The organism is Nonomuraea marmarensis (assembly GCF_043197025.1).
GTDB classification, from domain to species: Bacteria; Actinomycetota; Actinomycetes; order Streptosporangiales; family Streptosporangiaceae; genus Nonomuraea; species Nonomuraea marmarensis.
In genome coordinates, this window is sequence record NZ_JBICRM010000038.1 from 56,683 (window position 1) to 100,095 (window position 43,413).

Below are 43,413 nucleotides of genomic sequence, written 5' to 3' on the forward strand. Positions count from 1 at the left end.
CGTGCTTCTCGCGGGCGGCCCATTCCATGCCGGCCAGCACCCAGGAGTCCTGGCCGTTTCCCGTGTCGTCGAGCACCTTGCCGACGAGCAGCTTCGCGCCCGGGGCGACGCCCTTCTCCTTGCCGTCGGAGGCGGCGCCGGTCCCGGCGATGGTGGAGGCGACATGGGTGCCGTGGCCCTGGCGGTCGGTGACGTCCTGCTCGGGGACGAAACTGGCCGTGTCGGCGATCTTCCCGGCCAGGTCGGGATGGCCGGTGTCCACACCGGTGTCCAGTACGGCGACCTCGACGCCCGTACCGGTGTTGCCTGCCGCCCACACCTGAGGCGCGCCGATCTGCGCGGTGCTGTCGGCCAGATCGACCTTGACCTTGCCGTCCAGCCACACCTTGGCGACGCCCCCGGTGAAGCCGGGCTGGGCGCGGCGGCTGGCGGCGCCTCCGGTCAGCGCGGTCCAGAGGTCGGCGGCGTGGTCCCGGTCCTGGGTGAGCGCGGCGCCCTGGATGCTGCTGAGCGTGCGCACCTTGGCCGCCCCCGAGGGAACCGCCTGGGTACGTGAGCGCGCGGCGGCGTCGGTGTAGGTGACGATCAGCGGCAGGTGGTCGGTGTGCGCGTTGTCGTAGCCGTCGGCCAGGAGCCGGGTGAGGTTGAACAGCTCCTTGTCGAGCAGCCCGGCGGCGACGTACGGCAGGGCGGAGCCGGGATAGACGTAGGTGTCCGTACCGACCTTGTTCACGTGGAATCCGGTGACCCTGCCGTCGGAGCCCTGGACCGTTGTGATCTCGCCGCCGTCGGCGGCGGTGCCGACCGTGACGGTGTCCCCGGTGATCAGGGTGACGGCTCGGGAGGGGTTCGACGCGGTTGCCGCACGCGCGGGGGTCGCGCTCGGCGGGGTGGCCGCGGTGGTGGCGAACGCTGAGGGGGTGGCCGCCAGCGTCGCGAGGGCAGTACCGAGGGCTAACAGCCCCGATCTGCCATGGAACGGGTGGAACAAGGGGGTTCCTTCGATAAAAGGGATAGAACACCAAAAAAGCCCTATTAAGGGATTAAGACGCCTCAATTGGGTTTTCTGGTCGAAGCGCGCTTATCGTACGGCAGGGCGTCAAGTTTCGTGAAGGCCTTCAAGCGGCCTACTGCCGGCCAGCCAATCCGGAGCGAGTTTCGTTACGGAAAGATCACCGAATCAATGAAAACGCGTTTCCGGGCCGCACCTCGTGGACGGCGTCAGCCGGATATGCGATTCGGGATCGGCCGTCGAATCAGGGGCGCCTGCTCGTTCAGCTGGGCCAGGCGGCGCTCGGTCACGCTGTCAGGCTCTGGATGCAGCACGATCAGGTGCTGGCCGTGGGCGGCGTTGACGCTGAACGCCTCGTACACGAAGGTCAGGTCTCCGACCTCGGGGTGGCGCAGGCGCCTGGTGATGCTGGACTCGCCGAACACCTCCTGGCAGGCCCACAACCGGGCGAAGTCCGGGCTGTTGCGGCTGAGCTCGTCGACCAGCGACATGACGTACGGGGCGGCGAGGTCGGCTCCGGCCGCGGCGCGCAGATTGGCCACCCGGGCGCGGGCGACGTCTTCCCAGTCGCGGTAGAACTCGCGGGCTGAGGGATCGAGGAACACCAGGCGAAGCAGGTTGCCGGCGTGCTGCTGGCCGACGTGCAGGGCGGTGCTCATCCGGTTGCCGGCGAGCACGTCCAGGCGGCGGTTGCACACGAGGGCCGGCACGAGCGGCCAGCTGTGTGTGAGCCGCAGGAGGTGAGGGTCGACCTGTTCCGGTGTGTCGGCTGGCCTGTGCCGCCGGAGCCCGGGATGGGCGAGCTCGTGCAGGTACGCCGCGGCGTCGGGGCCGAGATTCAGGACCCGGGTCAGGGCCTGGAGCAGCTGCTCCGACGGATGGCGTTCGCGTCCCTGTTCCAGCCGGGTGTAGTAGTCGGCGCTGACGCCGGCCAGCGCGGCCACCTCTTCGCGACGCAGGCCCGGTGTCCGGCGGATGCCGGTGGCGGTCAGGCCTGCCTGTTCCGGCGTTGTCGCCTGGCGCCGCGCGCGCAGAAAGCTTCCCAGAAGATGACTTCTGTCCACTTTGTCAGGTTATGGCGAATGGTGGCCCGCTGGGTGGGCGTGTCACAACCACCCTTCACTCGGGCTGGTGCGGCAAACGCCGCCTTCGGCGAGGTGACGGGTGAAGGCGGTGATCCTCGGTTCCGCCGCGGCGAACGGCACGCCGACCGTAAAGCCGGTGAACCTAATCAGGGGGTGTCGTCCAGACGTGCGAGGCCCAGCAGTTCCTGGGCCAGGACCTGGGGGTGGGTCACCATCGCCAGATGCCCGACGCCCGCCAGCGTGATCACCTGCATGCCGCGCTGGGCGGCCAGCTTGGCGGTCTCGTTGAGGAACGGGAGGCGCGCGCAGTGCACGTAGGTCGCGGGGATGGCCTCGCGCGCGGCGTCGTCCACGACGGGCAGCGCCTCTTCGACGGTACGCCTCGGCACAGGGGTGACCCGCTCCTCCAGCCACCGGCGATCATTTTCGTCGTCCACGCCGAACAGGGCGGGATCCGCGGGCGAGGACATCCAGGGCAGCCCGGGCGGCGACTGGCTGAAGTGCTCTTTCATGAGGGGGATCAGGTCGAACGCCGACTGGCCGGAGCGTGGCAGGAGGCCGTCGATGTAGCACAGCCGCCTGATCCGCCCGGGGATCAGCCCGCCGGTTCCGGCGATGACCATGCCTCCGTAACTGTGTCCCACCAGGATCGCGTCGGTCACATCCTGTTGCTCCATCAACTCCACGATCTCGCGGATGTGGACGGACAGGCCCATGCGGGGAGCGGCCAGGTGACGGCGTCCGGCCATGCCGGCCAGGGTCGGCGCGAACACCCGATGTCCTCGTTGTTCGAGCACGGGCCGCACCCGATCCCAGCTCCACCCCCCGAGCCACGACCCGTGGACCAGCACGTACGTCGCCATGCGTGCCACCATGACCGGCGATGGAGCAACAGAAACATCCTGGCTGATTCCTTGCCGGAAACTCGGCCTGCCCTTACCCGTCCTCCGCGCCGGTTCTCCGGCGCGGAGGCACACGGGCCGCGCTCACTCCTCAGGGGTACGAGAGCGTTCGCAGCCGTCAGGCGGTCGCGCAGCGGTAGCCGGGCGGCCGCGTGCTTTCCGGAGGCGGGAGGTCAGCGCTGGATGGATTTGGTCTCGAGGAACTCCTCGATGCCGTGGTGGCCGAACTCCCGGCCGTTGCCGGACTGCTTGTATCCGCCGAACGGCGCGAGGGGGTTCCACTGGGCGCCGTTGATGTCGACCTGGCCAGTACGCAGCCGCCGGGCGATCGCGAACGCGCGTTCCTCGCTGCCGAACACGGCGCCGGTGAGCCCGTACATGGTGCTGTTGGCGATCTCGACGGCCTGGTCGTCGTCGGCGTACGGGATGATCGTCAGGACGGGGCCGAAGATCTCCTCCTGGGCGATCACGGCGTCCGGGGCGACGTCGGCGAAGATCGTCGGCCGTGCGTACGCGCCCTGGTGCAGACCGTCGGGCTTTCCGGGTCCGCCGAACACGAGGGTGGCGCCGTCGGCGATGCCCCGCTCGATGTAGCCGTCGACCCGGCGGCGCTGCGCCTCCGTGGCCATGGGTCCGATGCTGGTGGCCTCGTCCGTCGGGTCGCCGACGGTGTACTCGGCGGCGGCCGCCACGGCCATTTCGACGACCTCGTCCTGCCGCGAGGCGGGAACGAGCATCCGCGGCCACGCGCCGCAGACCTGGCCGCCGTTGGTGAAGACCATGCGCAACCCGAGCCGGACGGCCTGGACGAGGTCGGCGTCGTCGAGGATCACGTTGGCGGACTTGCCGCCCAGTTCCAGCGCGACCCGCTTGACGGTCTCCGCCGCTACGGCCGAGATCCGCCTGCCCGCCCGGGTGGAGCCGGTGAACGACACCATGTCGATGCCGGGGTGTGCCGAGATCGCCTCGCCGACGACCGGCCCCGTACCGTAGACGACGTTGAACACGCCCGCGGGCAGTCCCGCCTCAACGGTGACCTCGGCCAGGAGCCCCGCCGTCAGCGGCGCGATCTCGGACGGCTTGAGGACCATGGTGTTGCCCGCCAGCAGGGCGGGCGCCACTTTCGAGACGACCTGCTGCAGCGGGAAGTTCCACGGCGTGATGGCGCCGACGACGCCGATCGGCTCCCGTACGACCAGCGAGTTCCCGATCTGCTCCGTCCAGGGGAAGTCGGCGGCGACCGCCGCGAAGGAGGAGGCCACCGCGATCGGGATGCCCGCCTGCGCGGCGCGGGACAGGGTGATGGGCGCGCCCATCTCGGAGGTGATCGTGGTGGCGATCTCCTCGACCCGGCTCCGCAGACCCTCGGAGATGCGGTGGACGACCGCGGCGCGCTCGGCGGGGTCGGTCGCGGCCCAGCCGGGGAAGGCCGCCGTCGCGGCGGAGACGGCCCGGTCGACGTCGGCGGCGGTGCCCGCCGGCACCCGGGCGACGACCTCGCCGGTCGCCGGGTTCACCACGTCGGTCGTGTCGGTGGTTCCTGTTACGGCATCGCCGCCGATCCAGTGGGTCGGCGCGTTCAGTGTTGGTGTGCTCATGAGCCGAGCGTGACACCGCCGGACGGCCGTAAACATGTTCTCCTGATCCGTGGATCCGGACCGCTGTGACCCGGATCACAGCATCAGCAGTGCATGGATCCGGCCGGCCGTCGCCGCGACCCTGGACACAGGGGACTTATGGTGAAGTACGAGGAAGATGGCTTCTGACCGGCGCTCTCTTCCCCTGGCTGATCACCAAGGAGAGGAGAAGGCACGCCGTGGACCGGGCCCGACTCGCCGACTTCCTGCGCACCCGCCGCGAGACGCTGCAACCCGAGGACGTGGGGCTGCCCCGCGGCAGGCGGCGGCGTACGAGCGGGCTGCGCCGCGAGGAGGTCGCCGTGCTGTCCGACATGTCGATCGACTACTACAGCCGGCTGGAACAGCAACGCGGGCCGCACCCGTCGGAGCAGATGCTCGCCTCGCTCGCCCGCGGTCTGCGCCTGTCCCTCGAGGAACGCGACCACATGTTCCGCCTCGCCGGGTACGCCACCCCGCAACGGGCCCTGCGTACCGACCACATCAACCCGGGGATGATGCGCATCTTCGACGGGCTCGAAGACGCCGCCGCCCAGATCGTGACCTACCTCGGGGAGACGCTGAAGCAGACCCGGCTGTCGGTGGCACTGATCGGCGACGAAAGCGCGTACACCGGGCTGGCGCGCAGCCTGCACTACCGGTGGTTCACCGACCCGGCCACGCGGTTGGTGTACCCCGAAGAGGACCACCGGGCCCACACCAGGCTGATCGCGGCGAACCTGCACCGCGTGTACACGCGCGACGGCAAGGACTCGCGCGCGGCGGCCATCGTCGACGCGCTGCTCGGCAGGAGCCCCGAATTCGCCGGGGTCTGGCGCGAGCACCCGGTCACGGGCCCGTATTGCCCGCCCAAACGCGTCCAGCACCCGCAGCTCGGGGTGCTCGAACTGCACTGCCAGACCCTGGTCGACCCCGATCAGTCCCAGTTCCTGGTGGTGTACACCGCGTCGCCGGGCAGTGAGAGCTACGAGAAACTCCAGCTGCTGTCCGTCATCGGCGACCAGCGCGGCCGACCGCACGCCAGGTAGGCATGGGGTTCGGCTGGGCCGGCTACCAGGGGCCGGTGACCGCCCGGCCGATGCTAGGTGGCGTCCGCGATGCGGTCGAGCCATGTCGAAAGGCCTGCACCGACGACAAATGCTTTGTGCCTGGCGCGGCGACGGATCACGCCCGTGGGCTGATCCCGCCACGGCCAGGCCGAGCAGCCGGTCCGCCTCGGCGGCGGGGGCCGGGTGGCGTTCCGTGGCCAGGACGATGCCGGCGATCAGTGTGAGCAGGTCGGCGACGGTCACGCCGGGCGACACCGCACCGGGCCCGGCTGGGCATCCCGCTCACCAGCTTCGCGGAATGGGCCGAGCAGCACCTGCGGCCCATGGCCTGACGTGCCCGCTTCGAGGGCCGCGTCGACCAGCGCGGACTCCTGGCGAGCGACGACGGAACGCTCTTCTGGGGACTTACGCGACGATCGCCAGCAACGTGGTCACCGCCGCGGTGAGCGCCGGATCGCCCGTCAGGTCGGCGCGCTTGCGGGCCTCCTCGACGGTGATGCCCCTGGTCGCCAGCCGCCAGAACGTGTCCTGGTCCATCGAGACCCGGGCGGCGGGCTCCGTACCGGCCGGCGACAGCCCCCACCGATCCACCTGCCTGGTCCCGAACCACCGGCCACCGGCGGGTCCGGTCACCTCCAGCGTGACCGTCGTGCCCTCCGGGCGGTCTTCCCGCCTCAGCGTGTACGGCAGAGCCCGGGCGAAGGCGTCCACCACCGGCCCCATGAGCTCGGCATCGTCGCCCCCTGGAACGGAGACGGCGTCGCGTACCTGCTGCTGATGCACCCAGAACTCGGTGTACTCGCGCGCGATATCGAGCCACGCCGGGCTGCCGACGTCCGTCGCGGCCCAGGACACGTCCAGATCCGCGGGCCCTTCCAGATCACGGGTCGCCCACATGGCGTCGAGTTGACGGCCGAGATGGTCCAGCATTTCGATCATCACCTGCGGGCTGATCTGACGGGTCGCCTGAACGAACTGGTCGTTGGTGCGCGCCAGGTACTCGGGCAGGGTCTCGTCGTTGGCGAAGACGGCGCCGCCGTACCCGTCGCGGCTGCCCGAAAGCCGGCGCATGTAGTCGTTCAGCACGTGCCCGACGACGTCATGAACGTCCCAGCCCGGACAGACCGTCGGCCTCGACCAGTCCTCCGGGGGCAGGGCGGCGAGCAGGTCGAGCAGGGCGCGCCGCTCGCGCGGAAACAACGGACGGGCGTCGATGACAGCGCCGAAGATCGTCATGCCCCTGACCGTACCTCTTGCGCACACAGGACCCAGCTCAAGTCAGCCATGCGTGCGCAGGGCGGTGATCACCCAGTCGAAGGCGGGAATGACCGAAGCGGATGGCTCCCGGCCATTGAGCACGGCCAGCAGCTGCCAGTAGCGCTCGACCTGGGCGTCGGCCCGGGTCTGGAGCCGTTCGCGCAGCTCGGTGCGTTCCTCGGGTGACAGGCGAGGATCGATGATGCGGCTCAGGATGACGCTGCCCTCGGCCGATTCGGGCGCGATCTTGTCGGCCAGTGCTCGGCCGGCCTTCTCCAGTACCAGCCGCCGCAGGTCCAAGCCGTCTTCGAAAGGCGGCTCGGCGGAACCGCTGAGCACGATCCGTCTCAGCCGCTGCCGGAACTCCCCGTCGGCGACCAGTTCGGCCAGCTCCACCCAGGCGTCGACCTGGCCCGGCGCCGGATCGTCCGGCAGTTCGCCGGGCAGCTCTCGCATCCACTCGGCGACGATCACGGCGTCGTCGTCAAGGTCGATTCCAGCGAAGACGTCGCCGATGAAGTCGTCGATGATCTGCTGCCGCTCGGCGGCCGACAGTTGAGCGAGTTTGTGCATGATGAGCGTCTCCTCCGTGGTACTGCCGCGCTTGGCGATCGTGCGGAGCACGGCGCGGCGAAGCTTCAGGGTCCGGATCTCCGCGTCCAGCGCTCGGGCGTGCAGCTCCGCCACCTCGGCCACCGTGACCTGCCGTGCCAGGATCTCCTGGACGGCCTCCAGGCCGATGCCGAGCTCGCGCAGCGTCCGGACGAGGTCGAACCGGGCCACCGCGGTGGCGTCGTACAGGCGGTACCCGCCGGCCGAGCGGCCCGTGGGTGGCACCAGACCGCTGTCGGACCAGAAGCGGATCGTGTGCACCGACAGGCCGGTACGGCGGGCCAGCCGCCCAATCGTGTAAAGCTCCGTGCCGTCACTCACAGGACGAGCCTGCACCTTCGAGCCACTCGAGACTCAACCCGCGGGCGTAATCCCTGGCCCGGCGCGGCATGAAAGGTCCGGTCCAGGGCCAGTTCGTGGGGTGGCGCCGGGAGCGTGTGCGGCTACGAGGATGGCCGGGTTTCACAAGGGAGCAGAGTTGATCACTTGGTGTCGGCGAGGAGGGCGAGGCCGTCCAGGGTGAGCGTGATGAGGCGGTCGGCGTCGGTGGGGGACAGGTGCTCGCGGAGCGAGGCGGCGGCGGTGGTCAGCGCCGTGACGTCCGCGCCCGTCGCGTCGGGGCGGACGGCGCCCGATTCGCGGGCGTGCGCGATGAGCCGTTCGCCGATCTCGGCCATGCGCAGGCATGAGGCGTGCAGTTCCGAGGCTTCGTCGTCCAGGCCGCCGGCGAGCAGGGCGGCCAGGCCGCTGTAGGTGGCGGCGTGCTCGGTGACCGCGCGGACCCAGGTGGCGAGCGCGTCCGGCGCGGGGCGGGCCACGAGCCGGTCGCCGAGCTCGAACAGGGCCTCGTTGCGGTCCCGGAGCAGCGCGCCGACCAGCGCGCGGCGGTTGGGGAAGTGGCCGTAGAGCGTCCCGATGGCCACGCCCGCGCCGCGCGCGATGCTTTCCAGGCTGGCGTCCACGCCCCGTTCCCGGAAGGCGGCGTCGGCCTCGGCCAGGAGGCGCTCGTAGTTGCGGCGGGCGTCGGCACGGGGCCGGCGGCTGGTGGTCATGCAGGCAGTCCTAGTAATTCGAGGCAGCCTCGATATAGTGTTTTCGAGGTTGCCTCAGCTTAGCGGAAGGACTGGTCATGATCCTTGTTACCGGAGCCACCGGATCCATCGGCACGCACCTCGTTCGCCTCCTCCTCGATCGCGGAGTTCCGTTCAAGGCGCTGGTCCGCGATGAGACCAGGGGGCGGGCCCTGGGGTGTGACGTCGTCGTGGGCGACTTCGACGACCCTGGCTCGCTCGCCGCCGCATTGGCGGGCGCGGACCGGCTGTTCCTCAACGCCGGTGGCGCCCAGCCGGTGGACGGCGAGCAGCCGATGATCCGCCAGCAGCGGGCCGCCATCGACGCGGCCCGCGCCGCCGGCGTGTCCAGGGTGGTGAAGGTGTCGGTCTGGGGCGCCCACCAGGGCGGGCGGCTGGCCGAGGGGGCGCACTGGGAGATCGAGGAGTACCTCAAGGCGTCGGGGCTCGGCTGGTCGATCTTGCAGCCCAGCGGGTTCATGCAGAACTTCATCACCGGGGCGGGTGCCTTCACCGCCGACGGGAAGCTCGCCGGCGCGTACGGGGACGCCCCCGTCTCCTACATCGACTGCTACGACATCGCCGCCTGCGCCGCCGCTCTCCTGACCGGATCGGATGGCCTCGGCGAGACGTACGTGCTGACGGGTCCCCGCGCGCTCACCCACGCCGAGATCGCGCGGGAGCTCTCGGCCGCGCTGGCCCGGACGGTCGCGTACGCCGAGTTGTCCCCGGACGAACTGGCCGCGGCGCTGCGGGCGCAAGGGCTGCCCGAGCGGTTCGCCGACGACGTCGCCGTGCTCTCCCGGCAGGTGGCGACCGGCTCACTGGAGGCCACGACGAGCGCGGTGCGGGAGCTGACCGGCCGCGAGCCCCGTACGTTCGCGCAATTCCTGGCCGCGAACGCGGAGGCGCTGCGAGCGGGCCTGGTCTCCACGGTGCACTGAATTCCTCTGAAAGAGTGCGGGCGGTCGACCCCCAGCCCCGCCCGCACGTTCTCGGGTCGTCAGGCGACGACGAGTGATTCGGCCCTGAACTCGCGGCCCGCGACGATCTCGGAGACGAAGCCGTCCGGGCCGACGGGGCGGTCACCGATCAGGGTGACCCGGTGCAGGGTGCGCTGGACGTCGAGGTGGTCGAGGTCCGACGGGGCCAGGTGGGCGGTGGCCCGGTTGTCCCAGAAGGCGAGGCTGCCGGGCTGCCAGCGGAATCGGACGGTGTATTCGGGACGGGTGATCTGCTCGTAGAGCAGCTCCAGGACACGGCGGCTCTCCGGGGCCGAGAGGCCGACGATGTGATCGGTGAAGCCGGGGTTGACGAACAGCGCGCGCTCGCCGGTCTCCGGGTGCACCCGTACCACCGGATGCACCGAGACCAGCAGGTTGTCGTTGATCCGCTTGACCAGCTTGCCGTCCTGCTCGGCCGGCTGGTACCCGGCCAGGAAGCGGTGCTCGGCGCGCAGGCCGTCCACGAAGTCGCGCAGCGGCGCGGACAGGCCCTCGTAGGCGGCGACCAGGTTGGTCCACTGGGTGTCGCCGCCGAACGCCGGGACGGTCTCGGCCCGCAGGATCGAGCCGGCCGGCGGATTGACGGCGGCGGTGACGTCGGTGTGCCAGCCGGAGAAGTAGGAGTACTTCCGCTTGCGGTACAGCTCGCGGTAGCCGCGGCCGTACCGTTCCTCGTAGCGGCGCGGGTCGATGGTCAGGATCTGCGGGAAGTCCTGCGGCGGGGCGTCCTCGTGCGGATGGGCGTGGGTCAGCTCGCCGAACTGGCGGGCGAAGGCGATCTGGCCGGCGTGGTCGAGGGTCTGGCCCCGGAAGAAGACCACCTTGTGGGTGAGCAGGGCCTGGCGGATCTCCGCCACGATGGTGGGGTCGAGGGGGTGGGCGAGGTCGACGCCGGTGATCTCGGCGCCGATGCGCCCGGCCACGCGATTGACGGTCAGAATGCTGGTCGTGGGCATGCTGAAGCGCTCCTGAGGTGGTGGAGTGAAAAGGGGAGACGGGGAGCGGGACCCGCGGGTCACCGCATGGCACAGAGCGCGCTCGCCTGCCGTCTGAGATCGACGTGGAGGCGAGCCACCAGAAGCTCGCTGCTCTTCACAGCCCAGATCTTCCGTGACATTCCCGACAGATGCAATAGGGAATTCGAAATTCATGTATAGCTAGTAGGGAATGTTGACTTTTAGCTCGCGCGCCTCGTAGCGTCAGGGGACATCCACGCCTCCCTGCGGATCTCCCACGAGGAGGAAGCATGACCGATCTCGATCCCACAGCCGCCGGCGCGCGGGTCGTGCTCGTCACCGGAGCCGCCTCGGGAATCGGGCGGGCCACCGTGGACCTGCTGCTCGCCCGAGGTTCCCGGGTCGTCGCCGTCGATCTCGACGAGCTCGCGATCGAGGGCGAGGTCGTGGCGCTGGCCGGCGACGTGGCCGACGAGGAGACCAACCGCGCCGCCGTGGCGCTGGCCGTCGAGGCGTTCGGGCGGCTGGACGGCGTCGTGCTGAACGCCGGAGCCGGCGGCACCCTGCCGTGGGAGGACCCGGGCGCCGTCGCGGCGGCAGAGCGGATCTTCGCGGTCAACCTTCACGGGCCGATGCTGGGGATCAGGGCGGCCGTTCCCGCGCTGCGCCAGGCCGGGGGCGGCGCCATCGTGGTCACCGCGTCCGTCGCCGGGTTGCGCGCGGATCCGGGCACCTGGGCGTACAACGCGTCCAAGAGCGCGGTGATCAACCTGGTGCGGGCCGCGGCCCTCGACTACGCCGCCGCCGGCATCCGGGTCAACGCCATCGCCCCGGGCCTGACCCGCACCCGGATCATCGAAGGGGCGGATCCGCTGCTGGCGGAGCGGGTGCCGCTGGGGCGCTTCGCCGAGCCGGGGGAGCAGGCCGAGCCGATCGGGTTCCTGCTCTCACCCGCGGCCTCCTACATCACGGGCACGACGCTGGTCGTCGACGGCGGCCTCGACGCCGGTCTCGGCCTCCTCCGCACGTGATTCCGGGCGGAAGACTGGAACGCGCCCGCCCTGGTGCTGTGGCTGGTGCCGATCAGGCCGCCGTCCAGCCGGCCGCGCTGGTGGCGTCATCGTCGAGACCTCTCCCGAGGTCACGCGCACGCACGTCTTCCTGCGCACCTCGAGGGTGACGTCTCCGGGGGCGTCTCGGTGACCGAAATCGAGCGGCGTGGCGCGGACCGGGGAGGATAGCCTCCTCTGCGTGATCTCCCCCGGATCGGCGCGTACCGATCACCTCATGGCGGACCCGTCCTCGTCGTGCGGGCGGTGACCGGTGGAGACTGACGTGCGGCCGGTGACCGGCTCGCTGTGGCGGGACCGCGACTTCCTGATCTTCTGGTGTGCGCAGACGCTGTCGGTGGCCGGCGACTCGTTCGCGCTCATCGCGGTGCCCCTCCTCGTCCTGAACGTCACCGGCTCCGTCGCACAGATGGGCCTGCTCACCGGCGTGTCGGGGGCGGCGTCGGTGGCGGCAGGAGTGTTCGCGGGGGTGCTCGCCGACCGGTTCGACCGGCGCCGGCTGCTCATCGTCTGTGACGTCGTCCGGCTCGTCCTGTACGCGGCGATCCCGGTGGTCTGGGCGTTCGGTCAGCACGTGTGGCTCCTGTACAGCGTGCTGCCGCTGGCCGCGGCAGTGGGCATGGTCTTCCAGGTCACGTACGTGTCCGCGGTCCGCGGCCTGGCAGGCGGGGGCCGCGTCACCGAGGCCAACGGCATGTTGTACGCCACGGCCGCCGCGGCGGGCATCCTCGGCCCCACCCTGGCCGGGGTGGTGGCCGGCCACCTGGGCTCGACCGCCGCGATCGCCATCAACGCCGGCAGCTTCGGCCTGTCCGCGGTCGGCGTCCTGCTGACCCGCGCCTCCCGGTACGCCGTTGAGCCGGTGGAGCCCGCTCCCAGGGGACGACCGTGGCGGGAACTGCTGGCCGGGGCGGAGTTCCTGTTCCGGCAGCCGGTGCTGCGGACCCTGACCGTCCTGCTGTCGTTCTTCATCTTCATGACGCTCGGGCTGACGGACATCGTGATCTACCGGCTCAAGCACGACCTCGGCCAGCCGGATTCCGTGGTGGGCGTCGTGCTGGGCGTCGGGGCGGCCGGCACGATGGTCGGCTCGATGCTGGTGGCCCGGGTGCGGCGGACCCTCGGGTTCGGGCCGTCGTGGATCGGGGCGCAGGTCGTGTCGGGGCTCGCCATCCTCGGCCTCGGGCTGGCCGGTTCCGTGTGGGGCGTGGCCGCCATCATGGCGCTCTACCTGGCGTGCGTCAGCGTGGCCGGCATCTGCTCCATGTCGCTGCGGCAGCAGGTGACGCCCGCCCACCTGCTGGGCCGGGTGACGTCGGCGTTCTGGACGATCCACTTCTCGCTCGGGCCGGTGGGCGCGGCCGCCCTCGGCTGGGGCGCCGCGCGTTACGGCGCGACTGCGGTGTTCGTCTTCGCGGGGGCGTCCTGCCTGCTGCTGGCGCTGGTCGCACTCGTCACGCCCGTACGGCAGCGTCACCCCGAGCGCGCGTGACCCCGATTGGCTCATCCATCGGCCTGGCACCCCCGTACCGCCGTGATGAGCTGGACCGCGCCGCAGATCCGGCCAAAGCCCAGGCGCGCAGGGGGCCTTGACCGCCTTGGCCTCATCGCGGGCGTCGCCCACCATCGAATCTGACATGGAGGCCGCACGTTCTCCACGCACCGGTCGTGGTGGCGCATCGCCGACGGTGCAGGTTCAGGCTGGCGGCCAGTTTCTGAGGACGGTGTCGAGGGCGTCCAGGGCTCTGGACCACGAGACGTCCACCTCGCGCGGGTGGCGGCGGAACCCGCCCTGCGTCTCCAGGTTCACATACCCGTGGAACGTGCTGTGCAGCATCCGGACCGCGTCCGTCTGGTCGGGCTCCGACAGTTCGTATCCGCGCAGGATCGCCCGTGTCATCTCCGCGTGCCGGCCCGCCGCGCTGGTGGCCGCCGTCTCCGGGTCCAGCTTGGTCTGCGTCGCGGCGTACCTGCCCGGATGTTCTTTCGCGTAGTCCCTGTAAGTGTTCGCGAAGGCCACCAGCGCGTCCTTGCCCGCGCGGCCGGCCAAGGCGGCGGCGGCCCTGTCGGCGAGCTCCGCCAGGGCCAGCAACGCCGTCCTGACCCTCAGGTCCTGCGCGTCCTTGATGTGCGCGTACAGGGCCGCGGGCTTGACGCCGAATCTGCGCGCGAGCGCCGAGACGGTCACGTTCTGGAAGCCGATCTCGTCGGCCAGGTCCGCCGCCGCCTGGGTCAGGCGTTCGGCGGTCAATCCCGCGCGTGCCATGTGCCGCCCTTCTCGCTGCTTACACGTATTAAGTATTTGCATAGTACATTTAAGGAAGCTAGCCTCCCCACCCATGAGACCAGTCACCGAGCGCGATATCCGCACATCATTCGTCAACTGTTCCAAAGGGGAGGCCAAGCGTCTCGGCCTCCCCAAAGACCTCGCAGACCATCCCTGGGAAGCCCTCGACTTCCTCGGCTGGCGAGATCCAGGTGCGCCCGAACGCGCCTACCTGATCGCCGAACGCGACGGCCCTCTCGTGGGCATCGCGCTCCGGGGGACACCCGGCGCGTCGCGCGGCTTCACCTCACGCAGCATGTGCTCGCTGTGCCTGACCACGCACACCAGCGGCGGCGTAGCGCTGATGACCGCGCGCCGAACCGGCGAGTCCGGTCGCCAGGGCAACTCGGTCGGGCAATACATGTGCACGGATCTCGCCTGCTCCCTCTACACCCGCGGGAAGAAGGAAGCCGCAGGGGGCGGAGTCATCGATGAGTCCCTCACCCTGGAGGAGAAGGTCGCCCGTACCCGGGCCAACCTGTACTCCTTCCTGGACAAGGTGGTCGGGTGACCCGCCTTGCGCAGCACCGTCCGGAGATCGCTCATGGCCACACCGTGAGCACATCGACGCACGGCATCAGCGACTTGGCGGCGTACCTGCCCGTGTGGGTCCGGGCCGGCGACCGTGTCGCGAGCCCACGGTCGATCCAGTGCGGGGATGGACTCGTCGTCGCCGACGTGTTGGTGGGATAGACGCCACCGCAGCGACCTACGAGGCGCTGGGATTCACCCTCAGCCCGTTGTCCATGCACATGGGATCCGACCGGCCCGGCGGCGAACGCCAGCCCATGGGCGCGGGCACCGGATTGACCACCGATCGAACTGCAACTAACCTCGTTACAGTTCGATAGGCGCCGCGGCGGAGCGCGAGGGGGTCACAATGGGTCTCAGCAGCAGGAGCGCGGTCGCGATTCACGCGCTCACATTGTTGGCGCGCTGGGGTGACAAGTCGCTGACCTCCGCGGAGATCGCGGACAGCCTGGCGAGCAATCCGGTTCTCGTGCGGCGCATCCTCGGCAGCCTGCGGGACGCCGGCCTGGTGTGGTCCACCGAGGGGCGGGGTGGCGGCTGGTCCCTTGCCCGCGCCCCACGCGAGATCACGCTCTACGACGCGTTCACCGCCGTCGAGGCGGGGCCGATCCTTTCGCGGCACGCCCATCCGCCCAGCGCCGAATGCGAGGTCGGGCGCAACATCCAGGCCCTGCTCGAGGTGGAGTTCCGAGACGCGGAACGGGCGATGCAAGAACGGCTCGGCCGAACGACCATCGCCCATCTGCTCCGGCAGGTGCTGGATCTCGAACGTGAACTCGCGCTACCGAATCGCTAGCCGAGCAGCGGCGGAGGGAAGTCCTCCGCCGTTCTCTTTCCCCTAACTGTAACTACAACAGTGGCAGTAAATGCCGTACGGAGGATGCGTCGGATGACACCCACGTCGATCACAACCGAACGAACCGGCTCAGGGCCGGCCCTGTTGGCAGTGCTCATGCCGGCGATGCTCGCCACGGTCATCGCCAGCGACATGGTCAATCTCATGCTCCCGTCGATCGGAGCGGAGTTCGGGGCATCCGAGGCGGAGCTCGCGTGGGTCGTCACCGGCTTCCTGCTGATGTTCTCGGTCGGTATCCCCTTTTATGGCCGCATCTCCGACCGAGTGAGCCTGCGGCGTCTCTTCTGTTTCGCCCTGCTGACCTACGCCGCCGGGAGCCTGATCTGCGCGCTCGCCCCGGATCTCCTCGTGCTCGTGCTCGGGCGGATCGTGATGGGGGTAGGCGCGGCCGCGATACCCGTGCTCTCGATCATTGCCATCACCAGGTTGATGCCGGTGGACAAGCGAGGGATGGGGATCGGCGTCGTCTCCGCGGCCTCCGGTATCGGTACCGCCGCCGGACCAGCCGTCGGCGGCGGGATCGGCCAATTCCTCGGATGGCCCGCGCTGTTCTGGCTCATGCTCCTGGTCGCGTTGGTCCTGCTTCCCGCGGCGTTGCGCGTGCTACCGGGCGAGCCCCCGGCGGGTGCGGGCCGGTTCGACCTTTTCGGCGGCATCCTCCTGGGCCTCGGTGCCGGGCTGGTTCTGTTCGGCATCACCCAGGCACAGGTCGCCGGCTTGGCCGCACCCTCGTCCTGGGTCAGCCTCGTGGTGGCAGTCGTGGCCATCGCGCTCTTCGGGTGGCGCACCGTCCGCGTCGCGCAGCCGTTCGTCCCGCCCGCGCTGTTCACCAACCGGGTCTACCGGGCCGCGGTCGTCGTCGCGTTTCTGGCCATGATCGTCAATCTCGGCGGCCTGGTATTCGTTCCGCTGCTGGTGGTTGACGTCAACGGTCTCGGCCCGGGGGCGGGGGCCCTGGTCATGATCCCGGCCGGGGTCGCCGTCGCCGTCGTCTCGCCGTTGATCGGCCGCCTCGCCGACCGCATCGGCACCAGACCCCTGGTGCTGACCGGCCTCGCGGCCATCGGACTGTTCGCCCTGTTCCTCTCGACCTTCGCGGGAGGCACGTCGGTGATCCCCGCGGGGGTCGGGATTCTCGGTCTCAGCGTCGGCTTCATCTTCGTGATGACCCCGCTGATCAGCGCCGCGGCGAGCGCGTTGCCGGCCGATCAGGTCGGCGGCGGCCTCGGGATCCTTCAAGGAGCCCAGTTCCTCGGCGCCGGCACGGGCCCGGCCCTGGTCGGTGTGCTGGTGGCCGCACGGCAGCAAAGCGGCAGCGGCGCCATCAACCCCCTGTACCCCGGTCACGAAGGTGCTGCCTTCTCCGACGCCTTCCTGACCATGGCCGCGGTCGTGGTCCTCGCGTTGATCGTCGCGTTCCGGATGCGCCCCGCGGCAGCCCCCGCGGCCACGCCGTCCCGCGACGCGGACAACGTCCACTAGGACACGGTCCGGCCAACTCAGCCGGCAAGCGGCTGATCGCGGTGTGCTCGGATACACGCTGTGGGGGCTCGATCTCGGCCGGCGTCCAGCTGCCCACCGCACCCGCCAGCCAGCCAGCAGCCTTCCGGTTGGCCGACACCGAGGGGGCCTTCAGCCAAGCCGAGTCCCTCCGCCTGTCGAGGCCTGATCCGATGCGGGGTCATCGAGCCATCGCTCGAACCACGCGCGGGTGCGCCGGAGTAGGTCGAGTTGGTGGTTGCGCTCCTGGATCGAGTGGCCTTCCCTGGGATAGACGACGAACTCGTGCTCGATTCCGAACCACCGCAGGGCGCGGTGGAAGAACGTCGCCTGGCCGACCGGCACGTTCGTGTCGTCCTCGCCATGCAGGATCAGCACCGGGGTGCGGACCTTCGAGGCGAACGCGATCGGGCTGACCCGGTCGTGCCGGTGCGGACCGGGTCCCTCCCAGCCGCAACTACCACCGAGTCCCGCCTCCAGGGTCCCTCCCTCGCCGGTCGCGACGAGCATTCCCCAGTCGCTGATGCCGGCGCCCATCAACGCCGCCTTGAAGCGGCCGGTCTGCCCCACGGCCCAGGCGGGGCGGCGTAGGCCCCTGAGCAGCAACCAATCGGCCAGTGGCGTTAGCGAGCCGTCGGGGTGTGATTTACCGCCACTGGCGGTGCCGATGCGGGTGGTCGTCTGTCAGCACCTCGCCGCGCTTGTGGGTGGCGTCGGCGAGGTAGAGGATCCGCTCCCTCCACCGGCAACCTCGACCGCGCGCTGCCAGCTTGCTCGGGCACCCAGAACGTACGCCACTCAGACGCCAGATCTCCCGCTGAATCACCGTCAACACGTTGGTCCGCGACCCGGCACTATGGCGGGATCAGGCGATGAGCAGGCGCAGGCCGAGCTCTGCCGCGTCGAGGCCGGAGAGGTCGCGGTTGCGCGCGGCCCACCGGCCGGATGCGAGGTCATCACGGAGGCTGTGCACTGCCCGCTGCTCGGCATCCGGGCCGACCCTGGCCCAGATCGACATTCCGCGGCGGACATGCTCGTCCAGGTATGCCTCGGGCCGGCGCCAGAAGGCGTGGTAGAAGCCGTCAGCGCAGTCCCACGGAACGAGCACCGGCTCGGTCCGAGCTCCGATCGCACCGACCAGCTCTGTCAGCGAAGGCCGGCCAGCCCAGAGGCCGGCGAACTCGGGCACGTAGTCACGATTCAGCCAGAAGAGATCGGCGTCATTGCCGTCACAGGTGAACACGACCACGCGGCGAGCGACACGCCGCATCTCGCGCAGGCCCGCGATCGGGTCCTGCCAGTGATCGATGGTAGCGAAAGCCATCGCGGCGTCGAAGGACTGGTCCTCGAACGGGAGACTCTCCGCGGTGGCATCGACGCACGGCGCTGCGCCTGCGGGGCGCTGCGCCCGCATGACCGCCGATGGCTCTACCGCAGTCACGTCGAGGCCGGGAGGCTCGTAGGACCCGGTGCCGGCCCCAACGTTCAGCACGGTCCGCGCATCGCCGAGCGCAGTCCAGATCTGCTCGGCGATCCGCGGCTCGGTGCGCCGCGTCACGGTGTAGGTAGCGCCGATGGCGTCATACAACTGCGCGCTGGACATCGGGCTGCCTCCATCTCCGTCAGCAGATCATGTGGCAGCCTGCCAACCTGATGTATTGAGTCGATATATCGAAAAGATACTATGCTACCCCATTCAGACACCAGATCTTCCGCTGAATCACCATCAACACGTTGATCCAACAGGGAAGATCGCGCTGGAGACCGCTCCCCAGGCCGGCGCTCCACCGAGCTGGTCGGCGGCGACCACCGGCCCTAGCACCGTGACGCCGGCGGCCCAGGGGGTTGAGGAACATCCGTGCCAGATCGTGCGCTAAGGATTCGTCGGCCCTGGTGGGCGACTGACGGAGTGTCGGCGACCGAACCCTTCTGAAGTCGTTCCGCGGATAACGCCCTATTATCCGTGGCATCGCTGATCACGACCTGCGGCGACGTTCGCAAAAGGCCGTGCGCGAAGAGGCCCTGTTATCTGTGGTAAGGGAGGGGATCGTGCCCGCGGTCGTGCAGCTGCCCGCCGGAAAGGTGTTGACGGTCCGCACGGCGGCCGATGTCTTCCTCGACTCGCTTGGCAACGCCAACACCCTCCCGTCGTACGGCATCGGGGTCGGCAAGACCGCCGAGCGGCTCGGCGAGGCCCGCCCGCTCGCTACCGTCGCGGACGACGAGAACGGCGGCGCCCTCGAACTCCTGTGGGGCGAATCGGCGGTCAACACCTGGAACGCCCGCCGGGCGGCGGTGCTGTCGTGGCTGGGCTGGTGCGGCGAGCGCGGCTACGACGCTCCGGCGGTGCCGGCCTGGGTGAAGCGGATGCCGCCACCAGACTCGGAGACCCCAGCCCGCTCGAAGATGGCGATCGACCGGCTGATCGCCCGTCGCGACATCCATCTGCGGGAGAAGACTCTGTGGCGGATGCTGTACGAGACGGTCGCGCGGTCGGAGGAGCGGTGCCGGTGCTTGCAGGACAAGGTGGCGTAGCGCGGAGGTGCGGCTGTTCAGGGCCGGGATCTGGTGATCGCGAAGACGCTTTTCGACGGTGTCGGCTGTCATGGGCTGGCCACCGCAGCGGCCGGGGAAGAGCCGGCGGGAGTTCCGATGGGTGGCGGTGGTGAGGTTGAGACGCTGGCTGAGGTGCTGAAGCAGCAGGTCGGCGAAGGGCTGCGGGACGGGCAGTCGCAGGATCGCCGAGGCGGAGGTTGACCTGGTCGTCGTGGTGGCTGACGTCGTCGATGGTCAGGCGCAGAATCCGGTCAGGGGCTGGGCATAGAGCAGCACCATGGTAGCCGCGACCAGGGTGAGCAGGGGGATCTGCTCCTCGGTGAGGAGTCGACGCAGAGCGGCCAGACGCTGGTGCCGGCTGATGGGCGCCGGGCTGATGGTGGCCTGGTGAGGCATTCGCGAACCCCACCGAACGCCTCCTCACGCACCTCCTCCTCCGCCTCTGACACGAGCCGACCGTCTGGGTACGCGAGCCGACCGTCCAAATGCGCTTGTCCGCCATTGCGGCACCGCACTACCTTGCCGATGTGGATCTCTTCTCACGCTCTTGGACGGCGTTGCGCACGGCGGTCGCCGAACTCCCGGACGAGGACTTCGCACAGCCGTCCGGCTGTACCGGCTGGCTCGTGCGGGATCTGGTGTGCCATCTGGTCATCGACGCTCAGGACGTCCTGATCACCCTCGTGACCCCCGCCGAAACGGAACCGACCCGCGACGCGGTGACCTACTGGGACGTCGCCGAAACGCCGCCGACCGGCGACGACCCGCTCGACGCGCTGATCGTCCGGCTGGCCGCCGCGTACGAGGAGCCTCGGCTGCTCAAGTTCCACTTCGACGACGTCGGCTCCGCCGCCGGCCGCGCCGCCGAACTCGCCGACCCGAGCCTCCGTGTCGGCACCCGCGACGAGGTCCTCACCGCGGGCGACTACCTCTCCGCGTACGTCCTGGAGTGGACGCTGCACCACCTCGACCTGGTCGCGCACCTCCCGGACGCCGCGGAACCGCCCGCGGAGGGGCTCGCCCGGTCCCGCGAGATCCTGGAGAAGATCGCCGGGACCGCGTTCCCCGCGTCGTTCTCCGACAAGGACGCGCTGCTGGTCGGCACCGGACGGCGTGCCCCGACCGACGCGGAGAAGGCCGAACTGGGCGAGCTGGCCGCGAAACTCCCGTTCGTCCTCGGATGATCGTCTGGCTGAACGGGACCTTCGGCGCGGGAACTGGTCACCTGGCTTCCCGATGCGCGGATCTTCGACGCCGAGCACGTCGGTTTCCTGCTCCGGCAGGTACTTCCCGAGCCGCCGGGCGACTTCCAGCACCTGCCGCCGGCGCGACGGCGGATCACGCCCGGAGGTGCTGGTCACCGACTCCGGCTCCTATGTTGTTACATGGACACCTCTCGTCCCGCAGGCTCCACTGGACACAAGTCTGACCAGTTCGTCAGCCGAGTGGGACCCGGCTTACGGAGGTGTCGGTGCGGGTCCGAAAGCAGCGCTTGGAGAGTGGCACGCGGGTCGAACTGCTCGATGAGGCGGGCGAACCGGTTGAGGTCGTCTCGGGATTCCTGCGGTCGCTGGCGGCCCGCGACTACTCACCCAACACGCTCGTTGCCTACGCGCACGACCTTCGCCACCTATGGTGCTTCTTCGCTCGCGAAGGGCTGACCTGGCAGGAGTTCGCCCCGCCGCAGGCACTGGCGTTGCTGGAGCACTTACGATCAGTGCCCTCGCGCCGGCCTCGGCAGCGGATGTCGCTGACCGTTGCCACGGTCGACGCCGAGGGGCCGGGCACCAAGCTGGCCCCGGCCACCGTGAATCGCATCCTGGCACCGGTTTCCTCTTTCTACGAGTACGTCATCATGGCGGGTCAGTACGGCCGCGCGAATCCCATCGAGAAGCGGCCCGACCCGGCACTGCAGCGGGTCTCGGAACGGCACCGCCCGTTCATGGGCCGTGCCAGCCCGGCAGAAGCCAATCCGCCGTAGCGTCCGCGTCAAGACCGTCCAGCGCATCCCACGACCGCTGGAGGAGGCCCAGATCCAGGCGCTACTGAGACAGCTCAAACGGCTGCGTGACCAGGCCATCGTCCTGCTCATGCTGCAAGGCGGCCTGCGTCCCGGCCTCAGCTACGACGGGCTGGTGCGTATGTTCTCCCGGGCCGCCGCCAGAGCGAAAATCCGGGAACCGTGGGTGACTCCGCACGCCTGTCGGCACACACACGCCACCCGTATGTGGGAGGGCGGAATGCGGGAGCTGACCTTGCAAAACGGCTTGGCCACGCCTCTCCGGCGTCGCTACGGGTCTATACCCGGGTCTCCGACCCGCAGGGGGTCTCCGACTACAACCGCGCGCTGGGCGGCCGCGCGGCAGAGGAGGACGGGCCGCGATGACCGCTCGCCATGTCTCGGCCGCTGCCCTCACCGCGATCGCATCGCCGGTCGAACGTCCTCAACCGCAGCACTGTCCCGAGGAGCAGTACGTCGAGCATCTCCGCAGCCAGGGCCTGCACCCGCAGTATCTGAGCGCGAAGCTGCGCCACTACCACGCCTTCAAGGAGCGCTGGCCGGTGCTGGCCGACTGGTTCGACGCGCCCTTGGTGGAGCGCGTCGGACGGCTGCCGGGTGAGCCGCACCATCAGCCGACTCATCCACTGTCGTTTCGTGCCCGCTCGTATTTGATCTACCTGGTCGAGGAGGCCGTGGCGCTCGGCTTCCATCGCGCATCGGCACGGCAGGCGATGACCTGGACGCTCGCCCGCATCGGTCTGCGGACCGGCGCGTTGCACGCCGACGGAGTCAGCGAGGAGCACGTCAACGAGGCGCTGGAGGCCGTCCGTATGTTCAGCGAACGCGCGGGCGCCTACGACGACGGGCGTACCGAGGCACGAGTCCTCTACGCAGAACTGCGTAGACGCTGCCATCCGCTGCCGGAGGCCGCGCCCGCCTCGACGGCGCGACGATCGATTCCGTGAAACCCCTCCCAGGCGCTCGCGCTCGTCACCGGAGCCTCGGCCGGCATAGGCCGAGTCACCGCGCTGCACACGCTGCGGGCGCCCGTCATTCGACCGAAAGGATCCTCAATGTCCGTCCTGTTTGTGCTTGCCGCACAGGCGGCCTCGCCAGTCTGTACGACGCCGGCAGAATGCGCCGGCCAGGGTGTCGATACTTTCCTCGGGACCCCTGAGCGAATCTGGGCCAGTATGGCCGCACTGGTGGCGCTGGGCGGCGTGGTCATCGGCTGGCTGGCGCTGCGCTCCGTCCGTCGTATCGGCAACGGCGGGAGGGGAGCCATCGTGGCCCTGGTGGTGGGGCTGACCGGCGGGCTCAACGGCGCGGTGAAGCTGGCTGTCGCCGACGGTGGTCTCGGCACCGGCAACGGAGTATTCGGGGGGGCCTTGGCCCTGGTGCTTGGGCTGGTCGGTGCGGTCCTCGGCGGGCTGGCTCTGGCCCGCTCCCGCCGCACCGAGCTGAGCGGCTGACCGCAGCGAATACAAGCGCGCGCTCGAGGCCCTGATGGCCGTACACACCTCGATCATCGCACGGCGGCCGCTTCTCGTGATCTTGTACGTATGTACGTACAGGAAGACAGCTCTACATCAACAAGTGCGGCTGCCCTACTAGTCCGACACCTACACCAAGGCCGCGGTCAACGTCTGCCGAAAGGTGAACGCCGCGGCCGCTGCAGCAGGAGGCTGACGTGTTACACGTGATCGGCGCGGGCTTCCCGCGTTCCGGAACCAGATCGATGAAGGCCGCGCTGGAAAGGCTGGGATTCGGTCCCTGCTACCACATGGCCGAAATCGGGAGCAATCCCGACCACGTCGACCGGTGGCTGCCCGCCGCCTCCGGCCTGCCGCTGGACTGGGATAGCGTGCTCGACGGCTACCGATCCACCCAGGACTGGCCGGCCAGTTTCTTCTGGCGCGAGCAGGCGGAGGTCTACCCGGACGCGAAGGTCGTCCTGACCGTCCGCGATCCGCATCGCTGGTATGTCAGCATGCAGGCTCTGATCGCCATCCGCCGGGATGTGCCGCCGGATCTGCCTGAAGCGGGGGCCGCGGTATTCAGGACGATGGAGAGGCTCCGCCCGGTTCTCGATCTCATCGGAGAGTCCACCTTCGGCGATACCTGGGACTTCCAGCGGGGCATGCCCGACGAAGAGATCGCGGTAGCGGCGTTCCACCGTCACGTGGCCGTTGTCCAGAAGAGCCTGCCCGCGGATCGCCTCCTGGTGTTCGACGTCCGCGAGGGCTGGGAGCCGCTCTGCCGGTTCCTGGGCGTCGACGCTCCCGCCGGCGAGCCGTTCCCGCGCCTCAACGACTCCGAGACCATGCAGCGCGCGCTGCAACAACTGTTGACCGATGGCAGCATCGACTCGGCTTTCATTTCCGACACGCACGACTGAACGGCACCTCCGCGCCTTTCCGCAGAAAGGGATCCTCATGTCCGTCCGTCACTTGCTAGCCACCGCCGCAGCCGCCCTGCTCGGAATTTTGGGGCTCGCCACACCGGCAGCCGCGCACGTTTTGGTCCAGCCCGTCGGTGCTTACACCTTGACCGCCGGGCGTCTTTGGTCCGCGGTGGCCGCGCTGCTGGGGCTGGCCGGCGTCGTCATCGGCGGGCTGGCTCTGGCCCGCTCCGCCGGTCGTATCGGCACCGGCAATGGGCGAAGGGGAGCCATCGTGGCCTTGGCGGCGGGGCTGGTCGGCGTGGTCATCGGCGGGCTGGTCGTGGCCGCCGCCGAAGGTGGTCCCGGCACCGGCTACGGAATAGTCGGGGGCTACGTGGCCCTGGTGGTCGGGCCGATCGCCATGGTCCTCGGCGGGCTGGCTCTGGCCCGCTCCCGCCACACCGCCTGACCCAGCCCCGGCGCCGGGCCAGTGCCCGTGTCGTTCTCCAACGGCACCGCCTGGTTCGTACTTGATCCCAGACGTGCCGTATCAGGAGGTCCGCCATAGCGGTTCGGCAGCGCGAACGACGATGCCATGCCAGGAGACGGGATCATGGGCTGCCGAAGCGGCTCAGGAGCTGGTCGGCGGCGGCGAAGTCGCGGACCACGTCCGCGGCCGTGCGCTGGTGGCGCACCAATCCGACGGTCTGGCCCGCGTACTGGTAGGCCGTGTTGAGGTCGCGGCGGGCGGCCTCCAGCTCGGCGCGCGGGAACTGCGCGCGGCCGGGGTAGCGGTCACTCTCGTGGTGCACGAGCACAAGCGGCTCAGCCGCGGCCTCGATCTGGCCGCCCTCGCCGAGCAGCTGCGCGCCGCCGGCATCGGGCTGGAGTTCCTCACCGGAGAGCTGCAGGGCTCCCATGATCCCTCGAGCGTGGTGTTCACCGTGCTTGCGGCCCTGTCCGGGATGGAACGCGAGGACATCCGCGACCGCACCCTGGAGGGCCACGACTCCTCCCGCGCCCGCGGCAAGGCCATCGGCGGCGCCGCCGTCACCGACGAGAACATGCTGTCCATAGCTCTGCACCTGCGCGGTCAGAACCTCAGCCTGCGCGACATCGCCGCCCGGCTCGTCATCACCAGCGGCGCGAAAAAGGGCCGTCACCCCTCGGCCGCGACCGTCCTGCGTATGCTGCGCGACCACGACCAGCAGACCGCGATCTGACCGGCCGGGCCCGTCAAGGCCCGGGGGACGGGGTGTCGGTAAGACTGCTGTCACCCGGTACACGGGATTGCGTTAGTGCAGCTCAGATCCCTTGTTTTGGCGCTGGCGAACGGGTGCACGTCGCTATGCCGCTCACAGCCCCAAATTGATCATGTGCGTTGCGACGCCCCTCTCGAATGCGGAGTGGTGCGTAAATCGGCACCGAGGCCGGCGCCGCGGTGGGATGTATCTGACCAAGCTTGTTGTCTTCGGCGCCGCCGCCGTGCCGACCTCCACCAGCACCGCCATCGGCTTGGCTCTGGCCCCGGCCAGCGCCGCTGGCGCCTGGGCGGGCAGGAAGATCGTCGATGGATTACCCGCCCACGTGTTCGTGCTCGTGGTCGAGGCCAGGTTGATGTTGATCGTGTCCGGACTGCTGCTGGGCCATCACCGGAGGCTGAGCCCTTCGGCGCATGAGGGGGTCCTTCAATTTGCTGCCTCCGGGTTTGGCGGCCTGCGCCGAGGCTGACGGTCGCCTTGTCCATTGCTGGTAGGGCGACATCCTGGACCGGAACTTTCCCCCGTCGGCGTAGCCACGTGCTCGGGTTGGCCACGGGACGGGATGAGCAGCGGACGCCGTTGTAACGTCCGGTAGTCGTTGTGGCGGTGTGTGATTCGCAGAAATACTCAGTTCTGCGAGAGCACAGTGCCGCCCGTTCGATGTCTGGTTTGTCCCCGATCATCGTTCTCAAAACCTCTCGCAAAACATGTCTCTCAGAATGGTCCTTGCGATAGGTTTTGCGACATGGCTGAGTTCGTTGATGCCGCTGCCGCTGTCGAACAGTTCGACTGTCCCATGTGTGAGGCGCCCGCGGGGAGCGCCTGCCGGACCCGAGGAGGCAGGGTCGCTTCCAAGTACCACACGCCCCGCTTCATGCTGGTGCCCCAGCTCCGGGCCGAACTAGAGGTGCGTACCCCGGCCGAGCGCGCCCCGGGCCGCGCCTGGCAGGCGGGTCCCGCGATCGAGGCCGCGCTGCCGGCAGCCGCGGCCAGGCCGACTCGGGTCGGCTACGCCCGATGCAGCACCGCCCAGCAGGAGCTGCAGAGCCAGCTCGACGCTCTCCGCGAGGAGGGCTGCGACCCGATCTTCTCCGAGAAGATCAGCACCCGTATCAAGGTGCGGCCGGAGTTCATCAAGGCGATGGAATACGCGCGCACCATCAAGAAGGCCGTCCCGCACCAGCGGGTTATCTTCACCGTGCACGAGATGAAACGCCTGGGCCGCGGTGCCGCCGAACTGCTGACCATCGCCGAGGAACTGCGCCACCACGACATCGAACTCGAACTGCTGACCGGCCCGCTGCAGGGCATCTACAACCCTTCCGGGCACGGCGCGGCGTTGTTCGCGTTCTTCGCTGGGATGGCGGAGTCCGAACGCGAGTACATCCGCGAAAAGTCGCTGGAAGGCCAGGCGTCTGCCCGCGAGCGCGGCCGGCACGGCGGGCGGCCGAAGGTGTTCGACGACGACATGATCGCCTACGCGCGGACGTTGCGCGAGCGCGGCGTGGCCGTGCCCGACATCGCCCGCAAGCTGGTCATCCCCACCGGCAAGAACAAGGGACGGCGCCCGTCGGTGGCCAGCGTCTACCGCATCCTGGCCGACAGCGCATCCAATCAGGACACTGCCGACGCCGCCGGTCTCGGCTGACGTGCGTGCGGATCAGGCGCCGCCGATGGCGGGAGGGTCAGCATCGACGCTGTGGCCAGGACTAATGGCTGCTTTCGCTGTTCTACGGCGGCGGGCGGTGTATTGGATCGACGGTGTGGTGTCAGGAGAAGAGGCGGTTGGGGTGTATGCCGTCCACCAGCCCGGTGTCCGGGGGGTGGATGCTGTAGCCGAGCATCTGGCGGGTCCGGTTGCTGAGCTGGCGGGCCACCTGCCTGCCGGGGGAGAGGGTGAATGCCTCCCGGGTGCGTAGCCACGGCTCGCAGTACTGCGCGGTGACGGTTAAGGACGGCGCGGCCGATTGCGGGGGCCGGCCGTGCCAGAGGGTGCCGAGGAGCAGGGTGCAGGAGCCAGGCGGCGGGGCGAGGGGCGCGCCCGGCGTGGCGGGGTGACGGGAGGCCCAGCGGTGGCTGCCCGGCCACACCGTCACCGTGGTGCCCGGGTCGAGGGCCCAGAGGGCGGCGATGGACAGGGCGGGGCGGGGGCGGGCGAGCGGGTAGCGCTGGTCGTCGTAGCTCGCGGGACGGGCGGGCGCGCCGGGGGCGACCTCGACGACTTCCAGCTGGGAGAGCAGGTAGTTGGGCAGGAGCAGCCGGTCGAGCAGGGCGAGCACGCGGGGGTGGTCGATGAGGGGGTCGGTGGCCCGGGTGTTGTGCAGCACCCCGTACAGGCGGCGGATGTGGCGCGACCTGTAGGGGTCGCGGCCCGCGGGGCCGAGGAGCGGGGTGAGTTCGGCGCGGATATGGCTGCGGGCGGCTGGGGTGAGCAGGTCGGGCATGAGGAGGTAGCCGTCACGGTGGAGTGCGGACATGGCTCCCGCGGTGGCCGACGTCCTGCCCCTGCTGGTCATGGCGTGCCGTCTTGGGTCGCGCCGAGCGCGGCGGTGCTGAACTCCCAGATCTCTTGCAGCACTGCGGCCCGGTCGGGGCGGGGATCCTGGTCGAGGACGATGGCCAGCACGGAGCGCATGCCGCCGACGACGGCCGCGGACATGAGCTCGGCGTCGCGCCCGCTGGTGATGAGGCCTTCGGCCTGGCCGGCGGCCACGTGCTTGGCCCCGAGGGCGATGACCTGCCGGGCGCAGCGGGCTTCCATGGCGGCGACCTGGGCGTCACCGACCATCCGGCCGAGCACGACGGGGGCGAGCGGCTCGTCGTAGACCCAGTCGATCCACCGGGTGAGCTGGGCCCGCCAGCGCTCGAGCCACGTGTGGCCGGCGAAGTGGCCGAGCACGGTCTCGTCCAGCAGCCGGTCGTAGAAGTCGGCGAGCAGCGCGGTCATCAAGCCGCTGCGGGTGCCGAAGTAGCGGTAGGGCAGGCCGACGCTGAGCTCGGCGCGGCGTGCGACCGCGGCGACCTCGATGTCGCCGGTCTCGATGAGTTCGGCGGCTGCGGCGTCGAGGATGCGGCGGTGGGTGGCGGCGCCGCGTTCGGTCAATGACTCCATATCACCATGTTAGTTGAGTTCAACTCAACCTCCCATGCCTTCCGGTGTCGCCAGGGCGATGATCAGCCATGGCTGCACGCTTAACAGCGGAGCCCGGGCCGCGTCGGCTGATCCTGCGCGGAAGTTGACGTGGGTTGTTCCGTGAGCGCGATCAGCTCTGTGGAGTCGTCGGTGCGTGCTTCCCTCTGTCAGGTCCCCATGTGACGGGGCGGCCAGGCGGTATTCACTCGGGGGACCGGCCCAGCCCGGCGTCGCGGGCGCGGATGATGGCCTCGGCGCGGTCGGCGACCTGGAGTTTGGTGAAGATGCTGGAGATGTGGTTGGCCACGGTCTTGGGGGAGATGCCCAGGCGGCGGCTTATCTCGCCGTTGGGGCGGCCGGCGGCGATCAGGTCGAGCACGTCCCGCTCCCGATCGGTCAGCTGGGGAAAGGGGACATCGGCCGGGGGCGGGGCGGAGAAGAAGCCGAGCACCCGTTGTGCGATGCCGGGCCCGAAGATCGCCTCACCGGCGGCCACGGCCCGGATGGCCCGGACGATCTCGTCTTGTTCGGCGCCTTTGAGCAGGTAGCCGCGGGCTCCGGCGCGCATGGCGGCGAAGACCGAGTCGTCGTCGTGGTACATCGTCAGCATGAGCACCGCGACCTGGGGGGCGTCGCGGGTGATCTGCCTGGTGGCCGTGATGCCGTCCAGATCGGGCATCTGGATGTCCATGACGAGTACGTCCGGGTGGTGGGTGACGGCCTGGCGCACGGCCTCGTGGCCGCCTGCGGCGTCGCCGATCACGGTGAGCCCGTCGATGGAGCCGAGCAGCGCGCGCAGGCCGCTGCGCACGATGGGGTGGTCGTCGGCCAGCAGGACAGTGATCATGATGCTCCCAGCGGCAGGATGGCCACGACCTGGCCGCCGTCAGGGCTGGGGCCTGCTGTGCAGGATCCGCCGAGTTCGGCGGCGCGTTCGCGCATGGAGGACAATCCCACTCCCGGTTTCCACTCCTGCGGCGAGTCGCCGTTGTCGCTGATGCGCAGATGTAATTGGGCGTCGGCGTCGATCCGCACGTGGATGCGGCTGGCGTCGGAGTGGCGTACGGCGTTGGTCATCGCCTCGGTGGCGATGCGGAAGGCCGCCGCCTCGACCGCGGCCGGAAGCGAGGGCAGGGTGTCGGGAGCGGCTATGTGGACGGCGATGCCGTCGCGTCGCAGGTGGGCGGCGCGTTGTCGGATCGCCCCGACCAGGCCGAGGTCGTCCAGGGCGGGCGGGCGCAGGTCGTAGACCAGCCGACGGATGTCGTTGATCGCCTGGGCGGTCTCGGCACGCAGTTCCGCGACCAGGTCCCGGGCCGCATCGGGGTCGGTGCTGATCAGGTTGCGGGTGGCGTCGGCCTTGAACGTCACCCCGGTGAGCACGGGGCCAAGCCCGTCGTGCAGGTCGCGGCGCAGCCGCCGCCGCTCTTCCTCCCTGGCCACGACGATCGCCTCGCGGGAGTGCTGCACCTGCTGCGACAGGGCGAGGGCGTGCACGGCGACCGAGAGCGGCGCGGCGAGCAACTCCAGGATGGCATGGTCGGCGCCGCTGAGGCGGTTCTCCCCGTAGCGCAGACCCACCACCAGCTCGCCGACATCCTGCTTGCCGTAGCGCAGGGGGTACGTGTGCAGGTGTTGCGGAGGACGGCCGGATACGACCACCTCCGCGACGGTGTGCAGCGCCGCGTACGGGATCCGCAGCGCTTCGCGCACCGCCTCCAGCACCCCGGGCAGCCCGGCGTCCAGGCGTTCGCCCACCCGCCAGACGGCTCGCATCGGGTCGGCGCGGTCGCCGTACAGGATCCGGTCGACGACACGCTGCAGGCGGACCCGCACCGGGTTGAATCCGACCGCGATCAGCACCGTGGCCGCGACCGAACTGCCCAGCCCCACCTGCCGCCGCATCACGGTGTCCAGCACCGCGACAAAGGCCATGTAGGTGCCGACGACGCCAGTCGTCAAGAGCGCGTACAGCACCGTACGGGACAAGACCAGCCGAATATCCAGCAGCTGATGACGCAAGATCGCCACCATGATCGCCGCCGGGATGAGCGGTACGGCCAGCAGAATCAGGACCGGCCCGGACTCGAAGACGCCCCAGAGGGCCAGGACCACCACGACGACCAACACGGCCTGCACCAGCCACAACAGCTGGCGGCGGCGCGCGTCATCCCCTCGCCGGTAGCGGACGGCCAACGCGACCAGGCCGATCACGACAGTGATGACCACGCGCACTTCGCTGACAACCCACAGCGGCGCCAGCTCGGCATGGCCGGGCAGGACCAGATATCCCCTCAGCCCGGTGCCCATCCCTTCGGGGTCGGCGCCCATCTCCAGCACGAACAGCGGAGCGGTGGCCACGGTGGCCCACATCAGCCGGCGCAGTGTCGGCCCGCCCGCTCGGCCGTCGGGGAACAGCTGCAGGATCAGCGGCAGGCACAGCCCGATCGACCACGGCCAGGCATAGGCGCCCACCGTCACGAGCACCCGTAACCCGGCGGTGGGCCAGCCGGTGTCTTGGCCGTACTGCATCAGCGGGACGACGACCGCCGACGTCGCGTGGCCGAGGCCATCGGCGATCAGCAGCCAGCCGATCGGATTGCCCCGCCGATGCCAGGCGATGAGCAGGCCGCACACCGAGAACGCCAAGCCCATCGCGGCGTTCGTCACGACGAAGGAGTCCAAAGCCTCCGCCACGCCCCTGCCGAGGATCACACTGCCGATCACGGCCGTGGCCACTTCCGCGGCCGCCACGCTGAACAGCGCCACGGCCGCCGCGCGACCGGCTCGGGCCCGCGTGCGGTCGGCCTCAATTGCGGGTGTGGTGGTCACCATCACATGATGAGCTCTCCGATCCTGGCGTGTCCTGGGGGCAGGCACCCGGACCGGCTGGGAAAAATTCCCGGCCGACGACCCCGGCACACCCTGGCTGAGGGCAACGGGCCACGCACACGCTGGTGGCCATCCGATCCCCCTGTCAAGGAGAGCCATGACCGCCACCGTCACGCCCGCGACGACCGCCGCCGCCCCATCGCGGGCCCGGCGCCTGAGCCTCGGCCTACTCGTCGCGATCGGGCCGCTCAGCATCGCGGCCATACGCGCGACCCTGCCGTACGGCACCACCGACACCTCGGCGGAGGTGCTCGCCAAGATCGCAGCCCACCAGGACGCCGAGTCGGCGGTCCTGTGGCTGTCTCTGCTCGCCACGTTCACCCTGGTGCCGGGCACGATCGCGCTCGGCCTGCAGGCGGCCAGACGTAGCCGCCTGCTCGGCACGGCAGCGCTGGTGATATCGGTGGCCGGCTTCTCCGGACTGCCCGCGATCGTGGCCATCGACCAGGCGGCGCTCTCGGCGGCGGCCGCAGGCGCGCCTGCCGACGTCACCGCCCGCCTGCTCGACCATCTGCTCAACGAGCCCACTGTCGCCGTCGCCACCATGATCTTCGTGATCGGCCACATCGTGGGCGTGGTACTGCTGGGGATCGCCCTGTGGCGCGGCGGCATCCTGCCCGGCTGGGCGGGGTTCATCCTGTCGACCTCACAGCCACTGCACCTGGTCTTCGCGGTGATCGCGCCCAACCAACTCCTCGACGGATCTGCCTGGCTGTTGACCGCGACCGGCTTCGCCCTCGCCGCCGTATCCGCGCCACGCACCCCCACAACACCCTGACCCAGGAGAGACCGGACGAGCTTCCACGCACCGATAGCGTTCCCCTGGCGGGCCCAGGTGCTCGGTAGCGCGCTGTCCGGCCTGATGATTGTCCGCGACCTCGACGTCATGTTCGACGCCTCGGACGACGTCTGGCCGGCTTGGCCACCCTGGTCGGCCGCGTCGAGGTGCTTGCTGTGGACTTCCGCGATGAACGAGGCGAGCGCCGTCCGACCTCGCGACTCACCGACGAGCGTTTCTACGCCGTCCTGCTCGTCAACGAGGTGTGGAAGGTCGACCTGACGTTCTGGCTGCATGTCGTCGAGCGGCCGCACGTCCCCGACGCACTGCGGTTGCGTGCGGCAACCGATGACCAACGCGCGACGATACTGCGGCTGAAGCACGAGTGCCCGGACTACCCCGACACGATCGGTGGTTCGGACATCTACACCGCGGTGCTGGAGCGCGGCGTTCGAACGGTCAAGGAGCTACTATCTGTGGTCCGTCCGGAGTTACGGTGATGCCATGGATGCTGGCGGCGCCGAGCCGTACGGACTGGTGCTGCGTCGCCTGCGCGAGCGCGCGGGTCTCACCCAGGAGCAGCTGGCCGAACGCGCCGGGATCAGCGCGAACGCGGTGAGCGCGCTGGAGCGCGGCATCCGGCAGCGGCCCTACCGCCACACCAGGGACGCGCTCGCGACCGCGCTCGGGATCACGGCCGCCGAGCGGGAGGCGTGGGAGCAGAGCCTCGCGATGGCCGTGGCCCGGCCGCGGCTCCCGGCTGCCTCCTCTCCCCTCCTCGGCCGCGAGTCGCAGATCGACACGGTGCTCCACCGGCTGTCGACGGAGCGAATGGTGACGCTGACCGGCCCGGGTGGCGTCGGCAAGACGCGGCTCGCGCTCGCCGTGGCCGAGCGGGTCGCGGAGCGGTTCGCCGACGGGGTGGTCTTCGTTCCGCTGGCCGCGCTGCAGGAGAGCGCGGATGTGCTGCCCGCGATCGCGTACGCGTTCGGCCTGCGCGAGCTCGGTCCCCGTGACGTCCGGGACGTGCTGGCCAGCCACCTGCGGGCCAGGCGCGCGCTGCTCGTCCTCGACAACGTCGAGCACATGCTGGACGCGGCCGCGGAGGTAGCCGCACTGATGATCGCAGCTCCCGCGGTCGTGATCCTGGCCACCAGCCGCGCTCCCCTGCGCATCCGCGGCGAGCACGTCCATCCCGTTCCCCTGCTCACGGCCGAGGAGAGCGCCAACCTGTTCGCCGCGCGAGTCACCCAGGCCAGCGGGCAACCCGTCGCCGGTGACCCGGGCGTCGTGGCCGAGCTGTGCGCTCGCCTGGACCACCTGCCGCTGGCCATCGAACTGGTGGCCGCCCGCACTCGGCTGCTCACCCCGGCGCAGCTTCTCGCGCACCTCGACGCGCTCGTCCTCGGTACGGCCAGCGGCCCGAGAGACGTCCCCGCGCACCAGCGGACGCTGCGCGACACTGTGCTGTGGAGCTGCAACCTCCTCAACGAGGAGTCGCGCACACTGCTGCGCCAGCTCGCCGTCTTCTCCGGAGGCTGGACGCTGCCCGCGGCGATGGCCGTGGGCGAGATCATCGAGACCGAGGCGCTCGACCTGCACGCCACGCTGCTGGACAACAGCCTCATCGTGCGCGATACGGCCGGCGACCAGCCCCGGTTCGCGATGCTGGAGACGATCCGGGCCGTCGTCCTGGAGCATCTGGCCACCTCGGGCGAGCGGCACGCCAGGTACTTCTGCGGCCTGCTGGCGGGCATCGGGCCGTCTGTGTGGGGACCCGGGGCCGCCGACACCCTGGATGAGCTGGAATCCGACCACGACAACCTGCGCGCGGCCATGCGGCACCTGCTCGCGGCAGGTGCGCTGCCCGAGGTCGCCGCCGCCTTGGCCGGGTCCTGGCTCTTCTGGGTGATTCGGGGACACTTGCACGATCCGCTGCGCTGGGCGATCGCCGCGCTCGGCTCCGAGACGGAGTTGGCGCCGGTGGTCCGTGCCAGGCTGCAGTACGTCGCCGGATGGTCGCTTCTCCCGCGAGGACGGCACGACGAGGCTGCTGACCGGTTCGAGGCCGCCGCCGGCTCCGTCGCCGAGGCAGAGCGGGCGTGGATCTTGTTGTCCTGGGCGCACGCCGAGGTGTATCGCGGCCGGTGGGAGCGTGCCGCCGAGCTGCTCGCGTCGGCGTCGGAGGCGTTGGACGGGCATGACGAGGAGGTGCACGCACTGTCGTGCGTGGTGATCGGGCACGCGCACGTGGCCATCGCCGGCGGTTCCATGGCAGAGGCCGACGAGCTGCTGGCCGCGCACCTGCCGGACATCGAGGCCCGCGGCGCGCGGTGGCCGCTGGCCGTCGCGCTCGGCATCCATGGCCGGGTCGCCGCCGTCCTCGGCGGCCATGAGCGGGCGGCGGGCCTGCTCGACCGTTCGGTGCGAATCTTCGGCGAGTTGCAGGACACCTGGGGCATGGCTCACCAGCTCACCCATCTCGCGGACGCCGCCGCGCTCCAGGGCGACCACATCCGGGCGGCGCTGCTGTACGGCGCTGTCGACGAGCTTGTCCACGAGGTGGGCGCTCAGGTGTTCCACGTGTGGCAGGAGCTGAGCGATCGCTGCCAGGCGCGTGTCATGTCCGCGCTCGGGGCCGACCGCTGCACGCAGCTGCGCCGCCGCGGGCGGTTGCTCACCGTGGCCCAGGTCGTCGAGCTGGCGACGGGGTCACGGGATGCTCACACACTGGCGGGTGTGTGAGCGGTGTCCGTGGTGCTCGCCTTCGCCACGGCTGAGGCTGGTCCCTGTTCGAGCAGCCCAATGCGAAGGAGCGACACCATGTCGTACTCCAATCTGGAGATCATGCGAGGACTCTATGCGGCGTTCGCCGTCAGGGACTTGGAGACCATCAGCGCCGCCATCCACCCCGAGTTCGTGATGCGGCAGAGCGAGCTGCTGCCCTGGGGTGGGCGCCGCCAGGGGCCCGAGGGCTTCCTGGCCTTTCTCGGCACGCTGCTCAGCCACCTCGACCCCGCGCTCGACATCGAGGCCCTGTACGACGCGGGCGATCACGTCGTACAGGTCGGCCACTCCCACGGCACGGTGATCGCGGACGGCACGCCGTATCGCGTGCCGGAGGTGCACATCTGGCAACTCCGGGACGGCCTGATCACGGCCTACCAGGTCTACGTCGACGTCCCGGCCATGCTCGACGCCTTGAACGACGGGACCTCATCAAGGTCGTGAAATGCCGGTGCAGCAGCCAGGCAACATCGCGAGCCCAGGCTGGCTGGAAGGGCTTGGCGGCACCACTGTCGCTGGCCGGCACCTCAGCTGCCGTTGGAGAGATCGAGCGACGGCACGACACGATCCCGGCGAAACCGTTGACAACCTTAATACCATTTAGAAAACTGAATGGCATGAAGGATACGTCGGGAGTCCCGCCCGATCGCCGGCAGCGGCGGCGGGCCGAAACGATCGCCGAGATCCTGGCGATCGCCGAGGAGCAGATGGCCGCCGACGGAGTAGCGGCACTCAACCTGGCCCAGGTCGCCCGGCGGATGGGGCTGACGCCGGCGGCGTTGTATCAGTACTTCGCCGCCAAGAACGCCATCTACGAGGCGTTGTTCGCCCTGGGAATGGCCGAGCTGGAGCCGGTGCTGGTGGCGGCCGAGAAACGGGCGCAGACCGATCCGGTGGCGGCGATGACCACCTGTCAGCAGGACATCCTGCGCTGGTGCATGAATCGGCCGGTGCTGGCGCAGATCATCTTCCTGCGCCCGGTGCCGGGTTTCGAGCCATCAGAGCAGACCTGGGCCTTCGCGCTGAGCCAGTTCCAGCGGCTGCGTGAGATCCTGCGCATGGCAGGTGCGGCAGGTCAGGTCCGTCCCGAGGGCGCCACCGACGACGCGATGGAGATCCTCGTCTGCCTGGCCTCAGGGGTGCTGACCCGGCAGCTGGCCAACGAGCCCGACGCGCCGGTCGACGGCGGCCGGATCGCCCGGTTGCTGCCGACCGTCCTGGACATGTTCTTCACCTACTACGCCCCCCGCGACACCTGACAGGGTGGCGGCACGGAGTGCCGCCCCAGGAAGGAACGTTCCATGCACCCTGTGCCCGCCTTAGAGGAGCGGTAGCCATGGCCCGCCCCCACCACGAGAGCGTCCATCTCCACATCAAGGCCGCGCCGCAGGCGATCTGGAGCCTGATCGCCGACATCACCCGCATGGGCGAATGGAGCCCGATCTGCCGGCGCTGCGCGTGGCTCGCTCCAGTCACCGGGCCGGTGGCCGGAGCCCGGTTCGTCGGCCACAACCGCATCGGCGGCCTGCGCTGGTCACGTGAGTGCGAGGTGCTGGTCAGCGAGCCCGGCGCCGAGTTTACCTTCCGCTCCTTCGTCGGCGGCCGCCCCTCGACGCTGTGGCGCTACCTGCTGGTCCCGGACGGCGCCGCAGGCACCAGAGTGACCGAGGAGTACACCGTGACGAGCGACTCCTCCAGCCCTCGCTGGGTCACGGCGCTCGAGAGCATCCCGGCGATACGCGAGCGCAATCGGGCCGCCATGCGCAACGGCATGATCGAGACCCTGCAACGCATCAAGGCAGCCGCCGAGGCCGGCGCACCGGCCCAGCGCTAGCCACCCCGGCAACCGTCGATCGCCAACGACACGGCGCGGCTGCCGCTGCCCGCGCCCCTGCTGACACCTCGTGACCTCCCCGCCACCTCATGACCTCCGCACGACCGATCGGCAACACGGGCAGCTATCAACCGCATACGTTAAGAAAGAGGACGCCCATGTCTGCGCCGGAGACGCACCCCCGTACCGAGCCTGACCTGTCGGCGTTCCTGCTGGCTCATGCCGGGTTCCGGGTCGAGTTCGGCCGCCTGGCCGAGGTCATCGACAACGCGCGCGACGCCCGCCACGCCGAGCTGATCGAGGACCAGATCGAGTTCGTCCTGTCCTACCTGCACCATCACCACACCGATGAGGACACCTGGGTCTGGCCCCTGCTACGCGCCCGCGCCCCGCACTCGGAGCAGACGCTGGCCGCACTGGAACGGCAACACCAGCAGATCGACCCCGACCTGGCCCTGGCCGGCGACCGCGCCCAGCCGCCGGCGCAGCGCGAGGCCGCGTTGCGCCGGCTGCACACCGCGCTGGCCCACCACCTGGACGAGGAGGAACGCGACGCGGTCCCGCTGATCCGCTCCCAGCTCACCGCCGAGGAATGGCACGCCCATGGCCTGCAGGTGGTCCGCGCATACGACCGCCAGCGGGTGCCCCTGCTGTTCGGCTGGGCCTGCGCCGCCGGGCCACCCGAACTGGTCCGCCAAGCACTCACCGACTTCCCCACCCCGATCCGCCTGCTCTTTCGGCTGCGCTGGTGGCCCGCCTACCGCCGCCGCCACACCCGCCTGTACGCAAGCCCGCCCCGCCGCGACCCCGACCGCGCCTGACCACCAACCATCAGGCCGCACGGCGGGTACAGGCGAGGCACCTCGCACCTATCCCTCCATCGCCGCTCCTGGGCACGGGCTCCCAGATGGGCCGGGAAATCCTCCCGGCCGTCCAGCCGTACGCCCTCTCCCGATCGGGAGCCACGCCACCGCACGCTGATGGCATACCGACAGGCCGAACCATCGGCCGCGACCACCACAAGGAGAAGATCATGAAACGCGTCGCCCTCGGCGTGGCCGCACTCGCCGCCGCGCTCACCGTGGCCTGCCCAGCCGTCGCAGCCTCCCCGGCCAGCGCCGCGCCGGCCAGCGCGTCCACCGGCGTCAAGTGGACCAGCTTCGACTGGGACCACGCCATGACGACGGGCGCCTGCCGGATCAGCAAGGGCGCCAAATGGACCCTGTACTCCAACGGACAGGCCCACTTCGACGCCAGGGTGTCCAGCGCCGAGGGCGACGACGCGTGGCTGATGTGGGCCTCCCTCCTGGACAACCAGGGGGCCGTGCTCGGCGAGATCCGAGTGTCCGGCAGCAGAAGCACCAAGTTCGTCCAGAACCTGCCCAGAGCGTACTGGCTCTACCGGTGGCAGGCCGACGGGCAGTTCGACGCCCGCCTGTACGACCAGGTCGACTCGATCGTGCTGAGCAAGCACTGCTGACCGATCGGCGCCGGTCGTCCTCGGCCTCGCGCCGAGCCTGGGCGCGGGCCCTGCTCCGGAAGGGGCGCGGGATCGTCCATGCGATCTGGGGGTGATGTGAGCAACCGCGGTGCCTGCCGTTTCTGTTGGCCCGACCCAGCAGACCAACCTCGGCTCCACCTGCGTGCATGCCACTCAGCCGGATCGTCGGAACTAACGCACCGTTGACTATTTGGAGAGCACAGATGAACACCATCGCACGGGCGGCGGCCGGGGCCGCCGCCGTCGCGGCCATCCTGGCGGCCGCGGCCCCCGCGGCCGCCGCACCCACCTCCTCCAACCAGGTGTCCTGGGGGCCACTGTCCTCGCCCGGTAAGGGGGCCAGAGCCGTCGGGACGATCCACGCGGCCGGTGAGGACTACGCGGTGATCCCGGCGGCGGCTCAGCTCACGGTGTCGGGAACAGTCACCGACCGGATCCGGGCGGGGTCGGTGTGCGGGTGGGCGGTGTTCAACATCGCCACCGTCAACACGGCGGGCAACCGGGTGAACTGGACCCGCCACCCCGTCCGCACCTGCGCCTACCGGACGCCGAAGCGGTTCTCCTTCACCTACCACCGGGTGTACCAGGTCGAGCTGAAGGTATGCGCGGGAGCCCGGACGAAGGAACCGTCGATCCAGTGCACCGCGGGCAACCCCGCCTGGACCGATCTCTACACCTCCCCGCACTAGAGCAATGGCCAAACCGTTCAGCCGCCGCACCTCGCTGCTCGTGGTCGCGGGCATCGTCGCGGCCGCACTGGGCCTGCCGTATCTGGGGCAGATGGTGTTCGAACCGTGGGCGCGGTCGCCGAGCGGCGCCCCCACGCTGACCGGGTACTGGGCCGGCACCGTCACCTTCCCCGGCAAGGGGCGGGTACGGGTGGCGATGGAGCTGTACGCACCGATCCACGCACGACGCTGCGGCAACTGCCCCGAGGTCAAGGGCGACCTGAAGGTGTGCGCGTCCGGCCATCCTGTCGGCTACGAGGTCTGGGGCCACGTGAGCGACCGCCGAGCCAGCAGTTTCTCGCTACTCGGCCGGACGTCGGGAGCGTCACTGGGTGGGCTGGAAGGGTGGTGGCAGGGCGGCGACACGCTCACCGTCTCCCTCACCGACCAGGCCCCTGGGCGCTGGCAACTGCACCGCGCTACCGAATCGATCTTCACCGACGCTTGCTGACCGCTTCACCCGGGAGGAGCTCGTGTTCCGTTCGCTCATCGCCGTGATCACAGGGCTGGCCTCGATCGCGATCTCGCCGGCCGCGGCAGCCGCGCGCGGGTGCGACCGGTCGCTGGAGGCGCCCGCGGGCAGCCTGATCGGCCGCTTCTGGCGCTCCAGCGGCGGCCCGCACAGCGTGTACGGCTGCCCGACCACCAAGGAATACGGCTATGCCGACAAGCCGGGCTCCTGGCAGCGCTTCGCCAACGGCACGATCGGGTGGTCGCCGGACCTGGGCGGCGGTGCCCTGGTCCGCGTCTTCAGCGACGGGGACCTGGTCCTGAAGTGGAGCGGCCTGGCCCGCGACTGGGACTTCTTCAACGTCCGCTGGAGCAGGGACGGCGGCCGGACCACCCAGGTCAAGGTGCGCAGGTCCACGCCGTGGAGCGGCCAGTTCGTGCTGGCCCCGTTCGTCTCCGGCGGCGTCGGCACCACCACCGGGGGCGAGGAGCAGGTCCCGTTCGCCTTCATCGTCCAGGGCTGCGGCAGGACCACCTTCGGCTCCGAGTGCGGGCCCTGGAGCACCCCCGCCTCCATCCGCGTCGCCCACTGACCACATCCCCCTGGCGGCACCCAGATCACCGCCGTCCACCCCGCAGGCCATCCGCTCGGTGCGATGGTGTCGCACTCGATCCGATCAAGGAGAACAAACCCATGACAAGCAACCGCGCCCGACTCACCATCACTGCCACCGCCGCCGTTGCCGCGAGTATCCTCACCTTGGCCGCTGCGCCCTTAAGCGCTGCCGCGAACGCGTCGACCACCGCCGCCGCAGAGTGCGGCACCGCGGCACAGTACTACGACAAGGTCCCCGTGAGCGGCACAGGATCGCTCGCCAAGCAGTACAACTTCAGGCTGAGCCAGGCGGTGCACTGTCTCATCGACGCCGAACGCGCCAAGGCCGGGCTACCGCCGCTCACCCGGGTCGGCAAACTGGACGCGGCGTCGGCCGATCATGCGCGTGCCGCCGTGTCGCTGAAGTGGTGGAAGCCGGGGGCCGACTCGCACCGCAACCCGCAGACCGGTTCAACGCCATCGAGCAGGATCAGGGGTGCGGACTACTGCCCGAACCCCCGTTCCTGGGCCGTCGCCGAGACCACCTACAACGGTTGGGGCGGCGCAGGCACCCCGAGGGCAGCCGTCCACTGGTGGGTGTACGTCAGCAAGGCCGGCCACCGCGAGATCATCCTGAGCAAGTCGCTGACCGACGTCGGCACGCTCGGGGTCGTGGCAGGAGCCGCGGACCCGGCCGGCGCGGGCGCAAGCAAGGCGGGAACCTACGTCGCAACGTTCGGGCGCTGCCGGCAATAGCACAGGCGTACCGCCGCTCTGGCCTACAGAACCACGTGAACGTTCAGTTGCACCTTTCGTCTAGGTATCGGCAGGGAGGACGCGATGGGGGCGGACACAGCTCAGGCGGACACGCGGATGATGGGCATCGTGCACCGCGCGCTGCAGCGCGATCTGGAACGCACCCGAGCGGTGCTGACAGCCGAGCCGTATCCGCGGGGGCGCCGGCGACGGGCGCTCGGCGAGCATGTCGGGTGGATGATGGATTTCCTGCACGAGCATCACCAGGGTGAGGACGACAGGCTCTGGCCACTGGTACGCGAGCGCAACCCCGCCGCCGCCCCGCTGCTCGACTCCCTGGAGGCCGACCACCGGCAGATCGCCCCGGCGATCAAGGCACTGACAGCGGTCGGCCAGCGCTACGCCGGCACGACGACGGACCAGGAGCGCACCGCACTGGTGGCGGCATTGGACGCGCTCACCCAGGTACTCGTACCCCACCTCGACCGCGAAGTGGCCGAGGGCATGCCGCTCGTGGCAGCCAGCATCACCCACGCCGACTGGCGCGCCTGGGACCAGGCCTACAACATCAAACCCAAATCGCTGGCCAGGCTCGGCATGCAGGGGCACTGGCTGCTGGACGGCATCGATCCCGAGGGCTACCAGATCGTCGTGCACCAGGTCCCCCCGGAGCCGCGGTTCATCCTGCTACGCGGCTTCGCCCGCAGGTCCCGCCGCCAGGCCGCCACCCGGTGGCAACCGGAGGAGTCGGTGCAGCAGGCCAAGACATGACAGCGGAGCAGCCGCCACCGTACGAGCACCATCGATACCGGTCACCCCAGCGCGAGCAGCAAGCCGCGCGCACCCGCGCCAGCGTGCTGACCGCGGCCGCCCAACTGCTCTCCGATGCGGGTGGGCGGCAACGGGCACGCGTGATGTCGCCGCGCCGCCCGGCCTAGCGTTTCCCGTCGAGATAGCCGGATGAGACCTGGAGGAAATCGCCATGAGCAAGAAAGTGATCACTGCGATCGCCGGGCCGAGCTTGACTGCCGGTTTGCTGGGATTGGCCGGCGTACCGGCTGGTGCCCAGGCCGGCACGGCCAGCGAGGCTGCTACCGCTGCGATGGCCGCGCCGAAGCCACCGAGGCCGCCGAAGGGCGCCATAGTAGGGGGCGAATGTCCATCGCAGGTGAGCAGGGAAACAGGAGCAGCCGCGAAAATTGGCCTTCGCAGGTGCGCGGCGGTCCTCACCGTGGGACTGGTCGCCGTTCCGTCATCCGCGGTGCTCGGGACTGCCCAGACGGCCTCAGCGCAGGTGGGATGCGCCTACACCATCGCCGGGTCCGCCGACTGGGATGGCGATGGCAACAAGGACATCATTGCCCGGCAGAACACCACCGGTGACCTGTGGCTCTACCCCGGTGAGAGAAAGCCAGGTCCCAGCAGCAAGCCCCGGGTGCGGATCGGGACCGGCTGGAACGGCTACACGTTCGCTGGAGTCTCGACCTGGGACGGCGACGAGGTTCTGGACATCGTTGCCCGGCAGAACGCCACCGGTGACCTGTGGCTCTACCCGGGCACGGGCAAGCCCGGGCCGGCTTTCCAGCCTCGTGTGAAGATTGGAAACGGCTGGAACGGCTACACCTTCGCCGGGATCACCAACTGGCGCCGCTACGAACCCCGTGACCGGGACATCATCGCGCGCGACGACACGACCGGTGACCTGTGGCTCTACCCCGGTGAGAGAAAGCGTGGACCCAGCAGCAAGCCCCGGGTGCGGATCGGGACCGGCTGGAACGGTTACCGCATCCTCGCCTCCGGATGGTTCCCCGGACCCGACCCGGGCTGGGACGGCGACTCAAGTGCAGATCTGCTCGCCGTCGACGATTCCACCGGCATCCTCTGGCTGTACCCCGGTGACTCAGGCAGCGGCCCCAGCCACCATCCTCGCGTCCAGATCGGCCATGGCTGGAACAACTACACTCTGGTGGCCACCAGGTGGTGGGCCGACAACAGCCACAACCCCGATGCCACAGACCTGCTGGCCATCGAGAATTCCACCGGCATCCTGTGGGACTACCCCGGTAATGGAGACCGGAGTCCCCTCAGCCGTCCCCGTATCCAGATCGGCCACGGCTGGTGCTGAGCTGCGGGGTGGCCGGGGCGTTATCGCCTTTGCCTCTCACACCCCCTTCGGCAGCCTCCACCACGGGGCTTGGGACCGATCGTTCGGCCGGCTCCCTCCGGCCCGGGCCAGCGCGTCCTCGCCCGGGCCTCCAAGGTGGTGAGAATGGTTGGTGGTTGGCTGCGGGTGGCGACACCGGCCGAGCCACTCGCTGCGGTGGATGGCAACTGGTCTATTCCGTCAGGCCGGCGGACGAGTAGGAGCCCCAGCGATCATCTCCATGATCTGCCCTCCGGCTCAGTCCGGGTCGACTTCAGCGATTGGGAGGAAAACGTCCTGAAACGTACCTGGCCCAGGTCTGCCAGTGGGACAGCAAGCTGGGCGGCAAGAAGTACTGCGGCAAGTGGAACTACGCCTTCCGGTTCCAGGCGGGTCACGCCGTACCAGCGCTGTCCATCCGGTCACCCTTCAGCGCGAGCAAGCCGCGCACACCCGCGCCACCGTGCTGACCGAGGCCGCCCAACTGTCCACCGATGCGGGCACGCGTGATGTCACCGCGCCGCCCGGCCAAGCGTTTCCCGCCGAGATAGCCGGATGAGTCCTTAATGCCCTTGGAGGACGCTGCTTCGGCGTGAAAAGGGGGGCCTGCTCCGCCGTCCTCCGGATTGTTGCCAGCGGGGGTGCTGTGATCGGTGAGACTGAGGGTGGGCGTGGCCGCTCACTGACGTCGTAACCTCTTGGCGGGCTTGGACCCCGTGGATGAGTCTGACGCCGGGAGCCATACC

Annotated in this window: 51 protein-coding genes (1 of these 51 only partly in view); 33 read left to right on the forward strand and 18 right to left on the reverse strand. The window is 69.8% G+C overall.

The window, feature by feature from the left end; translation table 11 throughout:
- The 4 genes from ACFLIM_RS41290 to ACFLIM_RS41305 all read right to left on the reverse strand — a co-directional run.
- Window positions 1-991 carry the 5' end (the start) of a S8 family serine peptidase gene (locus ACFLIM_RS41290; RefSeq protein WP_393174606.1) on the reverse strand. 2,720 nt of this gene lie to the left of the window's left edge, so only the first 991 of its 3,711 coding nucleotides appear in the window; the start codon lies at window positions 989-991; its stop codon lies off the left edge, out of view.
- A gap of 230 nt (window positions 992-1,221) precedes the next feature.
- Window positions 1,222-2,076, reverse strand: coding sequence for a helix-turn-helix domain-containing protein (locus ACFLIM_RS41295; protein WP_393174608.1), 855 nt, complete (start codon window positions 2,074-2,076; stop codon window positions 1,222-1,224).
- 167 nt (window positions 2,077-2,243) lie between these two features.
- Entirely contained in the window at window positions 2,244-2,960 is a 717-nt protein-coding gene (locus tag ACFLIM_RS41300; RefSeq protein WP_393174610.1) for an alpha/beta fold hydrolase, read from the reverse strand.
- A 212-nt stretch (window positions 2,961-3,172) separates the two neighbouring features.
- A complete protein-coding gene (locus ACFLIM_RS41305; protein WP_393174612.1) occupies window positions 3,173-4,597 on the reverse strand; it encodes an aldehyde dehydrogenase family protein in 1,425 nt (474 codons plus the stop codon).
- Between the two features lie 218 nt (window positions 4,598-4,815).
- Between ACFLIM_RS41305 and ACFLIM_RS41310 the strand changes: the two genes are divergently transcribed.
- Window positions 4,816-5,664 carry a helix-turn-helix transcriptional regulator gene (locus tag ACFLIM_RS41310; RefSeq protein ID WP_393174614.1) on the forward strand — a complete coding sequence of 283 codons (849 nt, stop codon included), beginning with the start codon at window positions 4,816-4,818 and terminating at the stop codon, window positions 5,662-5,664.
- Window positions 5,665-6,090: 426 nt separating this feature from the next.
- Here ACFLIM_RS41310 and ACFLIM_RS41315 read toward each other — a convergent pair whose 3' ends face one another.
- The 3 genes from ACFLIM_RS41315 to ACFLIM_RS41325 all read right to left on the reverse strand — a co-directional run bounded on the left by ACFLIM_RS41315 (window position 6,091) and on the right by ACFLIM_RS41325 (window position 8,606).
- Window positions 6,091-6,921, reverse strand: coding sequence for a maleylpyruvate isomerase family mycothiol-dependent enzyme (locus tag ACFLIM_RS41315; protein ID WP_393174616.1), 831 nt, complete (start codon window positions 6,919-6,921; stop codon window positions 6,091-6,093).
- A gap of 42 nt (window positions 6,922-6,963) precedes the next feature.
- On the reverse strand, window positions 6,964-7,875 hold the full coding sequence (locus tag ACFLIM_RS41320) for a helix-turn-helix domain-containing protein (RefSeq protein ID WP_393174618.1): 912 nt from the start codon (window positions 7,873-7,875) through the stop codon (window positions 6,964-6,966).
- Between the two features lie 161 nt (window positions 7,876-8,036).
- Window positions 8,037-8,606, reverse strand: a complete 570-nt coding sequence (locus ACFLIM_RS41325; protein ID WP_393174620.1) for a TetR/AcrR family transcriptional regulator — start codon at window positions 8,604-8,606, stop codon at window positions 8,037-8,039.
- 77 nt (window positions 8,607-8,683) lie between these two features.
- Between ACFLIM_RS41325 and ACFLIM_RS41330 the strand changes: the two genes are divergently transcribed.
- Window positions 8,684-9,568, forward strand: coding sequence for an NmrA family NAD(P)-binding protein (locus ACFLIM_RS41330; RefSeq protein WP_393174622.1), 885 nt, complete (start codon window positions 8,684-8,686; stop codon window positions 9,566-9,568).
- A gap of 59 nt (window positions 9,569-9,627) precedes the next feature.
- Here ACFLIM_RS41330 and ACFLIM_RS41335 read toward each other — a convergent pair whose 3' ends face one another.
- Together ACFLIM_RS41335 and ACFLIM_RS41340 are read right to left on the reverse strand one after the other, a co-directional pair.
- Window positions 9,628-10,584, reverse strand: coding sequence for a TauD/TfdA dioxygenase family protein (locus ACFLIM_RS41335; protein WP_393174624.1), 957 nt, complete (start codon window positions 10,582-10,584; stop codon window positions 9,628-9,630).
- 59 nt (window positions 10,585-10,643) lie between these two features.
- Complete coding sequence (locus ACFLIM_RS41340; protein WP_357952425.1) at window positions 10,644-10,745, reverse strand: putative leader peptide; 102 nt, start codon at window positions 10,743-10,745, stop codon at window positions 10,644-10,646.
- Window positions 10,746-10,874: 129 nt separating this feature from the next.
- Here ACFLIM_RS41340 and ACFLIM_RS41345 point away from each other — a divergent pair, with 129 nt between their 5' ends.
- Both ACFLIM_RS41345 and ACFLIM_RS41350 read left to right on the forward strand, forming a co-directional pair.
- Entirely contained in the window at window positions 10,875-11,615 is a 741-nt protein-coding gene (locus ACFLIM_RS41345; protein ID WP_393174626.1) for an SDR family NAD(P)-dependent oxidoreductase, read from the forward strand.
- A gap of 292 nt (window positions 11,616-11,907) precedes the next feature.
- Window positions 11,908-13,146: an MFS transporter gene (locus ACFLIM_RS41350; RefSeq protein WP_393174628.1), complete on the forward strand. Its 1,239-nt coding sequence runs from the start codon at window positions 11,908-11,910 to the stop codon at window positions 13,144-13,146.
- Between the two features lie 204 nt (window positions 13,147-13,350).
- Here the strand turns inward: ACFLIM_RS41350 and ACFLIM_RS41355 are convergent, their stop codons facing one another.
- On the reverse strand, window positions 13,351-13,920 hold the full coding sequence (locus ACFLIM_RS41355; RefSeq protein WP_393174630.1) for a TetR/AcrR family transcriptional regulator: 570 nt from the start codon (window positions 13,918-13,920) through the stop codon (window positions 13,351-13,353).
- A 73-nt stretch (window positions 13,921-13,993) separates the two neighbouring features.
- Here ACFLIM_RS41355 and ACFLIM_RS41360 point away from each other — a divergent pair, with 73 nt between their 5' ends.
- The 3 genes from ACFLIM_RS41360 (at window position 13,994) to ACFLIM_RS41370 (ending at window position 16,849) form a co-directional block, all read left to right on the forward strand.
- Window positions 13,994-14,491 carry an FBP domain-containing protein gene (locus tag ACFLIM_RS41360; RefSeq protein WP_393174632.1) on the forward strand — a complete coding sequence of 166 codons (498 nt, stop codon included), beginning with the start codon at window positions 13,994-13,996 and terminating at the stop codon, window positions 14,489-14,491.
- A 369-nt stretch (window positions 14,492-14,860) separates the two neighbouring features.
- Window positions 14,861-15,307, forward strand: coding sequence for an Rrf2 family transcriptional regulator (locus tag ACFLIM_RS41365; protein WP_393174634.1), 447 nt, complete (start codon window positions 14,861-14,863; stop codon window positions 15,305-15,307).
- A gap of 156 nt (window positions 15,308-15,463) precedes the next feature.
- Window positions 15,464-16,849 (forward strand): MFS transporter, encoded by a 1,386-nt coding sequence (locus ACFLIM_RS41370; RefSeq protein ID WP_393174636.1) that lies wholly within the window; start codon window positions 15,464-15,466, stop codon window positions 16,847-16,849.
- 150 nt (window positions 16,850-16,999) lie between these two features.
- Here ACFLIM_RS41370 and ACFLIM_RS41375 read toward each other — a convergent pair whose 3' ends face one another.
- Together ACFLIM_RS41375 and ACFLIM_RS41380 are read right to left on the reverse strand one after the other, a co-directional pair.
- A complete protein-coding gene (locus ACFLIM_RS41375; protein WP_393174638.1) occupies window positions 17,000-17,473 on the reverse strand; it encodes an alpha/beta hydrolase family protein in 474 nt (157 codons plus the stop codon).
- 259 nt (window positions 17,474-17,732) lie between these two features.
- Window positions 17,733-18,470, reverse strand: coding sequence for a class I SAM-dependent methyltransferase (locus ACFLIM_RS41380; RefSeq protein ID WP_393174640.1), 738 nt, complete (start codon window positions 18,468-18,470; stop codon window positions 17,733-17,735).
- A gap of 446 nt (window positions 18,471-18,916) precedes the next feature.
- On the opposite strand from ACFLIM_RS41380, the gene ACFLIM_RS41385 reads away from it, so the two are divergent.
- Entirely contained in the window at window positions 18,917-19,402 is a 486-nt protein-coding gene (locus tag ACFLIM_RS41385) for a hypothetical protein (protein WP_393174642.1), read from the forward strand.
- Window positions 19,403-19,657: 255 nt separating this feature from the next.
- Here ACFLIM_RS41385 and ACFLIM_RS41390 read toward each other — a convergent pair whose 3' ends face one another.
- The gene (locus ACFLIM_RS41390; protein WP_393174644.1) at window positions 19,658-19,819 is read right to left on the reverse strand and encodes a hypothetical protein; all 162 of its coding nucleotides are present in this window, start codon (window positions 19,817-19,819) and stop codon (window positions 19,658-19,660) included.
- Between the two features lie 131 nt (window positions 19,820-19,950).
- On the opposite strand from ACFLIM_RS41390, the gene ACFLIM_RS41395 reads away from it, so the two are divergent.
- The 6 genes from ACFLIM_RS41395 (at window position 19,951) to ACFLIM_RS41420 (ending at window position 24,277) form a co-directional block, all read left to right on the forward strand.
- Entirely contained in the window at window positions 19,951-20,607 is a 657-nt protein-coding gene (locus ACFLIM_RS41395; protein WP_393174646.1) for a maleylpyruvate isomerase N-terminal domain-containing protein, read from the forward strand.
- Window positions 20,608-20,894: 287 nt separating this feature from the next.
- Window positions 20,895-21,404, forward strand: a complete 510-nt coding sequence (locus ACFLIM_RS41400) for a site-specific integrase (protein WP_393174648.1) — start codon at window positions 20,895-20,897, stop codon at window positions 21,402-21,404.
- A 401-nt stretch (window positions 21,405-21,805) separates the two neighbouring features.
- Window positions 21,806-22,390 carry a hypothetical protein gene (locus ACFLIM_RS41405; protein ID WP_393174650.1) on the forward strand — a complete coding sequence of 195 codons (585 nt, stop codon included), beginning with the start codon at window positions 21,806-21,808 and terminating at the stop codon, window positions 22,388-22,390.
- Between the two features lie 108 nt (window positions 22,391-22,498).
- Window positions 22,499-22,897, forward strand: coding sequence for a DUF6223 family protein (locus ACFLIM_RS41410; protein ID WP_393174652.1), 399 nt, complete (start codon window positions 22,499-22,501; stop codon window positions 22,895-22,897).
- Window positions 22,898-23,115: 218 nt separating this feature from the next.
- Entirely contained in the window at window positions 23,116-23,823 is a 708-nt protein-coding gene (locus ACFLIM_RS41415) for a sulfotransferase family protein (RefSeq protein WP_393174654.1), read from the forward strand.
- Window positions 23,824-23,860: 37 nt separating this feature from the next.
- On the forward strand, window positions 23,861-24,277 hold the full coding sequence (locus ACFLIM_RS41420) for a DUF6223 family protein (RefSeq protein WP_393174656.1): 417 nt from the start codon (window positions 23,861-23,863) through the stop codon (window positions 24,275-24,277).
- A gap of 142 nt (window positions 24,278-24,419) precedes the next feature.
- On the opposite strand, the gene ACFLIM_RS41425 is transcribed toward ACFLIM_RS41420, so the two are convergent.
- Window positions 24,420-24,620: a hypothetical protein gene (locus ACFLIM_RS41425; RefSeq protein WP_393174658.1), complete on the reverse strand. Its 201-nt coding sequence runs from the start codon at window positions 24,618-24,620 to the stop codon at window positions 24,420-24,422.
- Here ACFLIM_RS41425 and ACFLIM_RS41430 point away from each other — a divergent pair.
- The 3 genes from ACFLIM_RS41430 to ACFLIM_RS41440 all read left to right on the forward strand — a co-directional run bounded on the left by ACFLIM_RS41430 (window position 24,615) and on the right by ACFLIM_RS41440 (window position 26,718).
- Window positions 24,615-25,031 carry a recombinase family protein gene (locus ACFLIM_RS41430; RefSeq protein WP_393174660.1) on the forward strand — a complete coding sequence of 139 codons (417 nt, stop codon included), beginning with the start codon at window positions 24,615-24,617 and terminating at the stop codon, window positions 25,029-25,031. The genes ACFLIM_RS41425 and ACFLIM_RS41430 overlap by 6 nt on opposite strands.
- A gap of 223 nt (window positions 25,032-25,254) precedes the next feature.
- Window positions 25,255-25,539 carry a hypothetical protein gene (locus ACFLIM_RS41435; protein ID WP_393174662.1) on the forward strand — a complete coding sequence of 95 codons (285 nt, stop codon included), beginning with the start codon at window positions 25,255-25,257 and terminating at the stop codon, window positions 25,537-25,539.
- A 276-nt stretch (window positions 25,540-25,815) separates the two neighbouring features.
- Window positions 25,816-26,718, forward strand: a complete 903-nt coding sequence (locus ACFLIM_RS41440; RefSeq protein WP_449291497.1) for a recombinase family protein — start codon at window positions 25,816-25,818, stop codon at window positions 26,716-26,718.
- Window positions 26,719-26,839: 121 nt separating this feature from the next.
- Here ACFLIM_RS41440 and ACFLIM_RS41445 read toward each other — a convergent pair whose 3' ends face one another.
- From ACFLIM_RS41445 to ACFLIM_RS41460, 4 genes are all read right to left on the reverse strand, one after another.
- On the reverse strand, window positions 26,840-27,547 hold the full coding sequence (locus ACFLIM_RS41445) for a phytanoyl-CoA dioxygenase family protein (RefSeq protein ID WP_393174666.1): 708 nt from the start codon (window positions 27,545-27,547) through the stop codon (window positions 26,840-26,842).
- A 35-nt stretch (window positions 27,548-27,582) separates the two neighbouring features.
- Window positions 27,583-28,182: a TetR/AcrR family transcriptional regulator gene (locus ACFLIM_RS41450; RefSeq protein WP_393174668.1), complete on the reverse strand. Its 600-nt coding sequence runs from the start codon at window positions 28,180-28,182 to the stop codon at window positions 27,583-27,585.
- A 223-nt stretch (window positions 28,183-28,405) separates the two neighbouring features.
- Window positions 28,406-29,050 (reverse strand): response regulator, encoded by a 645-nt coding sequence (locus ACFLIM_RS41455; protein WP_393174670.1) that lies wholly within the window; start codon window positions 29,048-29,050, stop codon window positions 28,406-28,408.
- On the reverse strand, window positions 29,047-31,038 hold the full coding sequence (locus tag ACFLIM_RS41460; RefSeq protein WP_393174672.1) for a sensor histidine kinase: 1,992 nt from the start codon (window positions 31,036-31,038) through the stop codon (window positions 29,047-29,049). Before ACFLIM_RS41460 ends, ACFLIM_RS41455 begins: the two co-directional genes overlap by 4 nt.
- A gap of 154 nt (window positions 31,039-31,192) precedes the next feature.
- Between ACFLIM_RS41460 and ACFLIM_RS41465 the strand changes: the two genes are divergently transcribed.
- The 16 genes from ACFLIM_RS41465 to ACFLIM_RS41540 all read left to right on the forward strand — a co-directional run bounded on the left by ACFLIM_RS41465 (window position 31,193) and on the right by ACFLIM_RS41540 (window position 43,137).
- Window positions 31,193-31,873 (forward strand): hypothetical protein, encoded by a 681-nt coding sequence (locus tag ACFLIM_RS41465; protein ID WP_393174674.1) that lies wholly within the window; start codon window positions 31,193-31,195, stop codon window positions 31,871-31,873.
- A gap of 140 nt (window positions 31,874-32,013) precedes the next feature.
- Window positions 32,014-32,373, forward strand: coding sequence for a hypothetical protein (locus ACFLIM_RS41470; protein ID WP_393174676.1), 360 nt, complete (start codon window positions 32,014-32,016; stop codon window positions 32,371-32,373).
- Window positions 32,374-32,377: 4 nt separating this feature from the next.
- Complete coding sequence (locus tag ACFLIM_RS41475) at window positions 32,378-34,618, forward strand: ATP-binding protein (RefSeq protein ID WP_393174678.1); 2,241 nt, start codon at window positions 32,378-32,380, stop codon at window positions 34,616-34,618.
- Between the two features lie 78 nt (window positions 34,619-34,696).
- On the forward strand, window positions 34,697-35,104 hold the full coding sequence (locus tag ACFLIM_RS41480) for a nuclear transport factor 2 family protein (protein ID WP_393174680.1): 408 nt from the start codon (window positions 34,697-34,699) through the stop codon (window positions 35,102-35,104).
- Between the two features lie 173 nt (window positions 35,105-35,277).
- Entirely contained in the window at window positions 35,278-35,919 is a 642-nt protein-coding gene (locus ACFLIM_RS41485; protein ID WP_393174682.1) for a TetR/AcrR family transcriptional regulator, read from the forward strand.
- A 77-nt stretch (window positions 35,920-35,996) separates the two neighbouring features.
- A complete protein-coding gene (locus ACFLIM_RS41490) occupies window positions 35,997-36,494 on the forward strand; it encodes an SRPBCC family protein (protein WP_393174684.1) in 498 nt (165 codons plus the stop codon).
- A 158-nt stretch (window positions 36,495-36,652) separates the two neighbouring features.
- A complete protein-coding gene (locus ACFLIM_RS41495; protein WP_393174686.1) occupies window positions 36,653-37,315 on the forward strand; it encodes a hemerythrin domain-containing protein in 663 nt (220 codons plus the stop codon).
- A gap of 212 nt (window positions 37,316-37,527) precedes the next feature.
- Window positions 37,528-37,974, forward strand: a complete 447-nt coding sequence (locus ACFLIM_RS41500; protein WP_393174688.1) for a DUF6294 family protein — start codon at window positions 37,528-37,530, stop codon at window positions 37,972-37,974.
- A 224-nt stretch (window positions 37,975-38,198) separates the two neighbouring features.
- Window positions 38,199-38,684: a hypothetical protein gene (locus ACFLIM_RS41505; protein ID WP_393174690.1), complete on the forward strand. Its 486-nt coding sequence runs from the start codon at window positions 38,199-38,201 to the stop codon at window positions 38,682-38,684.
- 4 nt (window positions 38,685-38,688) lie between these two features.
- Window positions 38,689-39,174, forward strand: a complete 486-nt coding sequence (locus ACFLIM_RS41510; RefSeq protein WP_393174692.1) for a hypothetical protein — start codon at window positions 38,689-38,691, stop codon at window positions 39,172-39,174.
- Window positions 39,175-39,196: 22 nt separating this feature from the next.
- Entirely contained in the window at window positions 39,197-39,766 is a 570-nt protein-coding gene (locus ACFLIM_RS41515) for an LGFP repeat-containing protein (protein WP_393174694.1), read from the forward strand.
- Window positions 39,767-39,867: 101 nt separating this feature from the next.
- Window positions 39,868-40,524 carry a CAP domain-containing protein gene (locus tag ACFLIM_RS41520; RefSeq protein ID WP_393174696.1) on the forward strand — a complete coding sequence of 219 codons (657 nt, stop codon included), beginning with the start codon at window positions 39,868-39,870 and terminating at the stop codon, window positions 40,522-40,524.
- A gap of 84 nt (window positions 40,525-40,608) precedes the next feature.
- A complete protein-coding gene (locus ACFLIM_RS41525; protein WP_393174698.1) occupies window positions 40,609-41,295 on the forward strand; it encodes a hemerythrin domain-containing protein in 687 nt (228 codons plus the stop codon).
- Window positions 41,292-41,462 carry a hypothetical protein gene (locus tag ACFLIM_RS41530; protein WP_393174700.1) on the forward strand — a complete coding sequence of 57 codons (171 nt, stop codon included), beginning with the start codon at window positions 41,292-41,294 and terminating at the stop codon, window positions 41,460-41,462. Before ACFLIM_RS41525 ends, ACFLIM_RS41530 begins: the two co-directional genes overlap by 4 nt.
- Window positions 41,463-41,506: 44 nt before the next feature.
- On the forward strand, window positions 41,507-42,649 hold the full coding sequence (locus tag ACFLIM_RS41535; RefSeq protein ID WP_393174702.1) for an FG-GAP repeat domain-containing protein: 1,143 nt from the start codon (window positions 41,507-41,509) through the stop codon (window positions 42,647-42,649).
- Between the two features lie 299 nt (window positions 42,650-42,948).
- The gene (locus tag ACFLIM_RS41540; RefSeq protein ID WP_393174704.1) at window positions 42,949-43,137 is read left to right on the forward strand and encodes a hypothetical protein; all 189 of its coding nucleotides are present in this window, start codon (window positions 42,949-42,951) and stop codon (window positions 43,135-43,137) included.
- Window positions 43,138-43,413: the final 276 nt, after the last annotated feature.

What these genes read in the sequence shown, in the direction of transcription:
- ACFLIM_RS41365 (WP_393174634.1), top strand. Translation starts at nt 14,861, where the DNA reads ATGGGTCTCAGCAGCAGGAGCGCGGTCGCGATTCACGCGCTCACATTG.
- ACFLIM_RS41335 (WP_393174624.1), bottom strand. Translation starts at nt 10,584, where the DNA reads ATGCCCACGACCAGCATTCTGACCGTCAATCGCGTGGCCGGGCGCATC.
- ACFLIM_RS41445 (WP_393174666.1), bottom strand. Translation starts at nt 27,547, where the DNA reads ATGTCCGCACTCCACCGTGACGGCTACCTCCTCATGCCCGACCTGCTC.
- ACFLIM_RS41460 (WP_393174672.1), bottom strand. Translation starts at nt 31,038, where the DNA reads ATGGTGACCACCACACCCGCAATTGAGGCCGACCGCACGCGGGCCCGA.
- ACFLIM_RS41345 (WP_393174626.1), top strand. Translation starts at nt 10,875, where the DNA reads ATGACCGATCTCGATCCCACAGCCGCCGGCGCGCGGGTCGTGCTCGTC.
- ACFLIM_RS41360 (WP_393174632.1), top strand. Translation starts at nt 13,994, where the DNA reads ATGAGACCAGTCACCGAGCGCGATATCCGCACATCATTCGTCAACTGT.
- ACFLIM_RS41505 (WP_393174690.1), top strand. Translation starts at nt 38,199, where the DNA reads ATGAACACCATCGCACGGGCGGCGGCCGGGGCCGCCGCCGTCGCGGCC.
- ACFLIM_RS41450 (WP_393174668.1), bottom strand. Translation starts at nt 28,182, where the DNA reads ATGGAGTCATTGACCGAACGCGGCGCCGCCACCCACCGCCGCATCCTC.
- ACFLIM_RS41455 (WP_393174670.1), bottom strand. Translation starts at nt 29,050, where the DNA reads ATGATCACTGTCCTGCTGGCCGACGACCACCCCATCGTGCGCAGCGGC.
- ACFLIM_RS41305 (WP_393174612.1), bottom strand. Translation starts at nt 4,597, where the DNA reads ATGAGCACACCAACACTGAACGCGCCGACCCACTGGATCGGCGGCGAT.
- ACFLIM_RS41490 (WP_393174684.1), top strand. Translation starts at nt 35,997, where the DNA reads ATGGCCCGCCCCCACCACGAGAGCGTCCATCTCCACATCAAGGCCGCG.
- ACFLIM_RS41465 (WP_393174674.1), top strand. Translation starts at nt 31,193, where the DNA reads ATGACCGCCACCGTCACGCCCGCGACGACCGCCGCCGCCCCATCGCGG.
- ACFLIM_RS41420 (WP_393174656.1), top strand. Translation starts at nt 23,861, where the DNA reads ATGTCCGTCCGTCACTTGCTAGCCACCGCCGCAGCCGCCCTGCTCGGA.
- ACFLIM_RS41530 (WP_393174700.1), top strand. Translation starts at nt 41,292, where the DNA reads ATGACAGCGGAGCAGCCGCCACCGTACGAGCACCATCGATACCGGTCA.
- ACFLIM_RS41500 (WP_393174688.1), top strand. Translation starts at nt 37,528, where the DNA reads ATGAAACGCGTCGCCCTCGGCGTGGCCGCACTCGCCGCCGCGCTCACC.
- ACFLIM_RS41525 (WP_393174698.1), top strand. Translation starts at nt 40,609, where the DNA reads ATGGGGGCGGACACAGCTCAGGCGGACACGCGGATGATGGGCATCGTG.
- ACFLIM_RS41495 (WP_393174686.1), top strand. Translation starts at nt 36,653, where the DNA reads ATGTCTGCGCCGGAGACGCACCCCCGTACCGAGCCTGACCTGTCGGCG.
- ACFLIM_RS41330 (WP_393174622.1), top strand. Translation starts at nt 8,684, where the DNA reads ATGATCCTTGTTACCGGAGCCACCGGATCCATCGGCACGCACCTCGTT.
- ACFLIM_RS41510 (WP_393174692.1), top strand. Translation starts at nt 38,689, where the DNA reads ATGGCCAAACCGTTCAGCCGCCGCACCTCGCTGCTCGTGGTCGCGGGC.
- ACFLIM_RS41380 (WP_393174640.1), bottom strand. Translation starts at nt 18,470, where the DNA reads ATGTCCAGCGCGCAGTTGTATGACGCCATCGGCGCTACCTACACCGTG.
- ACFLIM_RS41315 (WP_393174616.1), bottom strand. Translation starts at nt 6,921, where the DNA reads ATGACGATCTTCGGCGCTGTCATCGACGCCCGTCCGTTGTTTCCGCGC.
- ACFLIM_RS41300 (WP_393174610.1), bottom strand. Translation starts at nt 2,960, where the DNA reads ATGGCGACGTACGTGCTGGTCCACGGGTCGTGGCTCGGGGGGTGGAGC.
- ACFLIM_RS41390 (WP_393174644.1), bottom strand. Translation starts at nt 19,819, where the DNA reads ATGCCTCACCAGGCCACCATCAGCCCGGCGCCCATCAGCCGGCACCAG.
- ACFLIM_RS41475 (WP_393174678.1), top strand. Translation starts at nt 32,378, where the DNA reads ATGGATGCTGGCGGCGCCGAGCCGTACGGACTGGTGCTGCGTCGCCTG.
- ACFLIM_RS41440 (WP_449291497.1), top strand. Translation starts at nt 25,816, where the DNA reads ATGGCTGAGTTCGTTGATGCCGCTGCCGCTGTCGAACAGTTCGACTGT.
- ACFLIM_RS41535 (WP_393174702.1), top strand. Translation starts at nt 41,507, where the DNA reads ATGAGCAAGAAAGTGATCACTGCGATCGCCGGGCCGAGCTTGACTGCC.
- ACFLIM_RS41405 (WP_393174650.1), top strand. Translation starts at nt 21,806, where the DNA reads ATGACCGCTCGCCATGTCTCGGCCGCTGCCCTCACCGCGATCGCATCG.
- ACFLIM_RS41520 (WP_393174696.1), top strand. Translation starts at nt 39,868, where the DNA reads ATGACAAGCAACCGCGCCCGACTCACCATCACTGCCACCGCCGCCGTT.
- ACFLIM_RS41410 (WP_393174652.1), top strand. Translation starts at nt 22,499, where the DNA reads ATGTCCGTCCTGTTTGTGCTTGCCGCACAGGCGGCCTCGCCAGTCTGT.
- ACFLIM_RS41485 (WP_393174682.1), top strand. Translation starts at nt 35,278, where the DNA reads ATGAAGGATACGTCGGGAGTCCCGCCCGATCGCCGGCAGCGGCGGCGG.
- ACFLIM_RS41435 (WP_393174662.1), top strand. Translation starts at nt 25,255, where the DNA reads ATGTATCTGACCAAGCTTGTTGTCTTCGGCGCCGCCGCCGTGCCGACC.
- ACFLIM_RS41370 (WP_393174636.1), top strand. Translation starts at nt 15,464, where the DNA reads ATGCCGGCGATGCTCGCCACGGTCATCGCCAGCGACATGGTCAATCTC.
- ACFLIM_RS41355 (WP_393174630.1), bottom strand. Translation starts at nt 13,920, where the DNA reads ATGGCACGCGCGGGATTGACCGCCGAACGCCTGACCCAGGCGGCGGCG.
- ACFLIM_RS41325 (WP_393174620.1), bottom strand. Translation starts at nt 8,606, where the DNA reads ATGACCACCAGCCGCCGGCCCCGTGCCGACGCCCGCCGCAACTACGAG.
- ACFLIM_RS41340 (WP_357952425.1), bottom strand. Translation starts at nt 10,745, where the DNA reads ATGTCACGGAAGATCTGGGCTGTGAAGAGCAGCGAGCTTCTGGTGGCT.
- ACFLIM_RS41480 (WP_393174680.1), top strand. Translation starts at nt 34,697, where the DNA reads ATGTCGTACTCCAATCTGGAGATCATGCGAGGACTCTATGCGGCGTTC.